The sequence below is a fragment of the Candidatus Hydrogenedentota bacterium genome, assembly GCA_013359265.1.
GTDB lineage: Bacteria > Hydrogenedentota > Hydrogenedentia > Hydrogenedentales > SLHB01 > JABWCD01.
The window spans coordinates 115343-167219 of record JABWCD010000030.1; the positions used below are offsets into that span (position 1 = coordinate 115343).

At 60.8% G+C, this 51877-nt stretch carries 45 protein-coding genes and 1 pseudogene (1 of these 46 only partly in view); 27 read left to right on the top strand and 19 right to left on the bottom strand.

Features of this window, described 5'->3' with window-relative positions; all coding sequences use genetic code 11:
* The 5 genes in view from HUU46_21855 to HUU46_21875 are tightly spaced (at most 4 nt apart) and all read left to right on the top strand, a layout consistent with a single transcriptional unit that may run on beyond the window.
* A protein-coding gene (locus HUU46_21855) for a type II/IV secretion system protein (protein ID NUM56292.1) crosses the window boundary here: on the top strand, positions 1 to 1264 show its 3' portion. 2 nt of this gene lie to the left of the window's left edge; the window shows 1264 of its 1266 coding nt (coding positions 3-1266); its start codon straddles the left edge of the window (only 1 of its three bases is visible, at position 1); its stop codon occupies positions 1262 to 1264.
* Positions 1265 to 1268: 4 nt separating this feature from the next.
* Positions 1269 to 1694, top strand: a complete 426-nt coding sequence (locus HUU46_21860; protein NUM56293.1) for a prepilin-type N-terminal cleavage/methylation domain-containing protein — start codon at positions 1269 to 1271, stop codon at positions 1692 to 1694.
* A complete protein-coding gene (locus HUU46_21865; GenBank protein ID NUM56294.1) occupies positions 1691 to 2224 on the top strand; it encodes a hypothetical protein in 534 nt (177 codons plus the stop codon). Before HUU46_21860 ends, HUU46_21865 begins: the two co-directional genes overlap by 4 nt.
* Positions 2221 to 2634 (top strand): type II secretion system protein, encoded by a 414-nt coding sequence (locus HUU46_21870; GenBank protein NUM56295.1) that lies wholly within the window; start codon positions 2221 to 2223, stop codon positions 2632 to 2634. The genes HUU46_21865 and HUU46_21870 overlap by 4 nt, the downstream gene beginning before the upstream one ends.
* Positions 2631 to 3476: a DUF1559 domain-containing protein gene (locus tag HUU46_21875; GenBank protein ID NUM56296.1), complete on the top strand. Its 846-nt coding sequence runs from the start codon at positions 2631 to 2633 to the stop codon at positions 3474 to 3476. The genes HUU46_21870 and HUU46_21875 overlap by 4 nt, the downstream gene beginning before the upstream one ends.
* 11 nt (positions 3477 to 3487) lie before the next feature.
* Here the strand turns inward: HUU46_21875 and HUU46_21880 are convergent, their stop codons facing one another.
* The 3 genes from HUU46_21880 to HUU46_21890 all read right to left on the bottom strand — a co-directional run bounded on the left by HUU46_21880 (position 3488) and on the right by HUU46_21890 (position 7685).
* Entirely contained in the window at positions 3488 to 4726 is a 1239-nt protein-coding gene (locus HUU46_21880; protein ID NUM56297.1) for an acetylxylan esterase, read from the bottom strand.
* A gap of 166 nt (positions 4727 to 4892) precedes the next feature.
* On the bottom strand, positions 4893 to 6425 hold the full coding sequence (locus tag HUU46_21885; GenBank protein ID NUM56298.1) for a glycosyltransferase family 39 protein: 1533 nt from the start codon (positions 6423 to 6425) through the stop codon (positions 4893 to 4895).
* 54 nt (positions 6426 to 6479) lie between these two features.
* Entirely contained in the window at positions 6480 to 7685 is a 1206-nt protein-coding gene (locus tag HUU46_21890) for a DEAD/DEAH box helicase (protein ID NUM56299.1), read from the bottom strand.
* On the opposite strand from HUU46_21890, the gene HUU46_21895 reads away from it, so the two are divergent.
* Positions 7629 to 9515 carry a right-handed parallel beta-helix repeat-containing protein gene (locus HUU46_21895; protein ID NUM56300.1) on the top strand — a complete coding sequence of 629 codons (1887 nt, stop codon included), beginning with the start codon at positions 7629 to 7631 and terminating at the stop codon, positions 9513 to 9515. The two genes, HUU46_21890 and HUU46_21895, sit on opposite strands and share 57 nt — an antisense overlap.
* On the opposite strand, the gene HUU46_21900 is transcribed toward HUU46_21895, so the two are convergent.
* Positions 9493 to 10392 (bottom strand): R2-like ligand-binding oxidase, encoded by a 900-nt coding sequence (locus tag HUU46_21900; protein ID NUM56301.1) that lies wholly within the window; start codon positions 10390 to 10392, stop codon positions 9493 to 9495. The genes HUU46_21895 and HUU46_21900 overlap by 23 nt on opposite strands.
* A gap of 798 nt (positions 10393 to 11190) precedes the next feature.
* Between HUU46_21900 and HUU46_21905 the strand changes: the two genes are divergently transcribed.
* A complete protein-coding gene (locus tag HUU46_21905; protein NUM56302.1) occupies positions 11191 to 12825 on the top strand; it encodes a hypothetical protein in 1635 nt (544 codons plus the stop codon).
* A gap of 10 nt (positions 12826 to 12835) precedes the next feature.
* Here HUU46_21905 and HUU46_21910 read toward each other — a convergent pair whose 3' ends face one another.
* From HUU46_21910 to HUU46_21930, 5 genes and pseudogenes are all read right to left on the bottom strand, one after another.
* A complete protein-coding gene (locus HUU46_21910) occupies positions 12836 to 14206 on the bottom strand; it encodes a hypothetical protein (GenBank protein ID NUM56303.1) in 1371 nt (456 codons plus the stop codon).
* Positions 14207 to 14252: 46 nt separating this feature from the next.
* Entirely contained in the window at positions 14253 to 16448 is a 2196-nt protein-coding gene (locus HUU46_21915) for a glycoside hydrolase family 99-like domain-containing protein (protein ID NUM56304.1), read from the bottom strand.
* Positions 16449 to 16653: 205 nt separating this feature from the next.
* Positions 16654 to 17787: pseudogene (locus HUU46_21920) on the bottom strand (Fic family protein).
* 27 nt (positions 17788 to 17814) lie between these two features.
* Positions 17815 to 19011 (bottom strand): aspartate/tyrosine/aromatic aminotransferase, encoded by a 1197-nt coding sequence (locus HUU46_21925; GenBank protein NUM56305.1) that lies wholly within the window; start codon positions 19009 to 19011, stop codon positions 17815 to 17817.
* Positions 19012 to 19133: 122 nt separating this feature from the next.
* Positions 19134 to 20036 (bottom strand): glycosyltransferase family 2 protein, encoded by a 903-nt coding sequence (locus HUU46_21930; protein NUM56306.1) that lies wholly within the window; start codon positions 20034 to 20036, stop codon positions 19134 to 19136.
* Between the two features lie 254 nt (positions 20037 to 20290).
* Here HUU46_21930 and HUU46_21935 point away from each other — a divergent pair, with 254 nt between their 5' ends.
* Together HUU46_21935 and HUU46_21940 are read left to right on the top strand one after the other, a co-directional pair.
* Positions 20291 to 22003 carry a hypothetical protein gene (locus tag HUU46_21935; GenBank protein ID NUM56307.1) on the top strand — a complete coding sequence of 571 codons (1713 nt, stop codon included), beginning with the start codon at positions 20291 to 20293 and terminating at the stop codon, positions 22001 to 22003.
* A gap of 31 nt (positions 22004 to 22034) precedes the next feature.
* Positions 22035 to 23192, top strand: a complete 1158-nt coding sequence (locus tag HUU46_21940; protein ID NUM56308.1) for a glycosyltransferase family 4 protein — start codon at positions 22035 to 22037, stop codon at positions 23190 to 23192.
* A 166-nt stretch (positions 23193 to 23358) separates the two neighbouring features.
* Here HUU46_21940 and HUU46_21945 read toward each other — a convergent pair whose 3' ends face one another.
* The gene (locus HUU46_21945; protein NUM56309.1) at positions 23359 to 24810 is read right to left on the bottom strand and encodes an oligosaccharide flippase family protein; all 1452 of its coding nucleotides are present in this window, start codon (positions 24808 to 24810) and stop codon (positions 23359 to 23361) included.
* Between the two features lie 164 nt (positions 24811 to 24974).
* Here HUU46_21945 and HUU46_21950 point away from each other — a divergent pair, with 164 nt between their 5' ends.
* Both HUU46_21950 and HUU46_21955 read left to right on the top strand, forming a co-directional pair.
* Positions 24975 to 26015, top strand: a complete 1041-nt coding sequence (locus HUU46_21950) for a hypothetical protein (GenBank protein ID NUM56310.1) — start codon at positions 24975 to 24977, stop codon at positions 26013 to 26015.
* Positions 26012 to 28162: an O-antigen ligase family protein gene (locus HUU46_21955; protein NUM56311.1), complete on the top strand. Its 2151-nt coding sequence runs from the start codon at positions 26012 to 26014 to the stop codon at positions 28160 to 28162. The genes HUU46_21950 and HUU46_21955 overlap by 4 nt, the downstream gene beginning before the upstream one ends.
* Positions 28163 to 28171: 9 nt before the next feature.
* Here the strand turns inward: HUU46_21955 and HUU46_21960 are convergent, their stop codons facing one another.
* Positions 28172 to 29617, bottom strand: a complete 1446-nt coding sequence (locus tag HUU46_21960; GenBank protein ID NUM56312.1) for an O-antigen ligase family protein — start codon at positions 29615 to 29617, stop codon at positions 28172 to 28174.
* A complete protein-coding gene (locus HUU46_21965) occupies positions 29614 to 30678 on the bottom strand; it encodes a hypothetical protein (protein ID NUM56313.1) in 1065 nt (354 codons plus the stop codon). The genes HUU46_21960 and HUU46_21965 overlap by 4 nt, the downstream gene beginning before the upstream one ends.
* A gap of 339 nt (positions 30679 to 31017) precedes the next feature.
* Between HUU46_21965 and HUU46_21970 the strand changes: the two genes are divergently transcribed.
* The 7 genes from HUU46_21970 (at position 31018) to HUU46_22000 (ending at position 36648) form a co-directional block, all read left to right on the top strand.
* Positions 31018 to 31770: a tetratricopeptide repeat protein gene (locus HUU46_21970; GenBank protein ID NUM56314.1), complete on the top strand. Its 753-nt coding sequence runs from the start codon at positions 31018 to 31020 to the stop codon at positions 31768 to 31770.
* A 90-nt stretch (positions 31771 to 31860) separates the two neighbouring features.
* Positions 31861 to 32871 carry a Gfo/Idh/MocA family oxidoreductase gene (locus HUU46_21975; protein ID NUM56315.1) on the top strand — a complete coding sequence of 337 codons (1011 nt, stop codon included), beginning with the start codon at positions 31861 to 31863 and terminating at the stop codon, positions 32869 to 32871.
* A 9-nt stretch (positions 32872 to 32880) separates the two neighbouring features.
* On the top strand, positions 32881 to 33363 hold the full coding sequence (locus tag HUU46_21980; protein ID NUM56316.1) for an N-acetyltransferase: 483 nt from the start codon (positions 32881 to 32883) through the stop codon (positions 33361 to 33363).
* A 10-nt stretch (positions 33364 to 33373) separates the two neighbouring features.
* The gene (locus HUU46_21985; GenBank protein ID NUM56317.1) at positions 33374 to 34684 is read left to right on the top strand and encodes a nucleotide sugar dehydrogenase; all 1311 of its coding nucleotides are present in this window, start codon (positions 33374 to 33376) and stop codon (positions 34682 to 34684) included.
* An 11-nt stretch (positions 34685 to 34695) separates the two neighbouring features.
* Positions 34696 to 35904 (top strand): glycosyltransferase family 4 protein, encoded by a 1209-nt coding sequence (locus HUU46_21990; protein NUM56318.1) that lies wholly within the window; start codon positions 34696 to 34698, stop codon positions 35902 to 35904.
* A gap of 61 nt (positions 35905 to 35965) precedes the next feature.
* Positions 35966 to 36217 (top strand): DUF2191 domain-containing protein, encoded by a 252-nt coding sequence (locus HUU46_21995; protein NUM56319.1) that lies wholly within the window; start codon positions 35966 to 35968, stop codon positions 36215 to 36217.
* Positions 36214 to 36648, top strand: coding sequence for a VapC toxin family PIN domain ribonuclease (locus HUU46_22000; GenBank protein ID NUM56320.1), 435 nt, complete (start codon positions 36214 to 36216; stop codon positions 36646 to 36648). Before HUU46_21995 ends, HUU46_22000 begins: the two co-directional genes overlap by 4 nt.
* An 8-nt stretch (positions 36649 to 36656) precedes the next feature.
* Here the strand turns inward: HUU46_22000 and HUU46_22005 are convergent, their stop codons facing one another.
* Positions 36657 to 37760: a DegT/DnrJ/EryC1/StrS family aminotransferase gene (locus tag HUU46_22005; protein NUM56321.1), complete on the bottom strand. Its 1104-nt coding sequence runs from the start codon at positions 37758 to 37760 to the stop codon at positions 36657 to 36659.
* Positions 37761 to 37932: 172 nt separating this feature from the next.
* Here HUU46_22005 and HUU46_22010 point away from each other — a divergent pair, with 172 nt between their 5' ends.
* From HUU46_22010 to thiH, 3 genes are all read left to right on the top strand, one after another.
* A complete protein-coding gene (locus tag HUU46_22010; GenBank protein NUM56322.1) occupies positions 37933 to 39300 on the top strand; it encodes a sigma-54-dependent Fis family transcriptional regulator in 1368 nt (455 codons plus the stop codon).
* A 43-nt stretch (positions 39301 to 39343) separates the two neighbouring features.
* Positions 39344 to 40327 (top strand): COX15/CtaA family protein, encoded by a 984-nt coding sequence (locus HUU46_22015; GenBank protein ID NUM56323.1) that lies wholly within the window; start codon positions 39344 to 39346, stop codon positions 40325 to 40327.
* A gap of 77 nt (positions 40328 to 40404) precedes the next feature.
* Complete coding sequence (thiH, locus tag HUU46_22020; protein ID NUM56324.1) at positions 40405 to 41532, top strand: 2-iminoacetate synthase ThiH; 1128 nt, start codon at positions 40405 to 40407, stop codon at positions 41530 to 41532.
* A gap of 35 nt (positions 41533 to 41567) precedes the next feature.
* On the opposite strand, the gene HUU46_22025 is transcribed toward thiH, so the two are convergent.
* From HUU46_22025 to HUU46_22040, 4 genes are all read right to left on the bottom strand, one after another.
* Positions 41568 to 41837, bottom strand: a complete 270-nt coding sequence (locus tag HUU46_22025; protein ID NUM56325.1) for a DUF2283 domain-containing protein — start codon at positions 41835 to 41837, stop codon at positions 41568 to 41570.
* 9 nt (positions 41838 to 41846) lie between these two features.
* Positions 41847 to 42101 (bottom strand): DUF4258 domain-containing protein, encoded by a 255-nt coding sequence (locus HUU46_22030; GenBank protein NUM56326.1) that lies wholly within the window; start codon positions 42099 to 42101, stop codon positions 41847 to 41849.
* A gap of 50 nt (positions 42102 to 42151) precedes the next feature.
* Complete coding sequence (locus tag HUU46_22035) at positions 42152 to 43345, bottom strand: MFS transporter (GenBank protein NUM56327.1); 1194 nt, start codon at positions 43343 to 43345, stop codon at positions 42152 to 42154.
* Positions 43346 to 43571: 226 nt separating this feature from the next.
* On the bottom strand, positions 43572 to 45233 hold the full coding sequence (locus HUU46_22040) for a hypothetical protein (GenBank protein ID NUM56328.1): 1662 nt from the start codon (positions 45231 to 45233) through the stop codon (positions 43572 to 43574).
* Positions 45234 to 45427: 194 nt separating this feature from the next.
* Between HUU46_22040 and HUU46_22045 the strand changes: the two genes are divergently transcribed.
* The 4 genes from HUU46_22045 to HUU46_22060 all read left to right on the top strand — a co-directional run bounded on the left by HUU46_22045 (position 45428) and on the right by HUU46_22060 (position 48692).
* A complete protein-coding gene (locus tag HUU46_22045; GenBank protein NUM56329.1) occupies positions 45428 to 46312 on the top strand; it encodes a 4-hydroxy-tetrahydrodipicolinate synthase in 885 nt (294 codons plus the stop codon).
* 8 nt (positions 46313 to 46320) lie between these two features.
* Complete coding sequence (locus tag HUU46_22050) at positions 46321 to 47103, top strand: 4-hydroxy-tetrahydrodipicolinate reductase (GenBank protein ID NUM56330.1); 783 nt, start codon at positions 46321 to 46323, stop codon at positions 47101 to 47103.
* A gap of 256 nt (positions 47104 to 47359) precedes the next feature.
* Positions 47360 to 48358: an SGNH/GDSL hydrolase family protein gene (locus tag HUU46_22055; protein NUM56331.1), complete on the top strand. Its 999-nt coding sequence runs from the start codon at positions 47360 to 47362 to the stop codon at positions 48356 to 48358.
* Entirely contained in the window at positions 48306 to 48692 is a 387-nt protein-coding gene (locus HUU46_22060) for a translation initiation factor (protein NUM56332.1), read from the top strand. The genes HUU46_22055 and HUU46_22060 overlap by 53 nt, the downstream gene beginning before the upstream one ends.
* A 144-nt stretch (positions 48693 to 48836) precedes the next feature.
* Here the strand turns inward: HUU46_22060 and HUU46_22065 are convergent, their stop codons facing one another.
* A complete protein-coding gene (locus tag HUU46_22065) occupies positions 48837 to 49259 on the bottom strand; it encodes a hypothetical protein (protein ID NUM56333.1) in 423 nt (140 codons plus the stop codon).
* Between the two features lie 259 nt (positions 49260 to 49518).
* Positions 49519 to 50193, bottom strand: a complete 675-nt coding sequence (locus HUU46_22070; GenBank protein NUM56334.1) for a hypothetical protein — start codon at positions 50191 to 50193, stop codon at positions 49519 to 49521.
* A gap of 205 nt (positions 50194 to 50398) precedes the next feature.
* On the opposite strand from HUU46_22070, the gene HUU46_22075 reads away from it, so the two are divergent.
* Positions 50399 to 51067, top strand: a complete 669-nt coding sequence (locus tag HUU46_22075; protein ID NUM56335.1) for a response regulator transcription factor — start codon at positions 50399 to 50401, stop codon at positions 51065 to 51067.
* Between the two features lie 142 nt (positions 51068 to 51209).
* The coding region (locus HUU46_22080) for a hypothetical protein (GenBank protein ID NUM56336.1) at positions 51210 to 51877 on the top strand (668 nt) is incomplete at its 3' end.

Sequence of the window (51877 nt, forward strand, 5' to 3'; positions counted from 1 at the left end):
GCCGCACCTACGCGTGATAGAGAAAAACGGGGCTGGCGGTCCCGGCTTCGCCGAGATCGAGCGCGCCCTCGCTGCCATGCTCGATTCGTCCGAGGAAACGGGCGCCGTGGACGCGGTCGATGCCGCATTGGCCAGCGCCGTCGAACTTCGCGCTACGGACGTCTACTTCGAGCCGTGGGACGATTGCACCGCGATGCGCTTCCGCATCGACGGCATCCTGCACGACGTGGCGCGCGTGCCAAAAGTCCACCACGCCCGCATCGTCGCGCGCATCAAAATCGTCGCGCGCATGGTCACGTACCATAAAGATACGCCGCAGGACGGGCGCATCGACGCGGATGCGACGCGGTGCGGACGCGTAATTCGCGTGTCGGCGTTTCCTACCGTGAACGGCGAACGCATCGTGTTGCGCATCATGGATGGCGGGGGCGCGCTCCTCGACCTTGATGCCTTAGGGTTTGACACGGCGCTTGTACGCGAACTGCGCGCGTTGATCGAACGGCCACACGGCGCAATCTTTCTGACAGGCCCCAGTTCGAGCGGCAAAACCACGACGATTTACGCGCTGCTCCACGAAATCCTCGCACGACGATCGCCCGCACCGCACGTCGTCACCATCGAAGACCCGGTCGAACGCCGCATTCCGCGTGTGTCACAAACGGAAATCGCGCCGCACCACGGCCTGACGTTTGCGGCAGCCCTGCGATCCTTGCTGCGCCAGGACCCCGAAGTGATCATGGTCGGCGAAGTGCGCGACGCGGAAACCGCCCAAACCGCGATCCAGGCCGGCCTCACCGGCCATCTTGTCGTCAGCACGATACACAGCGGCACGTCGGCGGGCGTCTTCGCGCGTCTGCTCGATATGGGCGTCGAACCGTATTTGGCTGCGTCGTCCGTTTCCGGCGTGCTTGCGCAACGGCTCGTGCGCATGGTTTGTCCAAATTGCGCCGAACCGTACGAGCCCGAACCGGGTCTCGTTGCCGCATACGGCCTGGCCGATTTCGCCGGCCCCTTCCGCCGCGGCCGCGGTTGTGACGCGTGTCAGGGCATCGGCTACAAAGGGCGCACCGCCGTCGGCGAATTGTTGCGCGTGGATGAACCGTTTGCGGAGCGGGTGCTCGCGCGCGTGCGCACGAGCGAACTGCACGACGCCGCGCTTGCGTCGGGCATGCGCCCCCTCGCGCATGCCGCCGCGCAGTGCGTGCGGGACGGCGTCACGACGCTCGAAGAACTCAAGCGTGTGCTGCCCCAGGCTGGAGGGTAACGCCATGCGGGCGATACAAGTCCAACGACGTACACGGTCGCAGCAGGGCTTCACGCTTCTGGAATTGACGACCGCCATGTTTGTGCTCGTCGTCGGCATTTTCGGAATCGTCAGACTTTTCCAGTTCGGCCTGGACCGCATGCGCACGATCGACGAATCGGCGATCGCATCGCAGGCGGTGCTGAACGAATTGGAACTGGTGCGCTCCACGCCGTACGCGATACTCGCGGACGGCACGCGCGCCTTCGTGACAGTTGACCCGGCCCTCGAACAAATGCTCCACCTCGCCGATACGAAGGTCGTCATTGCCGCTGCGCCGGACGGAACTCCGGGGTTGAAACAGGTTGAAGTCTCTATCCGTTGGATTACGGAGTATGGCCGGCGCGCGGAACGCTCGGTAACGACGCTGGTCGCGGAGGCGTTGCCATGATTTCGCCTCGCACGAACGGCAGCGATGGATTCACGCTATGGGAGATGCTGGTGTTCGCCACCATCTCCGTGATCATGCTCAATCTGTGCGTGGTTACGTTTATTCAAACGACGCGTGTCGCGTCGCTCGCAACGGACCGCGCCATGCGCCAACAGGCGTTCGCGCAGTTCTCGCGCGATTTCTCGCGAACAGTCCGACACGCGTCACGGGTGCTTCCAGCCGCGGGCGAGACCAGTACCGGCGGCGCGCAGGTCGTGCTCGATACGCCCGACGGGCCGGTCGTCGTTGGCATGGCCGGAGGCAAACCGGCGATATGGGAATTGGTGCTGGATAACGGCGTGTGGCGTGTCGGACGCGCAACAGCGTATCCGATCGATGCAACGGTCCGGTTCAAGTTTGATTCAATGCCAGTGGAATCCGCGCGTCGCGTGACGATGCACGTCACCGGCGCACCGCGAAAAGCCCCCGAAGACAAAACCAATCTTCGCGTGTTGGTCGCTGCCTTCCGCGTCGATGGAGGCGCACCATGAGACCTCGCAATAGCAGATATCGCGAAGGCTCCGCGCTGCTCGCGGTCATCGTTGTCATGATCATCCTCACGATTCTGGCCTCGGCGTTCGTCACGCTGCTCAACCGCAACGTTACGGAGTCGAACCGCGCCGTGAATCGGATGGAGAACCTGGCGCTGGCAGAGGCCGGCATCCACAAGGCCGCCGCCATGCTGCGGGCCGACCCGAATTTCCGCGGCGAATCTGCATTTGCGCTTGGCAAGGGCCAGGTTTCGGTCGAGGTGAGGCAAGGCGCGACGGCGGACCGATACGACGTGAGGTCTTCGGCGCGGCAATCGGCCGAAGACCCGGCGCCCGTTACCGTCGCCGCTGAGTTCGCCCTCACGCCCGCGGGAGTCCGCGTCGTGCGCTGGGAGGAACCGCGAAGATGAATGCGACACCGGCAAAACCGCGCGGGTTCACCCTCATCGAGTTGCTCGCCGTCATCGCGATTATCGCGATACTCGCGGCAATCCTGCTACCCGCGCTCGCGCGCGCGAGAGAGGCCGCGCGCCGCGCAAGCTGCGCAAACAACCTCATGCAACTCGGCATCGCGCTGCACATGTATGCCCAGGAAAACGAGGGCATCCTGCCGTGGAGCGGCGGCGCGGGCAACGCAGATTGCCTGGTCGGTTTCTCCAGGGATTGCCTGACCGATCGCGACGTCTTTGCGTGCCCGTCGGACCCAAACACGGGAAATCGCCGAAACAGGAAGGACGAGGACCCAGAACCGCCTATGACGGCACTACCTGACATCGAAGGTAGCTTGCGCCAGAGCTACGACTATTTCGGCGCGTACACAACAGCACCTATCGTCCTGCCGCCGCCCCCGAGGGGCCTGCCGAAATGGCCCGTGATGTGGGACTTGATGATGCCCGCGGACGCTGACTTACAGCGAGGTCTGGCGGAATTGGCGATGTCGGGTTACGGCAAGTATCGCGATTCGGGCCCCTCGTTCAATCACGTCCCCGGCGGCGGAAACGTATTGTGGCTCGATGGTAGCGTGAGCTTTGTAAAGCTTGCGCTGTGGGCCGATGCGGACCTGCCGGCTCGGCCTGAAGGAATCGAATTCGTGGAACCGCTAAAGACATTCCAATCACTCAAGGTCGAAGAAAAGCGAAGGGAGGAGACCACGCGAGCGGCCGAACAGGAACTGCTGCGGCTACGGCGGAATAGGGTGCAAAATGCGCAACCCTCCCAAGTGCCTCAGCAGCGGCATTGGTTCCAAGACTAATAGTCCACTCATCACCGCACCGCGCTTACACGGCCGAACTGAATATCGGCAAAGTCCAGGATTGCCTTCCAGTAGCCCTGATCCATAGTGTGTTTGGTATCGCGCCGGTACTGCAACAACGATCCCGCATTTTCCTTGGCGACTTCCTGCGGGTCCGTCAATACGCCATCGCCCACCATGCCCTTCCCGCCAAGCAAAGCCCATACGGGCGCAGCAGCGTGAATCGCGCGCAGCGAACTATCGTAGTTGGCCCACTTGTCCTGCAGGCCCATCGTGTCGAGCAATGGCCGCGGCGCGACGAGCGCCATCAACAAATGTTGGTCCATCGGCAGCTTCGCCTCGTTTCCGCTGCCGAATTTCGGGTACACATCATTGAACCAATGCGGAAACACGCGATTGATGCGCTCAACCGTTTCCTGATCGTTGTCGCGGCTCAGCGCGGCGCCGCCCGTGCCCGACTGGTGCGGTACGACCAACGCGATGCGCTCGTCGAACGCCCCCGCCAGCAGCGCCGTCTTCCCGCGCCTCGAGTGGCCCGTCACGCAAATTTTGCCTTTGTCGATCCCCGGCGCGCTCGCAAGATAATCGACACACCGCTGAATCCCCCACGCCCATGCCGCGATCGTGCCCCACCGGCTTTCGTCCGGGCACTTCAAATCGGGGAAGAACGGGTGAATGCCGTCGGTGAAATCGTCCTTGTCGGGATCGATGTTGCTCTCGTGATAGGTCGCGAAGGCGTACCCGCGTTCGACGAGATACGGAACGCACCAGAAATCCTTGTCCTTGCCGCGCGCGGTCTCGGGCGGGCCGGGGCATTGATCATGGACGTACGCCGTCGGATCGATCAGAATCGCTTCGTCATCGAGCACGGTGTAGTTGCCGCATTTGTTCATCGCAATGAACACCGGCACGGGACCATTCGCGGCTTTCGGCAGGAACAGCGCAAGGTGAATTCTCGGTGCGTGCTCGGGCAGGGTGGGAAACGATATCACGACCTGCCGCAACACGCCGTTGCCCCCCAGAATCTCCGTCTCCGGCGTTTCAAGTTCCGAATGTATCGGGACAGGCTCGGGCGCGTAGCCATACATGTAATGCTGGAAAAGTTGCTTCAATTCGGGCCGCCGCTTTTCGTTCCACTCCTGCGCCGTAATCACACGCGCACCGTCCATCATCACGAACGGATCGGGAAGTTCTTTGTGCTCCGGCAATGCGTTGAAGGCGGGCAGATTCTCGGCACCGTGTGCCAGCATCGATAGAAACATCGCGATAGCGGTAATACGGGTGCGTGGTGTAGACGAACGTATCCAGCGTCTCATGGGTTCATTCTCCGTCAGCCTTGCGTGGTTGCATCGTGATTCGCTCCAATAGAACACGCCGCCAGATTGGATCGATGCCCAAATTCAGTCGAAGGTATTGTTATTCAACGCCGCTTCGCGGACCCGCCGGTTCGATCCGGTAAAGATACATAGACTTTCTCCCGCCAAAATGCCATTTCGATGCCCTTACGTCCCCGTGTTGGGCGACTAATTCGTCTACTACGGAATGCTCGAAGCTGCCTGGTACGTGCTCAAAGTAAACCCACGATCTCTTGCCCAATGCCGATTCCGAAATGACTTTGCCAACGATAAGCTTCCATCGTTCCGGGTCGGACTCGATTTCCGGAAACTCGTTGGCGCCCACAATCATGTCTTCCGGCACGCCGCCGTAGAATTGCATCGGCAGTCCAATATTGTAATTGTGCGAATACACATATTCTCCCGGCCCGTACTCGTCTCGCAGAATAACACCCGCCGATGCCGTGTCGTAGCGAAACGGACGTTCCATGTCCACGGCGTTGCCCGCAAAAACGAGCGCCAGCGCCCCTAGCGCGGCGTATCGCATTGTCCGCTTCGGCAGCGCCGCGACCGCGCCCCCTATGCAAAGGTACAGTGCGAGCGACGAGTAAGAAACATACCGTTCGAGAAAGCAGTGCATGAACTTTCCGATGATGTACAACGTCGCAGGCGGAACAAACAGCCAGCACAACACAAACAACGCGCTTGCCGGTGCAAAGCTGGGAAACGGGGCGCACTTGCGCCACCAACTCCGCACGCAATACGCAACGAACGCCGCGCCCCCGATTAACATGATCGAACCAAGTATCTCGGGCACGGGTACCATCTCAAACGGTAGATGGTGCACCAAGTCGGCTGTGTCCATCTTGCTTCCAGCGAAGTAGTAGAAGTAGGCGTGGACTGCTTTTTGCCTGTATGAAAACGGAATCCAACTCGTCTCAAACGATAAATCCGCCGTTGTGATCAGCCGAATCCATAACGGTATAAGGGCGAGAAACGGCGCATGGGCTGCGGTCCACAGGGCGATGTGGTGCGCCTTCCGGGGCCGTGTCGACAGCAGGTAAACTCCTTGCGCGAACAGCAGGATTGTGCCGAGCAGGTGCGTGTAGGAAAGCAAGACGTTTGCTGCGACGTTGACCGGCCACCACCGATCCTTGCCCTCCACCGCCGCTTTGTAGAGCGCGAACATCGCGAAAAGCGCGAGTATCATCGTAAAGGCGTAATTGCGAATCTCTTGGGATTGGTACACGTGCAGCTTCGCGCACGCAACGCACAACGCGGCAGTCAGCCCGCCTACGTGTCCAAATAGCTTGCGACCGAAGAAGTAGATTCCCGCCACCAGCGCCATGCCCGCTGCCACGGATAGCATGCGTATCGACAGGATTGAGGTGAACCCGAGGTGGTACCAGACGAACGCCGATCCGTAGTAAAGCGGAACGCTCGATGGATCGTGCGTGGCTTCGTTGCGAAAGAAGTCCATGGGATTGGCGAAATGCAGCCCCATGTACGTAATGCACTCGTCGTACCAAATCGATTCGGTGCCGATGCGGTACAAACGCAATCCAAGAGCAAGCGCCAGCACGGCGGCCAACGCGGCCCATTCGCCCGGGCGCATGACGTTGCGGCTAGTTTGCTCCAGGAAACTGCTCCCCGCGAACGGGCGCCCGTCCTAACGCCGTCGCAACAAACGGCGTACCGGCCGCCGGGGCCCGGGCTTCGCCTTGGCCGATTCCTTCGGGACAAACAACGATAGCACGGGCGGCGCGTCTTCCCACTCCGCGCGCGGAAGGTTGCGCCCCAGTGCGCGCTCAATCGTCTCCAATGCCGTATGGTCCGCCGGGCACACGAACGTAATTGCATCGCCTTCGGCCTGCGCGCGCGCCGTGCGCCCGATCCGATGGATGTAGTCCTCTGCGGTCGGCGGAATATCGTAGTTGATCACGTGCGTGATGCCTTCGATATCGAGACCGCGCGCGGCAACGTCCGTCGCCACCAATATCGAATACTTCCCTTTGCGGAACCCGTCCAGCGCCTGCTCGCGCTGGCGCTGGGAACGGTCGCCGTGAATCGCGGCCGCGTTAAACCCGCGCTTGTGCAGCATATGGCCCACGCGCTCCGTGCGGTCCTTCGTGCGCAGAAAGATCACCGCCGACGTAATCTGCTGCTCTTCGAGAATCTTCAGGAGCAGCCGCGTCTTGTCCTCCGGCCGCACGGGATACACCAGTTGCCGCACGCTGTCCACCGGCCGCGCTATTGGCCCGACGCTGATCCGCTCGGGGCTGTTCATCATCTCGGACGTCAGCCGCGCGATTTCGTCGGGGAACGTCGCGCTGAACATCATCGTCTGCCGTTCGCGCGGCAGTTGGCGCAGGATGCGCCGAATGTCCGGCAGGAAACCCATATCGAGCATGCGGTCTGCTTCGTCGAGAATGAGGATGTGGAGTTGCTGGAAAGAGACATTCCCGCGCCCGAGGTGATCGAGCAGGCGGCCGGGCGTCGCGACGATTATCTGACGCCCCTTGCGCAGGTCCTGCGTCTGCTTGTCCATGCCCATGCCGCCGTAAATCGCGACGCTGTGCATGTGCATCGCTTTCGCCAACTGCTCCACGACGCGCTGCACCTGCACCGCCAGCTCCCGCGTCGGGGTGAGAACGAGCACGTTGTTCTTCGTAACATGAAGCGACGCGAGGCGGGTCAGCGCGGGCAACGAGAACGCAAGCGTCTTGCCCGTGCCCGTCTGCGCGACGCCAATCAGGTCGCGTCCGGAAAGCGCAATCGGAATCGCCTGCGCCTGCACGGGTGTGGGAGTGACTATCTCTTGCTGATGCAGGACCCGCAGGCAGCGCGGGTCAAGGCCGAATTCGTCGAATGTCATTTAGTCCGCGTGTGCCTTCGTGCGGGAATGCGGCATGCTTGCTGTCCTTTTCATCGACCGGATTATACACGTTTGCCCCCGTGCATAAAACCGCGTCGTGCGCCGCGGTACTTGTGTGCTATTGTATCGGCTATTAGCCACCCGGCCAGAAGGAGTCACGCGATGCGGATTCGGCACGTTTTCGCGCTCGCCGTTGCCGCCTTGGCCGCCTTCTCCCTCCCATGTGCGGCCGATATCTGGTACGTCAACGTCGCGAATCAGGCGGGACCACAAGACGGAAAGTCCTGGTCCACCGCTTTCGCAACGATCCAGCCTGCCATCGACGCCGCGCACGCAACGGGCGGCGGCGAAGTCTGGATTGCGAAGGGGGAATATGGCGAGCCCCGTAAACACGTCGACACGGATATCAACACGGGCGCTCTGGTACTAAAGCCCGGCATTGCTTTGTATGGCGGATTTGTTGGAAGCGAATCGGTTCGTGATGCTCGCGATCCCGCAAAATACACTACGACGATTACCGGCAAAGCGTCCCGCGATGGCCAGGCAGCCTATCACGTCGTATTCGGCGCAAACGGTGCGAGCTTGGACGGATTCACGATTCGAGACGGGCTTGCCAACGCGGAACATCCGTACCACAAATACGGCGCGGGGATAGTCTGCACTTCTCTGGACATGTCAATCACGAATTGCGTAATCGAGAATTGTGGCGCGGATAACGGGGGCGGCGGCATCTACGCCAGATTGAGCAGCCTTACTCTGACCGGATGTGTCGTCCGCAACAATCGAAGTGACTTTGGCGGCAACGACCCGGAAGAAATTGGGTGCGGCGCAGGCATCTGGTTTGGCAATTCCGAAAGAGGATTGCGCATCGAATCCTGTATGATCGAGAACAACCGGGCAAGCGGCCGGGGCGGTGGACTGTACGTACGCAGGGCTCGGGTCACGGTTGTTAACAGCAAATTCGACTCTAATTCCGCGCTGTGGGGGGGCGGGTTTGCTGCTTACAGCGACTGCAATGCATCGGTTGCAGGTACCACATTTACGGACAACAGAGGGCGGTTCGGTGGTGCGGTCCGGATTGCTCATCGCTCGCCTTCAGATTTCTCGCGCTGTAGTTTTCGTTCCAATACGTCTACCGGTGGCGCAGGCGGAGCCCTCAATTTCTACTACTCGGGCAGCGCAAACCTTTCAGACTGTTCGCTCGTCGACAACAAAGCCGAAGGTTTCGTCGGTGGCGGGGTTCGACTACAGTCCGCTGCAATGCACGCAGTTCGCAGCGAATTCCGCAATAATTCCGGTACGGCAGGTGGAATGGCATGCCTTACGGACAGTTCCTTGATTTTGGAGGCCTGTACCGTGACAGGCAATTCGCCATATGCATTGATGGCGACAACAACAAAAGAAGTCGTCACCGCGATTAACAGCAAGTTCGGCACGAACGGGAACGCCTTGTATCACGTGGAACCGACGCGGCAGAACTTCGCAAGTGTCGAGCAAATGGCCGCGGCGTTTCCCACTTGGAGGGGAAATCGGTCGATAGCACCCGGAGCAAGTCCTCCGCCGAATAGGGTCGCTGCAGTCACACCGGCACCGATACCACCACCCGCGCCCACACCAATGCCAATTTCGCAGGACACACTTGCTATCAAGACGGAAGGCACAAGCTTTACGATTAGCGGTGTCTTTGCGTTTTGCTCTGTTATCGCGATCGTTTTCCTTGTCGGCGTGTTCGCCGTAGTTCTGGGCGGCAGGGGCAATACTTCGCGGCAGACGTCTGCCTCTATTGTCCTGCCGGACGAACCAGAGACTACGCGTCCCCGCTTTCGATGATCGCGTGCGTTTCCCGGTCGATTTCGTCGAGGGACATGCCGCGCGCGCGTTGAATGCGATCGAAGCGCTTCTGGAATTGGCCGAGGGCAAAGTCGGTGAAGTCGGATACCTTCAGGCCGAACGGAATGGGATCGTAGCTCCCAAGCGTCTCGTCGATGATACCGAGCGCGGGCGCGAGCAATTCGTTCATGGTGCTTTCAACGACCTCGAACAGGCTGGGGTCTTCCGCCATGAGCCGCGAAAGCAGGTACACGCCGTACGCTATGTGGCGCGCTTCATCCTGCTTGGTGTGAGTGATGCCCATGCGCTGCGTCGGAAGTATGTTGAACCGGTCGCACACGGTGAAGTACGCATGGTAGCCGGTTTCGGCGAGCATGCCTTCGATAACCATGTTGTACGTCGCGGAGGCCTTCGCCAGCGCCGCGGGTGAAACATCGGTCGTCAGCGCGTTCATGGTCTGCGGTAGCGTTTCATAGAAAAGAAATCGGTAGTTCGGCCCGTGCAGATGACTCTGATCGCCGGTCACGCCCGCAACTTCGGTGAGGAACCGCTGAAAGAAATCCACATGCTTCGCTTCTTCCCAGAGGAATGACGTCAGATAGATTTCCTCCTCGATGCGCCCTTCGCGCGCGATTGCCGCGATCAGCGGCAGCAAATCGAGCGTCACCGCCTCCTCACCCGCCTGAAACACCGACGACAAATGCACCAACACCGCGCGCTCATCGTCCTGCAAGCGAGCCCAATCTTCCTTGTCCTTCGAGAAGTCGAACTCGCTCGGGTTCCAGATTCCGATGCGCTTGGCTTTCTCGAACAGTTTCATCGGCGCAAGGTCGCGCCGCAGTCCTGACGTGGTTGTCGCAAATCCCGCATGCACCATTGATTTTCTCCCTCTCCGTTGATGGCTCCACCGCCACGATGATACCCGAATTAATGGGCCACTGCACTGAGTTTGTAGGCCTTTTTCGCTGGCGACCGGCGAGTGCCGATGTGTTATAACCTATTTTGCATGAATATCTTATGATCTGGCAATCGTTTCCGTACAATTTTGAACACACTTGTCAAGCTGCTGACCTCGCGCGGCGAAAAAGGGAAAGACTTCACCCCCCATTTATGCTATGCTGATTGGTGCCTCTCACGAGGCAAGAACCAGTTTAAGCCGTCGGGGCAGGCGGGCCTGCCGCATCTTGTCCCCGCGACGCGCAGTTGGAAAGGCGTTCATCCGGCGGTGCTTTTGCCATTCCACCGTTTTGGATGTGGTGCAGCGCTTTTCATCCCGGCTCAGGGCTGCTGCGTAGCGCGGTCGATCGGATACTCAGTGCGGGTGACCGTGACTGCCGTCTTTAGCGCCTCCTACGCGTTTCCTCCTTTTGGAGACGGTACTGGCAGGTCCGCCCCCCGGCGCTTATGACTGGTGAGCCGCGCGCCCTTCCCACATTCGTCCGATTGTCCTTTTTTCGTGCTCGTGTCTCGTGCTCGTGTCTCGTGCTCGTGTCTCGTGCTCGTGCTCGTGCTCGTGCTCCTAATCGTGCTCGTAATCGTAATTTCTCGTTGCGACGTTTCCACTTCGTAACGTGCTCTTGAAAAGCTCCGCTTTGGCGTTGTTCCAAGAAAACACCCCATTCCGTCCATCTCGTCCATTTCGTCCATGCGCCCTCCCCATGCGATACTTCCCCCCATGAAACCGCTAACCCAATTCCTCTTTACATTCATTCTGGCATTCTCCGCTGCCGCGGAAACCCTCTACAACGGCATCGAAGTTCCCACGCCCTGGCCGCCCGCCGACCGCGCACCAACGCGCGAACCGATGGAGCTCCCATACCTCAAGAACCCGCCTGCGATCATTCCAATCGACGTCGGCCGCCAACTCTTCGTTGACGACTTCCTGATAGAGAAAACCGATCTCAAACGCACGTTCCACAACGCCGAGTACTATCCCGACAACCCTGTCCTTTCACCCGACAAAGAATGGGAATCCGGCGAATCGCAAAACCATCCGGCGCCCACCGCCATGCCGTTCAGCGACGGCGTATGGTTCGATCCGCAGACCCAACTATTCAAGATGTGGTACATGGGCGGCTACGTGAAATCGACGTGCTACGCCGAATCGAAGGACGGCATTACCTGGACGAAGCCCGAATTGGATGTCGTCCCGGGAACGAACATCGTCCAGACTCATGGCCGCGATTCCGCTACTGTCTGGCTCGATTTGCTCGATCCCGATCCGCAACGCCGTTACAAACTGTTCTCGTACCTCCGCCCCGACGACAACGGCCGCTACACGATCTATTTTTCGTCCGACGGCAAGCATTGGGGCGACCCCGTCGCAACCAGCGGTCCCACCGGCGACCGCTGCACCGTCTTCTACAACCCGTTCCGAAAGGTTTGGGTCTATAACATCCGCGCATACGAACCCGGTGGCGTCGGCAGGTACCGGCGTTACCACGAAAACGCGGACGTCCTCGAAGCGGCGAAATGGAAGGAAGGCGAACCCGTGTTCTGGGTCGGCGCCGACACCGGCGACTACATGCGCGACGACCTCAAAACACCCTGCGAACTCTACAACCTCGACTGCGCTGCCTATGAAAGCCTGCTAATCGGCCTCTTCTCGATTTGGCGCGGGCAACCGCAGGACCGCGCGAAGCCCAACGAAATCTGCATCGGGTTCAGCCGCGACGGCTTCCACTGGGACCGCCCGAGCCACACACCCTTCATCCCCGTATCCGAACAGTACGGCGACTGGAACTGGGGCAACGTGCAATCCGCCGGCGGCTGTTGCCTCGTCGTCGGCGACAAACTCTACTTCTACGTCAGCGGACGCAAAGGCGTCCAAGGCTCCCCGTCCTCCGGCGTATGCAGCACCGGCCTCGCGACCCTCCGCCGTGACGGCTTCGCGTCCATGGACGCCATCGACGGCGAGGGCACACTGACGACGCGCCCAGTGAAATTCTCCGGTAAACATCTCTTCATCAACGCCGACGCATCGCAAGGAGAGATTCGGGTTGATATCTTGCCTACGATTTTCGTCGGAGGGCGCCTTAGAACGGATAACCCCATGGATCCGATAGAAGGATTTGACGCCACGTCGTGTACGCCGATCAACACGAATCTAACTCGCGCATCGGTCACTTGGAAGTCCGGTCAGGATTTGTCGTCGCTCGCCAATACTCCCGTCCAATTTCGCTTTCACCTCAAGAACGCCCGCCTCTACTCCTTCTGTGTCACCGACGATCCCAACGGCGCCAGCAACGGCTACGTCGCTGCGGGTGGACCCGGCCTAACCGGATCGCAGGACGTCGCCGCGCCCCGCTGATCGTTCCTCGTTATTTCCCGGGAAGATACTTCGCGACACCCGTCTTGCCCGTCGCGGCGGGCAGTTCCAGATCGGGCAGCGGGTTTGCCTCGAGCACATACTGATTGAACATCCCATCCACCGCGCCGCCATATACTTCCCGGAACTGTCCGCGAAGATCGTCGTTACTCAAATTGCCGCGTCCCAACGCCAGGATAGACGCCATCGCTTCGTTCAACGTCTTGCCCTGCACCTTCAACTCTCGCTCCATTAGTAGCGCAAGCAACGCGCCTTTCGCGTATACGATCCGCCTCATTTTGAAATCGCGTTGCGACAATGCGGACGCATCCAGAAGGCTCACGGGCTTGTCGCCTTCCAGATAACGCATTTCCGCGTTCAAATCGGCGAAGCACGCCGTCGCAAATTCCGCGTCAATAAGCCCCGCATCCCGTGCCGCGCAGATTCCGTAGTACTCCGTAAACCCTTCGTGAAACCAGTTTGCATCCGGCTTGATAAGCCGGGAAGTGTTCCACCAATGAAACATCTCGTGCGCCAGCGTCACGGCTTCAGGTGGCTGTACCGCGCTGAACTGTCCTGACGAACCTCCTCGAATGAACCCGCGCGGCACAACAATCACGCAAAAAATGTCGCCCGGTGCGCCGGGTGCACACGCCGCTATGTCGCGTTCGATCTTTAGAACGCGAAGCAGCGACGTGTTCTCCATCCCTTCTACTCCTACGCATACTCCCACCCGAAAGAGAATCTCGTCCGCGCTGAATTCGGTCACCGAGATCGGACCAATCCCAATGTACTCCGGGATCATGCCGCCAGCCCCCTCGCCGAGTACAAATGCGCCGTCGTGTTCGACCCACGGTGTCACAGCGGTCCATCCACCGGGCAGGTCAAAGCGAATCCGCTCCGCGCCCGCGACAATACGCTGTGGCAGGATCGTCGTCGTACGGAGTACGCCAAGGTCCCCCGTCACGCGGGCGCGCGCGTCCGCTGCGGTCGCCCGATCCGACGCTGGCGGATAGAACGTTGGGTCCACGTCGTACGCGATGCGCACGGTTCCCGCCGTGTCGGTCGGCAGAAAGCATCCGGTACCTTCTCTACTGTCACGCTTCGAGAACGGCCGAGTCTCCACTCGAATCTCGTGATCACCCTGAAACGCAACAATGCGCTGGATGGCGTCCGGTTTAAGTTCCGTGAAGTCGAATGACGGACCGGACGACCGGCCCGCCGGAAGCGTTATCGATCCGGAAATATGTATCGACGGCAAATCCTCGCGTTTGACCGTGACCCGGATTTCGTTGTCATCCGCGGCGTTCGCGCAGACGGATCCGATGCAACACGCGATGCCGGCAATTACGCAAAGCGTCCGTACGCGCCGATTGCATCTCATGGCGCCTCCGATCTGTCTTCAGTCGCATCCTCTTTGCGTGCAAGAGCTAGTTCCGAAAATCATACGGCCCTCTGTTCACATCGGCCGGGCCAATATTCTCCGGCCACCCCGTCTCGGGCTTCACGCCGAAAACCTCGCGCACGCATTCAGTCATCTCGAATCCAAACTCCGTGCACGGCTCGATATAGCTCCCTTCACCCCACTCATTCACAGGGCCAAGAATAACGAGCGGCTTGTTCGTCTCCCCGCAAAATGCCTTGGCTTGTTCAAGCAAACTTCGAAAGTGCGCGGGAGTCCTGCCGTCGATGACAAACGCCTTGTCGCCGTGCCATGGACGCGAATCCCATCCCGTATCGACAACCGGATAATACATGAGCGCGCCCGCGTCCGTGTTCTTCTGGCGCCACGACGTCGTGACGGTCCGCACTACATCGTCGAAAAGCGCGTGCTTCGAAACATTCGTGTCCGGGGCGATGGCGCCCCACTCATGATACGTCGTGATCCCGCTGAATCCCTCCACCACAAGGTTCTCAATGTGCGACTTCGCAAAGCTGTAGCCCATCGCAACGAACGTGATACCCTCGTACCCCGCATCCTTCGCCATCTGCTGCGATTCGGCGATCGCTTCCTTCACCGCATCCACGCCGCCGAGGTCGTTGCGCAAGTTGTCGGGCGACCACAAAAACACCGCGGGCTTTTCGTCGATGCGGTAGTACGCGGGCAGATTGAAATAATGATCGATCCAATGCTGCGTGACTGCGCGCCAGTCCTCGCGGCTGTGCGTCTTCGGCGGATTGTGGTTCGCCCACATAATCGCTACCTTGAGCTGGTCGCGGTATCGCGCCTTTCGGTATGCCTCGAACCAATGTTCGAGCGACCGCTTGCCCGCCACCCAGTACCAGTCGACAAGAAACACGCCAATACCATTCTCCACCGCCCACTTGACCTGCCAGTCCACACATTCCGGATTGCCTTCGTCGTAGTATCCAAGCAGCGGTTTCCGGTTCGGCGCCGTGTTTCGAACCGGCTCCCATTTTTTCGGCGCCTCCCACCCGGGAAAGTAATACGCCGCAACATCGATGGACGTCGTTATCGGTCTTGGTTCCGGAACGTAATCAGCGGATTGAATCGCTCGCGCCGGCTCGAACTTAAGTTCCGTGCGCTCGCCGTTCACCGATATCGCGCGAGTGACGGCCTCGGCAGTGACCACGGTCCAGACAACGTCCGCCGTTTCGTTGTACGGCAGATCTCCGACGGCTTGTGTCGTCTCCCCTGTGCTTAATGTCAAACCTTCCGGAAGCGACAGTTCCGCTGTGAATCCGCGCGCAGCAGCGCCCCCGAAATTCTTGAACCGCGCCAACACCCGGCACGGCCGTTCCGCCCGGTTCACGCCGTTCTCGAAGCCAAGATAGGTAATCGCCACGTCGGCTTCACCGCCCGGTTCGTTTCCGAGCGCCACGTTCAACACGCGAGCACCCGCGGGCAATTCGAGACCCAACGCAGCGATCGTGCCGCACCACCCGTCGTTCTCACTTATCGGAATATTGTAGATGTGCTCGCCCTGCCGTAGCGGGACCGCCGCGCGCTGCATCCCCACACGTTCGCTCGTACCCCAGCAGACGTTTGCCGCATCGCCGCTGCGTTCGGTGTTCACCACGAGCGTCGCAAATTTCGCCGAACTCGCCGGCAAATCGAGACGATTCGTCCATAAGACAGGTGATCGCTCAATACGGTTCTGCAAAAGTTCCCCGGACTCGAAGGTGGTTTGCTGCAGATTCGCCGCATTGCCCCATTCGAGGATGCGAACAAAATCGATTTCAAAGTGCGCGTTCGCGAACACATCCAGGCGGAACTGCCGAATCGTCCCTTCCCGCTGCCAGAACGGGAACAGAACAACGTCCTCCCAATCCCCCGTACCTGCAACGGCAAACCGCAACTTCTTCTGCTCGGTCAATCCGCCGTACTGGCCCTCCAACGTCCCCGACCAGAACAGATCGCAGACGCCCGCCCGGCTCGCCTTCATTCGAATGTGAACGTACTCCCAAGGCGTCGCCGCGAACTCCACCGAGCGGCATGTGAAGAAGGGGTCCCAGTCGGTTGTATCCGCGCAGACGACGCCGTCGCGCACGGCTACGTTTGCGAGGTGCGCATTGGGTACCCAAGTTTGCAGGGCGCCGGGTGAGTCGAACTCCCACTGCGGGAACGCGGCGACGGGAAGTAATAATAGTGCTAGATTGACCATTTGAAATACGCCCCATCAAGAATCGCATTGCTTTTATTGATTTTTTGTCAAACATTTCCATCGAAAACAGCATAACGCATTATTTTATAGTAAGTTATGATAAGAACATTCATGTCGGCATCTTTATCTTATTTCTGAGCTAAGATAAGGGAAAGGCGTTTTCCTTATCTTATCCTTGAGCTAAGATAAGGGAAAGGCGTTTTCTTTACCTTAAGAACAACTTAAAATAACGATCAAACACATAGGCCCGAAACCTCTCCTTTGTTGTTGCCTGCGCGATGATCCCAATCCTTTCGAGGTCGCGCAGGAGCGCATTGGCGGTCGGTTGTGATATTCCCACGAACTCTTCCAAGTTCGCAGCCGTAATGACGGGCGTTTTGTAGAGGACGTTGAGCGCCTGCCTGGCATTTGCAGCTCGCTTACCTAGAGACAATATTTTCGACTCAACCTCAGTCCGCAGTAAGAGAATCTCTCGAAAGGTGTCCCGGCCTTTGGCGGCGGTTTCCGCCACGCCGCTAAGGAAAAACCGCAGCCAATGAATGAGATCGTTCGAAGTACGGGCACGCATTAATGCGTCGTAGTAGCTTGCACGATTGCGCTCGAAGAAATCGGACAGATACAGAGATGGTTTGGCAAGCATTCCGTTGCTCACCAGGTATAGCGTTATGAGCAAACGCCCGATGCGGCCGTTGCCGTCGAGGAATGGGTGAATCGTCTCGAATTGATAATGACTGATGGCCGCGCGCACGAGGTGGGGCACCTCGATTTCTTCGTTGTGCCAAAACTTTTCGAGATCGCTCATCAATTCAGGGACCTCTTCGTGGTACGGCGGAATAAAGGCTGCGTCGGAGAGATTCGAACCGCCGATCCAATTCTGGCTTTTACGATATTCACCAGGTAATTTGTGGTCACCCCTCACACCACGCATGAGAATCTGGTGGGTCTGGCGTAGCAGCCGGTTCGAGAGCGGCAACGACTCTAGTTCCTAAACCGCTGTGCTCATCGCCTCTACATAATTCTGGACTTCCCGCCAGTCGTCGCGTTTCTCCGGCTTGATTTGATCTTCGGGCAACAGCGCTTCGTCAAGCCCCGTCTCGGTGCCTTCAATCTTGCTGGAACTCTGCGCCTCCTTCAGCACGTGCATTTGGATGAACAGGTCGATGTCGGGGACGATCAGCGAAAATGCGTTTAACTCGCCCAGCGATTGCGTTGCTTTCTCAAGCAACAAATTGATTGTTGGGTCTTCCCACGTCCATGGCTGATTTACATGCTTCGGCAGAAAACTTTTATACCGGTACTGTGTCCGCCAGACACCGGCTTTGAAGTTCTCGAGCTTCATACCTTAACTATGCGTCATCGCGCGGCGCTATTTCAGCACTTCCGCAAGTGCGGTGCAGAGCGCGTCCATGTTGGACGACGTCATCCCCGCGACATTGATGCGCCCGGAACCGACGATGTAAATGCCGTACTTTTCCTTCAACGCATCCACGTGCGCCTTCGTCAGTCCCGAAAACGAGAACATCCCCTTCTGCTTCGTAAGAAACGAAAAATCCTGCGCAACGCCCTTGGCCTTGAGCGTATCCACAAACAGCGTGCGCATTCCCGCGATGCGATCGCGCATGCCCTTGACTTCGCCTTCCCACTCCCGGCGAAGCGCTCCGTCGTTCAGGATCGTCGTGACGATATTCGATCCGTGCGCCGGCGGGTTCGAGTAATTCGTACGGATGATGCGCTTCAGATGGCTGAGCGCCTTTTGCGCGTTCGATTCCGAATCGGCCACAAGCGTGAGCGCCCCCACGCGCTCGTTGTACAGCCCGAAATTCTTCGAAAAGGACGAACAGATATACATCTCCCTACCTGACGCAACGAACGGCGCGAGCCCCCGCGCGTCTTCCGCGAGACCGTCCGCAAGACCCTGATACGCGAAATCGAACAACGGCACCCAGCCCTGCGCTTTGGCGACCTCGGCAATTGCGTTCCACTCCTCGACCGTCGGGTCCATACCTGTCGGGTTGTGACAACACGCGTGCAACAACACGAAATCGCCGGAGGGAATCTTTTTCAGCGCATCCATCATTGGACCGAAATCGAGCTTCTTGCCCGACGCGTCGTAATACGGGTACGTCGCCGTCGCAAGACTCGACGCCGCGAATATGCTCGGATGGTTCGGCCACGTCGGTTCGCTCAACCACACCTTCGCGTCAGGCTTATGAAATCGGATGAAATCCGCCGCTACGCGCAGCGCCCCGGTGCCGCCCGGCGTGTGCGCCGTTACGCAACGCTTGCTCGAAACCGCCTCGTGCCCGGCCCCGAACAACAACGCCTGTACTGCCCCGCAATACTCCGCCGTCCCGCTGTTCGGGTTTACATAGTTCTTCGTCTTCTCCTCGGCAAGAATTCGTTCCTCTGCCTTCTTCACCGAATGAAACACCGGCGTTTTCCCGTTCTCGTCGCAATAGACGCCGATGCTCAGGTTGATCTTGTTCGGGTTTGGGTCCTTCTTGAACGCTTCGGTGATCCCCAGGATAGGGTCCGGCGGCGCCATCTCCAGCTTTTCAAACATGTGCTCCCCTCTCTGGGCCGCGCGGTAGGTCAAGTCATCGCGGCTAACGGGATAGTCTAACGCGTTGGACCAGGGGTGTGCGAGTCGGCCGAGCGGTCGCGTCGGCGCCGGCAACACAGCCGTTACCGAGATTCGCGCGGATGAGTTTCGACGATCGAGGGTTTGGGCGCAAGGCCAAGCCGGTGCAGTTGCGTTTGCCGCATGTACGCGACCACGTCCGCGGGAACGTGCCGCGGCTCGGCGTGAATGGCCGCGCGCACGTAACCGACCATGCGCATAACTGCGCCGATAGCGATGGGCCGCACGCCAATCCGCGCAGCGCATTTCACGATCTCGAACAGCGGATGGTTCCCAAATGCGTAGTCCTGCATGCCGTCGCGATAGCGCGCGCTGATTAGTCCGCCGAGTGCGGTGCCCATGGGACGGTAGTGGTTCACTTTGAGATCGGCGAAGGTCTCGCATTCCCATCCGTACATCTGCACCATGATTTCGGCGATGGCGTCGATGCCGCCGCGCGGCAGCGGAATGTAGCCGCCGATGCGTTCGTAGGCGTCGCGCCGGAAAAGCTGCACGGCGCCCGCAACACTGTTCTTCACGATTTGCTGCGGGATGAACTGTCCATCGAGGTAGTCGTAGATATGCCCGCCCGCCAAACCGAGACGCGGGCATTCGATCATGCGCGCGACAACGGTTTCAAAGTATGCGGGATCGAACTCGACATCCGCGTCCAGGTTGCCAATGAATCGATACGAAACGTCCGTAAGTTTCCGTTCTCCCGCGCGGATTGCGAACACCTTCGACGCGAAGGACCGGTTGGGGTCTTTTTCGACGCGGACGAATTCGATGAAGGAGTGGCGCGCCGCGTAGTCCATCACGATTTCGTCGGTGCGGTCCGTCGAGGCGTCGCTGACCACGACCCACCGCCGGGGCAGGAGGGTCTGGTTCACAACAGACTTCAGCGTCTTTTCGATATATGCCGCTTCGTTCCGAGCGGGCGTAATGAGTACGTAGTGTGTGTCGGACATTGGACGATACTGGCCCCACGTGCCGCAGAGTATGGAATTGCGCGCGCGGACCAATCAAGGGATCGGACCGCACGGTGTTCCCGCGTGTCCAACCATGCGAACACGGCGTTCGTCAGATTGCGCGCGGGTTTGACCGAAACATATACTAGGCATGACTGCGGGCTTTTGGCGTCATCCCGAGGAGCGGGAAGCACGTTGAAGCCATGTTCGAGTGGGTACCCGGTGCGACATATCAACGCGATAGGGAAGTAGCCATGTCTTTTTTCGGAAAACGGTTGAGCGTCATTAGCGCAACGCTTTTAATTTCAATAGTTTATGGATGCAGCGGCGGCGATACGACGGGGCCGTCTCCGGTGGATTCCGGTACGCCCGTCCCACCGCCCTTGTCGCCAGTGGCCGCGCCAAAACCGGTCGAGCCCGGTGCCGCAGCGCCAGCCCCCGCCGAACCGGTCGCGACCCCAGCACCCGCACCAACCGCTACTACAGCGCCCGCCGCTCTGTTCCCGTTGCTCGCGCCCGAGGAATTCGGCAAAGAGAAAAACGGCGCTCCGCAGGACTGGTGGGTGTCAGCGCCGGCGCGCGTTTCCGTTGCGGACGAAAAGGCGGCCGGCGATGCGCCCGCATGGGTAATCGCGCCGGATGCCAAGGAGGATACACGGCTTGTCCGCACGATATATGCGAACGTCGGGGGAGAACGGCTCGAAGTGAAGGGCCTGGTGAAGTCGGCGGAAGCCGGTGTCGTGACGGTCGCGATCGCGGGCAAGTCCGAGGGTAGAGAGATTTTCGCTTCCACAACGAACAAGGGCGGAGACGCGTGGGAAGAATTCCGCGTGACGACCGATCTGCCCAAGGTCATCGACAAAGATTCGCTCGCCGTGCGCGTGGGCCTTAAACCGGGCGCGAAATCTCCCGCGCTGCTCTCCGCGATTGCCATCAACCATGGCGCCGTGCCGGCCGCTGTGGCACCGCCCGCGGCCAGCACTCCGGTAGCCAAACCCGCCGCCGCGGCGTCGAGTCAACGGTTTGAGGAAGTGCCTTCGGTGTTGCTGGCCAAAGCCGAGTTCGATTCCGAAAAGGACGGCGCGCCGCAGGACTGGTGGGTGTCGGACAAGAAACTCGTCAAAAAGAGCAAATCAAAAGGTCCGGGCGATTCCGTTGCGTGGACGATCAGTTCGGGCAAGAGCGACGACACGCGAATGGTCCGTACGATTTTTACCGACTTGAGCGGACAGAAGATTGAGGCGAAAGCAAATGTAAAAGCGAGCGAGGCGGAAGCCGTAACGCTTGCGATCCTGTGCAAGGCCGACGGCAAAGAATTCTATCAGGCGGCGATGAACAGCGGTGGCGATGACTGGGCCGAACTGAGCGTATCGGCACGACTTCCCGAAAATATCGAGAAGGAATCGCTCAGTATCCGTATAGTCGTGAAGCCGGGGCTGAAGAAGCCGGTCGAGGTTGCCGGGGCCGAAGTCCATCGCATTGAGAAAGTACCCGCAGCGTCGTTGTCTCCCATATTCAAGCGCGAAGAATTTGCGAACGAGAAAGATGGTCTTCCGCAGGATTGGTGGGCGTCGGATAAGGGCAAGGTGAAGGCGGGTGGCGCCAACGGACCGTGCGGCGGAAAGGCATGGCAGTTGTCGCCGGACGGCGATGCGACCACGCAGATTGCGCGCACAATTTACACGGACCTGAGCGGCAAACGCGTCGAATTCGTCGCGCACGTCAAATCGTCCGAGGCGGGCGCGGTAGTCATCTCAGTCAACGGCAAGTCAAAAAGCGGGGATATTTACGCGGCGGCGCGCAACAAAGGCACCGGCACGTGGGAACGCTTGCGCGTTGTGCAGGACTTGCCCGAAGGCATCGAAGAAAACTCTTTGAGCGGGCGCATCACCGTGCAGTCGGGCGTGAAAACGGCGGCGCTGGTGTCCTGCGTCGAGTTCAATACCGGGCCGGCCGGCGGCCAGTAGCCTGCGGGCCACTGCCGGCGCCGCGCACGCGATGGCCGCACCGACCGACCTCAGGCATGTCGTCCTCGTCACGGACGATTTCCCGCCGGTGCGCGGCGGAATCGCGCGGCTGCTGCGTCTCACCGCGTCGTGTCTGCCTGCCGACAGGATTCGCGTTTTCGCGGCGGACTGCGCGGGCGCGGCGGAATTCGACAGTACGTCAGCCATTGCAGTCTCGCGGTTTCGCTTTCGCGCGGGCACAAGCGTCTTAACACTCGTCGACACGCTGTTACTCGCCCCGAAGATAATCGCCGCGTTGCGAAGTAACCAAGACTCCATCCTCTATCTCGGCAACGTGTGGCCCTTCGGTTTGGTGGGACTTATCGCACGCGCACTGGGGTTTCGCTATGTCGTTCACATTTACGGGCTTGAAGTCCTTCCCTCGCGCGGCCGGATCATCGAATCCCTGCGCGAGCGCATTTTACGTAATGCGTCCCATGTAATCGCGATTAGCCGGTTCACTCGCGATTTGGCGCTGTCTCGCGGAGTTGTTTCCGGCAATCTTTCCGTCGTATGCCCATGCATCGATCCGAAACCATTTCAAATAGACGACCCAGCGGTGGTGCGCCGAAGATTTGGCATGGACGAGAAGCGCGTCCTGCTTACCGTATGCCGTTTGTATGCGCGCAAGGGTGTCGATCGCGTGATCGAGGCGCTGCCGAACGTGTTGGCGGAGTTTCCCGATGCCTTGTACGTGGTTGTGGGGAACGGGCCGGATTTGCCGAGACTCGAAGCGCTTGCCGCGCGCAAGGGCGTGGCGCATGCCGTGCGGTTCGTGACCGACTGCGGCGACGACGACCTCGTGCGGTATTACCATGCGTGCGACGTGTTCTTGATGATTAGCCGGTACATCAAGGAAGAGGCGGACGTGGAGGGCTTCGGAATCGTGTATCTCGAGGCGAACGCGTGCAGAAAGCCGGTCATCGCGGGGAACAGCGGCGGCGTGCCCGACGCCGTTGAAGACAACGTGTCCGGCTTGCTGGTCGATCCCGAGAGCGCGGACGAAGTTGCCGGCGCGATTCTGCGACTATTCCGCGATCCGGCGATGGCGGCGCGGCTCGGCCAACAAGGGTACGAGCGGCTGCACAATGAACTGGGACTCGAAGTCTACGCGGCGCAAATCCAGTCCGTTATCCGGTCTGTCCGTTAACCCTAAAAACGGCAGTTGAACGGGACTGACACCGTCTTTCGCGTAGGCCTTGCGAAGCGAAACACGGTGTCTGTCCCTCACCGAGACGGCGACGGTCGCGTTTCTCGCATCACCTTGTAACCCGTAACGTTATCCACAGGTTGGTGGTTCAACTGCCGTTTTCAGGTTAACCGCCGACCAGTCGCCGTCGAATCCTGCGCAGCGCCTCTGAACGTTCGGACGGTCGAAACACGGTGACCGCGCACACCGCGGCAAAAGCTACGACAAGAGCGACTCGCGCGATGAGGCTCGGCGCGATGCTCCACGTGAGCGCCACGGACGCCGCGTACAAGGCGGCGATGGTGATTCCGAGAAGACACGCCAACTTGCCCCACGCGTGCGGAACCGGGTAGCACCGTTGCGTGAACCAAAATGTGAGCGCGAGCTCGACCGCGTAGGCGAGTACGGTTGCTTCCGCGGCGCCTATTCCGCCGCGTGTACGAATCAGAAGGACGCTCAGCACGATTTTGGCAATGCCCGCGGCGCCGACGATGACGGATGCGAGCACAGTGCGGTGCACAATCGACAGGCTGGTCATGACCATGAGCGCGGCGCCGTCGCACGCGAACGACAGCGCGAGCCAGTGCACGTAAGCCGTCGCGCCACCGTAGTTCTCTTGCGGCGCGAGCACCCAGAGGATCTCGTTTGACGCGGCGGTAATGACGACGGTGATCGCGGCCATACCCGCGAGCAGCATCCGGAGAATGTCCGCGAAGCGTTCGGGAGCTTCGGGTTCGTTGGCGAGTCGGTATGCGTAGGGCGGGTACGCGGTTTGGATCGCCTGGCTGACGATGACGACCATCAATCCAATTTTTGCGGCGACGCCGTATACCGCGAGTTCTTCTTTCGTCACCCATGCGTTTAGAAAATAGCGATCGGAAACCGTCAGCAGCGCGCCCCCGATGCCCATGGGGATCAACGGCAGGCCGAAGCGCAGCATGGGACGCAGCATGGCCCATCGCACGACGGGCCGGTACCAACGGGCGTTTGCGAACACGCCAACCAGTGTCAGCGAGGCAAGCCCGCAGATGTCGCCGAGGATCACGCCGGTCAGGCCCCACTTCATCCAGAAGAGGAATATGGCAATCGCACAGGGACCGACAACGGCGCGAACGAGGTTGATTGCCATGAATTGCAGGCTGCGTTCGCGCGCGCGAAGCCATGCGAGCGGAAGATTGCTCAACACCGTAAATGCGGCGTCCACCGCGACCAGCGCAAACAGCATGGCCTTATCGCCCGCGCCAAACACGAGCATCGACATTTGTTCTTGGAACGCGAAGGCCAGCCCGCACAAGACGGCGCACCACGCGGTAAGAAACGTTACAGTCGTGCCAAAGAGGTCCTTCAGGTCCATGTCTTCGTGCATGTGGCAGAACCGGACCAGGGCGGGGTTGAGTCCGAGATCGAGGAGCACCGTCATGAAGATGATCGTGGTCGTGGCCAACTCGAAGTCGGCGTATTCCCCCATCGTGAGCGTGCGTGTGTACAGCGCGATCAGCGCGAGCGTGACGCCGCGGTTGATGACGATGCCGATGCCGTAAATAGCGGCGTTCGAGAGGGTGCGGGCCGCGCCGGTCATGCGGCGTTTTCGCGCGAAGCGCCGTGGAGTGCGGTGCGGCAGGACCGCCCTTCCGTTGTTGCCGTTGCCGTCGCCGCAAGTTCGCTCGAGCGTGCGCCCGCGTTGACCCCCCGCAAATGCGGGCCATATACTCTGCGCGAACACAATCCATCAGGACGCTTCACGTGCACCGTGGCCACATTCCGTCGATTTTCGCGAGTCTCCTGCGCGTGACACTTGCCGCGGGCGCTGCAATTGCCGTTCACGCGCAGCCCCCCACTCTCCCACTCCCGCGCGTATTCATTCCGGCGCCGCCGTCGCTGGCTCTACAGCCGGACGCACCGCTATCGCCGTTGCGTTTGCTTGGGTTCGGCGTGAATACGCAGGACGGCGACGCGCCGATAGACCCAATTACGTTCGCGGAAGATGTGAAACTCGAGATCACGTTGCATTGGGTCCCGCTTGGTAAGGTGCCCGCCGGTACGAACGTGTTGTTGCGCTTCTCGGGGGGCGGTCCGGACTTGGAGCGCGAGTATAGCGTCGAACTGACGGAGCGGCAAGTTGGCGTTGTGTCGCGGCAACGCGTGACGTTTCCGTACGAGGGCCTGCGATACAGCGGCAATGCGACGCTGACCATCGCGACCCGCGATGCGGGTTCGAGGGACTACGTACAGTTCGTCGGCCCGGTCCGCGTGCTGCCGCGCGGGTTCCCCTCGCGCATTCAGGAACAAGCGCTAAGGAAGACGTTCGGGGAGCATGTCCGCCCGCTGATTATGTCCCTGTGCCGCCTGGGGCCTGGCGCGACGCTGCGAATTCCGTTTACGGGGCCCGTCGGCGCAATCGATCGCGTTGCTATTGTGTCGGCCACGGGCTACGAAGGCGAGCCAATACAGGGTGCTCGCGTGTGCGCCGTGCGCGCGCTGAATGAAAAGGGCGAAGCGATCGCGACCGGGTACGTCGAGCAGGGCGTCACGACCGCGAAATCGGACTACGATTACTATCCAACCGGCGCATTGAAGGCGACGCGCATCGCGCCATTCGAGTCGACGCCCGCACCCGAGCCGAACCTTTCGGGAGAGCCGTATGAACTCCATACCTACGCCGCAACGATTCCGATGAAGACCGATGTGCCGCCCGCGGCAATCGAGATCGAGTACCTGCTCGATGACTTCGTTATCGACATTAAGGCATTGGCATTGGTCCCCGCGCAGGCGCCGCGCAAATGAGGGACGAGAATCTACGCGTCACGCAGGCAGGGTTCCGCATACAGGAATGCTTGTTGCACGTAATCGTGCTTTCGCTGCCGTGGGAACTGTTCCAACGGATTCCGTACACGAACGTCACGTTGACGAAGGCCGCATCGGTGTTGTTCATCCTTTGCTCCTTCGTGCGATGTAGACCTCTCGAAGGCAAGTGGGCCTTTAGAAAACTGGGCGTGGAACTCCCTGTGCTTGCTTTCGCGGCGGCGTGCGGGCTGTCGATAATTGGCTCCCTCGATCGCGAGGCGACCACGCGCCTGTTAATCATGTATCTGAGTTATCTTGTACTTTTTTACGCAGTCGCAGCGCATGTGAGGACTGCCGCGCACGCGCGACGTTTGATGATGGTGTTCGCGGTTTCGTGCGGTGCTGTGGGCCTGCTCGCGGTTGCGTGTCGCGTCGGCCTGCTCTATCCGACGTTGGTGGCGACCTCGGTGCCGCTTGGCGTGCGCGCGACGCCGGATATGTGGGACGCGGTCGCGACGCGCATGGCGCCCGCGGGGGAAGATTTCAATCAAAGCGTGCTCTCGCCGTTGCTCGCATTTGTCGCGTGCGCGTTTGTGCTGTTCGACCAATCGTCGTCGAAACGTGTTGCGCGAATCATGGCGCTTGCGCTATTCGGCTCGTTCGCCGCGATAGTTGTCGCGATCTCGCGGACGTCTATTGCGATTTGCGTAGCGGCCGTCGTGCTGCTTGTTGGGGCGTCGCTCCTGCGGCGCGAATCGCGAAAGAAGACGTTATGGTTTGCCGTGCCGTTTGTGGCCGTGTTGCTCGCCGGGGCGATCGTCGCCACGCCACGATTGTCCGAGCGGTTCAGCCTGCTGACGGGCGAACGCGATCCTTCGCTCGAGGGTCGCATCGTCGCGTACCGCGCCGCGCTCTCGCTGGCGCCCAATCATCTCATTCTCGGCGCCGGGCTCGGCGCCGAGAATGAGGCGATTGCCGCATCACCCTATGCGGCGCAGACGAAAGGCATGGGCATTCACAATCTTCCGCTCAAGTTTCTGCTCGAACTCGGAATCGCGGGCCTGATCGCGTATTTGTGGCTTTGGTACGCGATCGCGCGGCGGTTGCTTCTGCGAACTACGGACGAGTTACAGGAACTGTGGCTGCACCGGCGCCAGTTTCTCGGTATCGCCACGACGGTCTTTCTTATAACCATGCTCATGCCGTTCGCTGCGTTATCGCTGTACCCGGTGATGTTGGCGCTGGCGCTCGGCCCACTGGCGATGCGAGGCGGACCGGAGGAGTTGCCCGCGAAACCGGTTTGGTTGGCGGCTGGAGTGTTGATAATGGCCAGCGTGGTCACGGCAAACCTGGTCAATTACCAACAACTCACTGGGGATGCGGAGCAGTGGTGTGACGGTCTGCACCGCGGCGCGCAAGCTGAACGAGAGGGACGTTATGTGGACGCCGCGGCGCACTATGCCTCCGCGAAAAAATACGATGGGAGCGCGCAGCGCGAATCGCTTTGGAGACGGGCTGCCGCCGTTTTTGATTACCCGTTTATCCGCGATGAAATGGGACTGCTCCGCGATCCGAACAGGTTGTCGCTGGTGTGCTCGTTTGGCCTGGGTCGCGCGAAGCTCCTGGCGAACGATTCGCGCGCGGCGGCCGTGGAACTACAGTACGTGTATATGGCCGATCCGAACTTTACCGAATCGTGCAACGTTCTCGCGGACGCGCTGTGGAGTTTGGGCAGTTTTGCCGATTCTGTTCGGACCTATGCGTGGGCGAGGACAATCGCCGAGCGCACGGAACCGATGCGGCCCATAGTGGACGCGGAGAACGCGCGAATCGAGACCTTGATGTCCAGCAGCGCCACAGACGATCGATTGTTCGCGGCGCGGCTGTTGCGCCGAATCGGCCGGTGGGACGAGGCGAGGGCGATCTATTCCGAAGTGATCGTTTGGGAGCCGGCAAATGCGGAAGCGCTATATCACTTGGGGATCGCCGCCGAAATCGATGGTAACACACTGGCTGCGACGGAGTTCTACGACAAGGCAGTGCAGTCCGCTCCAGACCAGGTTGGCGCGGCGATGCGGCTTGAATTGCTTGCGAAATCTCCGGACATCGCGGCAACACATCCGCCTACTGGCGGATTTCTTCCGTGATTAACCGCGTCATTCGGCGGCGGACTTTGCGTCACTGTCACGGAGATATCGAATAATAAGGCCCATGCTCAGATAGAGCGTGGCGATACCCGCGGGTGTGTTGGGTTCGAGAAGGTGCATGACGAAACAGCTTGCGTAACCGACGTACAACCCGATGACGATTGACTGGTGACGCGCGAGTACAGATTGCAGCCGCCGGAACACATACAGGTTGAACGCGATGTGAATTCCGAGTACGAGGAGGATGGCGGCCAGCCCGCCGCGATAGAGCACTTCGAGCAGGAAATTGTGTGTCGTGCCGGTTGCGCCGAGCAGGTACCCGGCGCTGCTCCGCATGTAGAACCAGAGCTGATGGCCAAGGCCCGCGCCGAGTATGGGATGATCGCGGTAGGTCTCGAGCGCCGCGATCCACGTGTAGTAGCGCTGGTCGTCGGCGGGGTTGAACTCCTGGAAGCGCTCGTAGGTGCGCTGCAGTTGGGCCTGAACTTCCTCGGGAAACAACACGCTGAGCAGCGCCGCGCCGGCGACGGCGAGACACGCGAGAACGAACGCCGCCTTGAACGGCCCGGCGAACGGTTCGCGGCGCACCCAGGTCAGCAGCAACATGGCCGCGACCGGCGCAGCAGCCGCCATGAGAATGCCGAGCCGCCAGCCGCTGATGACAAGCATAACAAACGCAACCCCCGCGCAGCCGACCGCGAACGCCTTGAATGCGAGACTCGCGCGCGAGCGCAGCACGACCGCGAAATAGGCGAGGCCCGCCGCGAACGGCACAAGTTCCGTCGACGACAGATAACGCGGATCGAACTCGAGCAGGGTGTACGACTCGGGCATCCACGATTCGCCGAGCGCAAAGCGGCGCAAACCGACAAGGGCCGTCGCGCCGATTGCGAATATAAGCGCGTACTGCACGGCGTTGAGGTGCGGCGCGCGGAGCGGAAGCAGCAGCGGAAGGAGCAGCGCGAGCGGATAGTAGAACTGCTGACGGTAATCGCCCAAAACGTCGCGCATGAAATGACCGTTCGACAGGCCGATCAACGCGGCGACGAGCCCGTAGGCAGCGAGCGTCACGGTGGCCGCCATGATCCGCCGCTCCGTTTGGGGCCGATGGACCAGGTATGGCTTCTTCAGTACGGAGGCCATGCATTCGTTGCATATCCACGCCGCGAAGAACGCGGCGAGCACGTCCGCGCCATACACACGAATTCCGCCGACGGAGATCGGGTTTTCGGAGGCGACCGCCGCGAGTCCAAATACCAGGACGAAGTAGGCGATCACGCCCCACGACGAGAGCGGCACAAACGCGGCGAAGGCCGCCAGTCCGAGCACGACCCAGAAAATGGCCGTACTCGTGAGCGCGCCAACGACGGCGAGAATCAGCAGCGCTGGGATAATTCGGTCCAGTGACCGGAAGAACTTCTCCGTTTCGGGGGATTCGGTGGCGGAAGTGCTCATGGCGCGGCGCGTGGCACGAGGACGATGTCAAAAACATCGAAGAAATAGTCGCTTGAGGACGCAAACGTAACCGCGTCGATCGGCAACGATTCGGGCGTTACGTCCAGCCACCCGATATACATGTGCCGTTTGAACGGACTGCCGTTCTTGTCGGGGTAGTCCGCATCGATCGACTCGACGATTGCGACCTTCTTGTGTTCCTGCTGATCGGGAGGATAGTAGTCGATGTCGGTGCGCGCGGTGTCGACGCCGCTCCGCATCGTCCATCGTTGAATCTCGGTTTCGCCGCGACGCGCGGTGACGTTACACACGGGCTTTTCCTGCGCGATGGGCCCAAAAGAGAACGCCGAGATGACGGCGATACGCCCGACGCGATCGCGCCACGCTTCGGGAATCGCCACCGGATGCGTGGCGCCCGCGCCCAGACGAAACGATACGTCGAGCGCGGCGTATCCCGCGCTGAACAGCGCGTCGAAGCGCGAGCGCGACGCGCGCCCCGGTTGCACGCGCGGTTGCAGCAGGATCGGCACGGACTGTAACGGCGCATATGCGAACCCGCCGGCTGCCAGCGATGTGCTGTTTATCACGAGGTCCAGCCGCCCACTGATGTCCTGCGAGAGGTCCGGCAAATCGAGTGTGTGCTCGACACGGTGCACGGTACCGCGTTCCCACGCTGCCTGGCCCGGCTCGGGCCCTGCGGTTAGTTCCAGCGTGCGCGTCAGGCGCCCGCGAATGGCGAGGAACTGGAGCGCCAACGCGAGCCGCGAGTCAACCTTGGCATTTGCGCACCAATACGTCACAAGCTTCGCCGGCTTCTCGCCATCCAATTCGGGCGTTTGGATCAGGACCTTGCCGTCTTGGACGACATCCACACCCAGCAGCCGGATGGATTGGGCGGACTCGGTCGAATTCGGTGGCGGTGGCAGAAACGGCGCGCGGAACGACGGCGTCGCGTCCGCCAACGTTACAGCGTCCGGCGCAGCCACGGCGCCCTGCGGCTGGGCCGCGGCGCGCAAGGCCGCGAACGCAATGGCAATCAGGGTTAGGTATGGTTTTGACATGGTGTTTGGTTTGGATCACCGCGGTTTGCCCGCAGTTTCCGAAAGTCTACCGCAGCGCCTGCGAACGCTCAACTGGTTGAGCGCCCCTTCACGCCGGCCTATACTCGCCTGCGCCAGGTGTACCCCATGACCGATGACGTTCACGATAGCTTGGGTTTTTCACGCGAACAGCAACGACGTGTACTATCCGTTGGGTCACATGAAGCTCCATCGTTTCCCTTCTACACAGGCTGTTCGCGTGAAAAATCCTCTTGCCATGCGCTCAAGAGCTTACTCGTGAGCATTTCTCACCGCACGGAAGGATATTGCATCCGCTGCGGCGTCGTAGGGCGGTGAGAAATGCGGGATAGCACGACCTTCCAATCGCCGGATCGCACGATTCGCCGCTGGACGTGGGTGCTGACCGTTCCCGCGGCGCTCGCTGTTCTCGTTGCGGCTTGGGGTTACGGGCGATTCGGCGGGACGTTCGTGGAAGGCCTCAGCGGCGCGCAGGGCGAGGTATTGGCGAAGCGCGCCAAAGCGCTCGCGGTGTCGAACGACACTATGATCGCACTTGCAACCTACAAGGTGGCGCTCGAGAAGCCATTTGACAACACGCAGCAGCGGCAGTGGGCGCGTCAGGAGTACGCAGCGCTGCTGCACGCATCCGGCCAATACGACGATGCGGCGTCGGTGCTGCAGGCGTGTCTCGTTGACTTTCCGGACGATTTGCAGACGTGGTCGTCCTTGAGCGGGGCGCTGGCGGCCGGGACACGATACGGGGAATTGGCTGCGACGGCGGAGCGTTGGTTCGCGACGGCGGATCGCCTGGGCGATTCGTCGCACCGCGCGCTCGCAAAGTACTACCTCGGGCTCGCCGCGGAGAAGCAAGGCGACGTGGACGCGGCGCTCGAGAGTTACCTCGCCGGCGTCGCTATCGAGCCGGAGAGTTTGAACGCCTTTCATGCAGCAGTCCTCCTTCACACCAAGGGAGACAACGCGAAGGCGGTGGAACTTTTGGACGTCTACATTCCGCACGCGACGGATTGGCGGCTGGATGCCGCAAAAAAATTGCGCACGGAAGCCAGAACTCCCCTGCCTTCCGCGCCGTAACCCATTCGGCAGCTTGATCGCATTGTTTACGGCAGGTATTCTACGCCCTTTCCGTCTGGGCAACGGATGCATCTTGGGAAGGGGCTTTGCATGCTTCGGGTTGGTTTGATCGGGTATGGGTACTGGGGCCCGAATCTGGCGCGCAACTTTAACTCCAACCGCGACTGCCAGTTAGTTCGCATCGCGGACATGACGGAGAAGCGGAGGGACCTCGCGCGGCGCACCTTCCCCAACGTTGACGTTGTCGACGACGCCGCCCGGGTGACGACTGCAGACGACATCGATGTGGTTGTCGTCGCAACCCCGGTTTTCACCCACTTTGACCTGGCAAAGACTGCGCTCGGTTGTGGCAAGCACGTCTGGGTCGAAAAACCCATGACATCGACCCACGCGCAGGCCAAGGAACTCATCGCGCTCGCGGAGTCCAAGGGCCTCACCCTGATGGTGGACCACACATTCTTGTTCACCGGCGCGGTCATGAAGATGAAAGAATTGGTGGACGCCGGGGAACTTGGAGACCTCTATTATTTCGATTCGGTGCGCATTAACCTCGGCCTGTTCCAGCACGACATCAATGTAATTTGGGACCTCGCGCCGCACGATTTTTCGATTATGGACTATTTGCTCGGGCCGTCCGCGCGGGCAGTGACGGCCAATGGCAGCGGGCATTTCTCGACCGGGCTGGAAGATGTAGCGTACGTGACGGTGTTTTACGACAACAACCTCATCGCGCACTTTCACCTGAACTGGCTGTCGCCGGTAAAATTGCGCAGAACGGTCATCGGCGGATCGCGGCGCATGTTGGTATGGGACGATCTGAATCCCGAGGAGCGCATCAAGATTTACGACAAGGGCATGGAAGTCGAGACGAAGGAAGGCCTGTACCGCATCCTCGCGACGCCGCGAATCGGCGCCATGCATTCGCCCGTCGTGCCGAACACGGAGGCGCTTTCGCTCGAGGTCGAGTACATGGTCAAAAGCATTGCGAACAAGGAAAAGCCGTTCAACGACGGTGCGGCGGGCGCGCGCATCATCGCGATGCTCGAAGCCACGGACGAGTCGCTTCGCAATCAGGGCAAACTGGTCGAACTGAAGAGCTGACGAATCACCATGGAAAACTATCTTCGCATCGCGCCGGACGTCGCGCTCGGCAAGGAAGTGAAACTGGCGTGCTTTATCAATGCGTACGGGTGCTCGATCGGCGATCGCACGAAGGTGGGCGCATTTGTCGAGATTCAGAAAGGCGCGAGCATTGGCGCGGACTGCAAGATTTCGAGCCACACCTTCATCTGCGAAGGCGTTACGATCGAAGACGGTGTATTTATCGGGCACAGCGTTACGTTCATCAACGACGCGTTTCCGCGCGCGGTGAATTCGGACGGAACGCTGCAGACCGAGAAAGACTGGAACGTCATTCCGACGCGTATCGGCAGGGGCGCGTCCATCGGTTCGGGCACGACGATCCTCTGCGGCGTGACCATCGGCGAAGGGGCGCTGATCGGCGCCGGCAGCGTGGTGACGAAGTCCGTGCCGCCCAAGCAGCTTTGGGCGGGCAATCCCGCGCGGTATTTCCGCACGCTGGGCAGCGAGTAGCGTCGAGGTCATGCGTATCGCAGTCGTTGGCGGAGGGCGCATGGGGCTACCCCTTGCGTCGCTTTTCGCGGACAGGGGCGCGAGCGTAGTCGTCTGCGATATCAGCGCCCGGGTCGTCGATGCCGTCAACCGCGGCGAATCTCCATACGAGGAGCCCGAACTGGATGCGTATATTGCGCGCAACGTAGCCGCGAAACGCCTTGCGGCGAGCACGAACACGACCGGGGCCGTGCGCGATGCGAACGCCGTGGTCGTGATCGTTCCCGCGTGGTTGAACGACGAAAAGGACATCGACTATAGCGTGCTACAATCCGCGTCGCGCGATATCGGGCGCGGGCTAAAGCCGGGAACACTCGTCTCGTTCGAGACGACCGTCGCCGTGGGCGGTACGCGGTCGCAGCTTGTGCCGGTACTCGAGCAGGAAAGCGGTCTCAAGGCGGGAGCGGATTTCTTCGTGAGCTTCAGCCCGGAGCGCGTCAAAGCGAACCTGGTGCTCGCGCGCCTGCAGGAAACGCCGAAGATTGTGGGCGGATTTAACGAGGCGTCGACGCGCAAAGCGGCCGAGTTGTACGGCACGTATCTCGGTGCTCCGGTGATCGACGTGGTTTCGCTCGAAGCGGCAGAACTCGCCAAACTCGCTGGCATGCTGTACCGCGACGTGAACATTGCGTTGGCGAACGAACTGGCCGCGTTGAGTGAAATCGCGGGCGTCGATTTCAGCCTTGTGCGCGAGGCCGCCAATACCGACGGCGAATCGAAGTTGCTGTTGCCGGGGATCGGAGTAGGCGGCCACTGCACGCCGGTGTATCCGTACTTCATGATCAACGACGCCATGCGGCGCGGTGTGCCGCAACGCCTCTCGACCGCCGCGCGCGCGATTAACGACGAACAGCCCGCGCGCAGCGTCGCACGGCTCGAACGGCAGTGGAAACCGGTGAAGGGCCGCGCAGTGCATATCCTCGGCCTCGGCTTTCGCCCGGACGTGAAGGTGGACACGTACAGCACGGCGTATCCGCTGCGCGACGCCCTTGCGGCGAAGGGCGCGGTGGTCACGATCGAAGACCCGTACTATACGGACGACGAACTGCGCGCGGCCGGTTTCGTGCCCGCGCGAATCGGGCGTGACCGCATCGAGGCGATTGTGCTCAACACGGCGCATTCTGCGTTCAAAAGTCCCGACTTCGCGCAGTGGCGCGCGCAAGGAATCGAGGCGGCGATCGACGGCCGCAACTTTTGGAGCGCGGACGCGGCGTCCCGCGCAGGCATTCTTTATCTCGGCATTGGCCGCGACGCGGTATTGTCGCCGCCCAACGCGACCTAACGCGGATTCCGATGAACGGACCCGCGGCAAAACGGCCCCGCGCGGGAATGGTCGCGTACACGTTTTACGGCACGGACGAGCGGGTGAAGCGGCATGTCGCGCATCTCGTCGACGCGGGCTACGACGTCGACGTAATCAGCCTCGTCGATCCGACGAAATCTTCGCAGCCAAATGACCAGGATCACGTCCGGTTCTTCCATCCGAGTGCGCGACAGTACGACCGCCAGGGCAAGCTCCAGATACTTCTTTCGTACGCGGCATTCATGTTCGCGAGCGGCTGGATTCTCTTGCGCAACCATTTCTCATCTGGCCGGTACGCGTTCGTGCACGTCAACAACATGCCGAACTTCCTCGTTTTCGGCGCATTGCCACTGCGCGTAATCGGTGTGCCCGTTGTGCTCGATTTGCACGACAACATGCCGGAGATATACCAGCACAAGTTCGGCGTCGACCCGGCGCATTGGGCCATCCGCTCGCTGTACTTCGAAGAGTGGATCAGTATGAAGTTCGCGAGCTTCTGCTTCGCGGCGACGCACACGCAGTGCGAGCGGCTTCGCGAAAACGGACTGAGCGACTCGAAATCCGCGGTGCTGCTGAACCTGCCGTCGCTCGAGCGATTTCCCAAATGGCCGCTGCCGGATTCGCCTGCTCCGATCGACGGGCCGTTCCGAATCGTGTATCACGGCACGCTGACCTCGCGGCTCGGCGTTGATCTCGCCATACGCGCGATGCCGCTGTTGCGCGAGCGTATACCCGGCGTGCGCTTCGAGATCACAGGCAATGGCGAGCAGCGCGCCGAGTTGGTGCGGCTCGCGGACGAACTGGGTGTGGGAGACATAGTCGCGTTCAGCGAAGGGTTCGTGCCGACCGAAAGGCTCGCCGGGCTGTTGAGGGGTGCGCACGTCGGCGTAATTCCCTCGCGCGACACAATCGCCACGAAGGTAATGCTGCCCGTGAAGCTGCTCGAATACGTGCGAATGGGCATCCCGTGCGTCACCGTCGCGACGCCCACCATTCGCCACTATTTCGAGGAGGGGATGGTCCGCTTTGTGCCGCCGGAATCGCCGGAAGCGATCGCGGACGCGATCGAGTACTTCTACCGTAACCCCGAACAACGCCTGGAAACCGCGCGCGCGGCACGGCAATTCTTCGAAACCCACAACCTCGCGACGGAACGGGAGCGTTATGTTGATCGGGTGCGCCGGCTCACAATCAAGTAGTAGCCGGTCCGGGGCGGAGGCCGCCTTGACATCAAGGCATCAATCGCATACGCTTTGATGCATGAGAACAACGCTCACCCTGGATGACGACGTGGCCATCGAGCTGGAGCGCCTGCGCCGGTCTCGCGACGCAAGTCTTAAGGAAGTGGTCAATGAGGCGTTGCGGATGGGACTAAGGCAGTTGTCCAGTCCACCCCCAAAAAATCCAAAAGGTCCACCAACGAAGTCGGTCGACCTCGGCCGTTGCCGATTCGCCAGCCTGGACAATATTGGTGAAGTGCTCGCTATCGCCGAAGGAGAGTGGCACCGGTGATATTGGTGGACGTAAACCTTTTGGTCTACGCCCATGCGAATACTTTTTCCGAGCATGAGCGTGCGCGCGTTTGGCTGGACAACCAGTTAATGGGCTCGACCAAGGTCGCACTTCCCTGGCAGTCCCTCGTGGGTTTCGTACGAATCGTCACGAACCCGCGGATATTCGATCGTCCAAGTACTGTGGCCGAGGCTTGGGACCAGGTGAGAGCATGGCTCGATTGCGATGTTGCCTGGATACCGCAGGCAACGGAGCGGCACTCGCAATTCCTCGAACGGCTCTTGTTTGCCTCCGGGGTACGCGGCGACGTCGTTGCGGATGCTCACCTCGCCGCGCTCGCGGTCGAACACGGTCTTATGCTGTGTTCAACCGACGGCGACTTCGCGCGCTTTCCGGGCCTGCGTTGGTCGAACCCAATCGCCCCGCAATAAGCGTTTGACTACGCCGCGTCGAACGCGAAAACGGCTTTGACCACTTTTTCTATTTGTTCTTCGGTGAGGTCGGGGTGCATGGGCAGAGACAAGATGCGTTTCGCGACGCGCGCGGTGACCGGTGCGCCCTCGGTGACCGTGTGTATTCCCTTGTAGGCCGCCTGGTCCGCGATGGGCACGGGATAGTGAATGCCGCAGTAGATTTGCTGCTCCTGCAGGGCCTTCATGAGTTGGTCGCGGCGGTCGTGTTGCACGACGTAGAGGTGCCACACATGCTCGACGTCCCCGTTGGTTTTTGGCAACACCAGGGTCGTTTCGGCGAGATGCTCGGTGTACATGGCGGCCCATTGGCGGCGCTTCGCGTTCCAATCGGGCAGGTACTTTAGCTTCACGTTCAACACCGCGGCCTGGATGCTGTGCAGCCGCGTGTTGAACCCGACGACGGGGTGCACGTACTTCGCGGACTGGCCGACGTTGCGGTACACGCGCAACTGCTCGGCGAGCGCCGCATCGTTCGTGACAATCGCGCCGCCCTCACCGTACGAGCCGAGGTTTTTACCGGGATAGAAACTAAAACAGCCCATCACGCCAAAGGTGCCGACAGGCTTGCCGTTATACAACGCGCCGTGCGCCTGACAGGCGTCCTCGATCACGTGCAGGTTGTGCTTTCGCGCGATCGCCATGATCGCGCCCATGTTCGCCGGCTGACCGTATAGATGTACGGGCATGATCGCCTTTGTGCGCGGTGTGATCGCTTCCTCGATGAGCGACGTATCGATGAGGTAATCGCTCGTATCGATATCGACCAACACCGGCGTGGCGCCGGCAAGCGCGATGGCGTTGACCGTGGCGATGAACGTGTTCGCGACGGTAATCACCTCGTCTCCGGGCCCGATGCCGAGTACGCGAACCGCGAGATTCAGCGCGTCGGTGCCCGAGTTCACCCCGACGCAATGGTCCGCGCCGCAGAACTTTGCAAACGCCTGCTCGAACTCCTGCACGGCGGGGCCCAACACGAACGCGCCGGTGCTGAGTACCTTTTCCAACTCGGCGTGAATCTCGTCACGGATGGACTGATATTGGGCAACGAGATCGACGAAATTGACTTTCACGCACCACCCCTCTACTTCCCGGTACTAACCCGATTCGCGCAGCCCTGCGCACGCAAAAAACAGGTAAGGCTAGCATACGTTCGCGATGGCCCGCAAAGTTGCGGCGGTTCACGCATTCATTTCCACGGTCTGCGTTTGTTAAACTGATCGGTCGGGTCAGGAGCGTGTACGTATGGCAAGTGAAGGCGCGGCGGCGGTATTGCTGGTGGACCAGGACGTGTCCATCGTGCGCGAAGTCGTGCCGTTTCTCGCCGAGAAGGGCTATGCGGTCGAGCAGGTGGACGACGGCGAAAAGGCGTACAACCTGCTCGATGATCGGCCATTCGACGTCTTGATTACCGAACTTAACGCGCACCGCATCAACGGCATGCGCCTGATGGCCGTGGCCAAGGACCGTAACCCGGAGGTGTGCGTCATCCTGATCACGCGGGAACCGGACATCGAGCACGCGACCGAGGCGATGCGGCAGGGGGCGCTGGATTTTCAGACAAAACCGCTGAACCTCGGCAAGCTCGAAGCGGTGATCCAGTTGGGCCTCGGTCGGCAGCGGCTTGTGCTCGAACAGCACGAGCTTCGGCGGCGGTTGGACGAGAAGTACGGGCTGGGCAGCCTCGTCGGCAAGTCGCGCGGCATGATCAAGGTGTACGAGGCGGTGCGCCAGATTGCGCCGACGCGCGCGACGGTCTTGATTCAGGGCGAAACGGGCACGGGCAAGGACCTTGTCGCGCAGGCAATTCACACGAACAGTCCGCGTCGCGACGCGCCGTTCGTAAAGCTGAATTGCGCGAGCATCCCGGAGGCGCTGGTCGAAAGCGAGTTGTTCGGCCATGTCGCGGGGGCGTTCACGGGCGCCGTGCAGACGCGCAAGGGTCGGTTCGAATTGGCGGATAAGGGCACGCTGTTCCTGGACGAGGTCGGCGAGCTGTCGCCGGCGTTGCAGGCGAAGCTGTTACGCGTGCTCGAAAGCCAACAGTTCGAGCGGCTGGGCGATTCACGCACCATTAACGTCGATGTGCGTCTCATCGCGGCGACGAACCGTCCGCTGGAGAAAATGGTCGCGGAAGGCAATTTCCGCGACGACTTGTATTACCGGCTTCACGTTGTGACGATCGACGTGCCGTCGCTGCGGCAAAGACGCGAAGACATTCCGCCGCTCGTGGACTTCTTCTTCCGCGAGGCGTGCCGCGCCAACGGCAAGGAACTCGAGGGCATCACGCGCAACGCAACGGATGTCCTGATGCGCTACGACTGGCCCGGCAACGTGCGCGAGTTAAAAAATATCATCGAGGGTATCGTCATCATGTCGCGGCCGGGACGCCTCCTCGATGTGCAGGACATTCCCGAGCACATCCGCCGCACGACCGCTCCGGAGGTCCGCGAGATGCGCATCCCCACCGGCGCGACGATGGCGGACGTGGAACGCATTGTGATAGAGGAGACAATGAAGGTGTGCGGATTTAACAAGGAACGGTGTGCGACCACGTTGGGAATCGGCCTGCGCACCTTGTATCGGAAATTGAAGGAGTACGACATTCGCTAAGAGCTTCTAATGTAGATTGGAAAGCGAATTCTGCGACGGACGTATGGCAACAACTTTCTCGCAACGATCCTTCCGCGTGATGGGTATCATCACCATCGCCGCCGTGTACTTTTTGATCTTTGTGGGCGGCGTGGTCCGCGCATCGGGCGCGGGGATGGGATGTCCGGACTGGCCGAAATGTTTTGGGCGCTGGATACCGCCGACGGACGTGTCGCAGTTGCCGGCGAACTACCAGGAGATTTACGCCGAGCGCGGCTACGCCGACACGGAATTCAACGCGTTCAAGACGTGGACGGAGTACGTGAACCGGCTGATCGGCGCGAGTATTGGACTGCTCATTTTTGCGACGTTGATTGTGTCGTTCTCGTATTGGGCCGTGGATCGTGGCGTGGTTGCGGCGAGTTTCGCTGCGTTCGTTCTCGTTGGGTTCAACGGCTGGCTCGGTTCGGTGGTCGTTGCGAGCAACCTGGTGCCGTTCATTATCACACTGCACATGCTTGCGGCGTTGCTCACGGTGGGCGCGCTGATCTACGCCGTTGCGCGATCGAACCGGCACACCGGAAATGTCGAAACCCTGCGAACCACGCGCGGCATTCCGTGGCTGATCGCGCTGGTGTTGCTGCTCTCGCTCGTGCAACTGGTTCTAGGAACGCAGGTGCGCGAACAAGTCGATGAAATCGGCAGCGCGATGGGCGACACAAACCGCGCGCAGTGGGCGAGCCAATTCGGCAAGGCGTTTTTGGTGCACCGGTCGTTTTCGATTGTGGTCTTACTGGCAAACGTGGCGTTGGTGGCGGCAATACGGCGCGCGACAGCGCCGCGCAGCCCGCTGCGGAAAAGTGCCTATGCGCTGCTCGGCCTGATTCTCGCCGAAATCGTGGTTGGCGCGACGCTCTACTATGCGGGAATGCCCGCCGCGATGCAGCCGTTACATCTGGTGCTCAGCGCGTTGCTGTTTGGCGCGCAATTTTACATTCTAATTGGATACCGCATGGCGCGGCGCGAACGTATGGCCGTGCCAGCGTAGTAGCGCGTGGTCACGAAGGGACGCGCCCGACATGGAAGCCGGGCGCTACAACGTGGCGATAGATTTGAGGTGAGTGCGTGAGTTTTCGAGGCGAGTTGGAAATGTGGCCGGCGGAACGCGTGAAGGCCTGCATCGACGTCATGACGCCGGAAGACGTCGAGCGCGCGATTGTGCGCGACGAACGGACGCCGGAAGACCTGTGCGCGTTATTGTCGCCGCACGCGACGGCACGACTCGAGCGGATCGCGCGCGAGGCGCAGCGGCTGACGCGCTGGCACTTCGGACGCACGATCGGCATGTATGTGCCTCTGTACATTTCCAATGTGTGCGGCGCGGACTGCACCTACTGCGGGTACGCCGTGCGCTCCGGCAACAAGGAAAAACGGCGCACCCTGACGCACGAGGAAATCCACCTCGAATGCGAGGCACTCGCCGCCCAGGGCTTTCAGAGCGTGCTGTTGCTTACCGGCGAGGCGCGGCGCGCAGCGCCGCCGTCGTACATCGGCGAGGCGGTGAGCATCGCGCACGAGCACTTTGCGTCGGTCGCCGTCGAGGTATACACGCTCGATCAATCGGATTATGAAGACTACGTCCGGCGCGGGTTGGATGGTGTGACGATCTACATGGAAACGTATGATCGATCGACGTACGCGGACGTGCATCTGATCGGCGAGAAAGTCGATTACGATTACCGGCTCGACGCAATCGAGCGCGCGGGCGGCGCCGGCGTACGGCGGTTGAGCATAGGCGCGTTGCTCGGCCTGACGGACTGGCGCGTGGACGGGTTCTGGACCGCGCTGCACGCTCGCCACGTGCAGAAAACGTGCTGGCAAAGCGCGGTGTCGGTCTCGTTCCCGCGGTTGCTGCACGTGCCCGACCGGTTCCACATCCCTGAACTTGTGACCGACAGGCAACTCGTGCAATTGATGCTCGCGCTGCGGCTGTTCCTTCCCGAGGCGGGATTCAATCTATCGACGCGCGAGACCGCGGCGTTCCGCGACAGACTCATTCCGCTCGGCGTCACGATGATGAGCGCGGGATCCTCTACTCGTCCCGGCGGATACAGCCTTTACGGCGAGGAAACGCTCGAACAATTCGAGATCGAAGACCACCGTTCCGTGCGGGAGGTGGCCGCGGCAATCAGGCGCGCGGGATATGAGCCGGTATGGAAGGATTACGATCACGCGTTCGATTCTGGCTCGTGAGTCTTGGACCGATAATCGATGCGGTGGCAACAGCGTTAGGCGGCGCTAAGGGGTGAAAGGTCGGACCGTTTTACGGGAGGCATACCGAGACCGCGCAGGACTTTGTTTAGCGCAATTACGCTGGTAGTCGTTGGAGAGGTGATCTCGATACCTATCGGCTTGCCGCTTCGGTTGTAATCGATGACAAGTCCGTGTCCCGCCTTTTCCGTGCGGAAACTTCGATCATTCGCCCGGCGGGGTAGGTACAGGTATGCGGCTATCGCACGCCCGCGTCGAAACGTCACTTCAAGATACGAATTGCTCATGCTCTAATTCTACCAAACTGGATAAGCCGTCACGACTACAAGCAATCGAGCGTCCATGTCGGGCTCAACGACTACTTCCCATAAGTGCCTGCGGTGCCTGGTTTCAATTATCCATCGACCTTCCGTTTCGCCCCGTCGTAATCGCAGCGCGTGTTCGAGCATCGCGCGCAATTCCAGCTCAGTAAACTCTCGGTCGTCCATTCGCTTAAGCGCATGCGGGGTGATTTCGAGTTCCCACTCCCACCACTCCGGCAAGTGTTTCATACGTAGACTCTTCCCCGCGGCGTCAAGAGAAATAGTCTAACACTGAAGCGTTATCTACGAATAACGTCTCTCCCCCGTAGGGTAAACCAAATTGTCCCCGCCAACCCGAATGCGAACGCCGTCCACAAGTTCAGCACCGGCGAGTAGTTCCAGAGGATCGCGCCGGCACCGGCGGCGAAAGCAACGATCACATCGCGCAACAGGTAGTAGAGGCCGAAGACGGCGGCCTTTCGGTCTTCGGGAGCGTGGTCCATGATGAGGGCCTTGCGGGTCGGCTCGCCGAACTCCTTGAGTCCGCGGATGATGAACGCGCCGACGAGCGGCCAGAAGGACTGGCTGTAAAGCAGCGTTACGGGGAACAGCGTGAAGAAGACAAACGTCATCACCACGAAGGGTTTCTTGCCGAGCCGGTCCGCCCAGTACGCAACGGGGATGTAACAGAGCACGGCGGTGGTCATTTCGATGGTCGTCAACCAGCCGAACTCCGCCGCGCTGACCTTGTCTGCGATGAGATCGCAGCACCACACGACGACAAACACCGACGGTATCTGTTCGCAGAACCGAACGAGAATGTCCGACACGAGCAGGTTGCGCAGGTCGCTGCTCATCAGCGGCAAGAGTCTGAACGGGTTCAGTTCCGCGTGATTGCGCTTCGCCACTGGCGGCTCTTGAACAAGGCGCTCCTGCAACACCAACGCCACAATGGTCATGACCAGCGCGACGGCGAAGGCAATGCGCATGCCCGTGTCGCGGCCCCACGCGTCGATACAGTAGCCGCCGAGCAGCGGGCCGAGCGCCATGGGAACGCGCTTGATGAGCGAGTGCATCGAGACGCCCATGGCCCGTTTGTTCTTCGGCGCGATCCCCGAAACAAGGTCCATCGTGGCGGGCAGCGAGATAGCGGTCCAGGAGATGAAGAGCATCGCGCCGATTATCGCCGTGGGCCATGACGGCACCGCGATGATCAGCGCGTACCCGGCCATCGCCATAATGTTGAAGAGGCGCAGGGCGCGCTTCATGCCGAGGCGTTCGCCGATGTAGCCGCCGAAAAACGAGTAGATCGCGCTGAGTTGGTTGTCGAGGTAATTGAGCAGGCCGAGCGCGAGGTTGCCGCCTCCGAGCGCCATGAGATAAAGCGGCAGGAACCGCTCCCCCATCTTCTCGCCCATCGCCACGAGAATGACCATGGCAAGGAGGCCGATCATGCTCGGCTTGAGAACAAAGAATTCGAGGACTCGGTTCATGGTTTCGCGGATTTCGTCGTGCTTGCGCATAGCGCATCAATACGGAACAGAACTATATGGAGTGCTGCGGCGGGTAGACGCCGCTTTGTCTGTGCACGGCTTTCTCGTGCTCGTGCTCGTAATCGTGCTCGTAATCGTAATCGATCTTCTCGACGTCCACGGCATTCGAGCAGGATACTCGCCACATTACGTGACCCCTCCCGCCGCCGCACAAAAGGCGCACTTCTTATTTGCCATAGGGAGGTCCAGGCAATGCCGCGATGTGAATTTCAGCGGGCTGCCCGGCGGAAACGCTGACGGGCAGGCCTTGCGCGAGTTCCGCGCCACTGCGTATAAACGTTTCCGCGCCGCGTTGCACGGTATACAGACGGTCCAGCTCGACCGTGAACCACTCGGGCCATTCGTTGAGACGCGTATAGTTCACGGGAAGATTGAAATAGGCCTTGTGGCGCCGGATGTCGAAGCGAAGTTTTCCTTCCCATGGGCTGTCCGAATCGATCGCCACAAACATGGCGTCGCCGGTGCGGACTGCGCCCAACCTCACATCCGCGCGCCACGGCTCGATCCATGTCCCCTGCGACTTCATCAGCGCGTACATGAGCGCCGTGCGCACGTAGTTCCCGTCGCCGTACCAGTCCTCGATGATGCCGTCCTCGCGCTGGCGCGCGAGAAACCGCGCCACGCAGGTATCGAGCACGGCGAACTGCGCGTCGTCCGGCATGCGATTCAAAAACACAATCGCGCTTTCAATCGCATCGGAATAGGCGTTCGAACCGTACTTGCGCCCGCTGCCGTCGGGATCGTCGAGATACGTCGGCTTATCGGCGACGGCTTTCATGGTACGTTTCGTCGCGTCGAGGAAGCGTTGCTCGCCGGTGATGAGATACGCCGTGTAGACGCCGTTGAAGAGGTAGCCCCAGCAGTGGGCGTGCCGCGCATCGAGCACCGACCGATCCCGCACGGACAGCGCCGACACCCACACGCCGTCGTCGTTCAGTCCCACGTCAAGCAGGACATTTACCAACGCAGCGAGCGCAGCCGAGTATTTCTCGTAGTCCGTGTGTTTGGTCTCTTTCAAATACGTCACGAACTCCGACAGTCCCGCGACTATCTCGTTGCCATGGTCGCTGAGCACAAACCGGTCCGACGCGGGCTGACCGGTCTGGAGGTCCCACAAGTGCGCGGGAAGCCCGTTCGATTTGGGGATTACTTCCTCGAAATAGAAGCGCGTGATCGCGAGCCCTTGGCCGACGTAACGCGGGTCGTGCGTTTCAAACGCCAGCCGCGAGAGTGCCTGCAGGAATTCGCCGTTGATCTCGGCGCTCAGCGACGGCACACGGCCGTGCGGCGTTTCGTACGGCGCGTTCGCGATGACATCATCCGCCATTCCGATCATTCGCGCGTACCAGCCGTGATGGCCCAGGAGTTCGGTCAGGGGCAGGAGCCCATCCTTAATGTACTCGCAGGACCCGAACATGATGTTGTCGAGGTTCACGCCCTTCGCCTCGAACCCCTGCCCGCCCGGCAGGACGTTGTCCGACAGGCGGCCGACGCGTGTCGAATGGAGCAGCTCGTTGCGCAGGATGGCCTGCATTTCGTTCTCGTACGCCGCGCGATCGGTGTAGTACGCGGCCATGATTAGGAACGGGTACAGGTCCGCCGCCGAATCGCGGACATACCACGTGTTGTCCCCGCCGCGCCGTGGGAGCAGTCCGGTGACGGGGTCGATTCGCTTCAGGTACGCGTGCAGCACGCGGTTCGAACGCTGAAGCGCCCCCTGTGCTTGCGCGGCATTGCGCCGGCAGACGGCGAAGTCCTGCGCGCATAGCACGCAGGGAAAAGTCAATAGTAGGCATATTGCGGGCGGAATAAAGCGATGGCGGCGCATACCGCTTCCTCCTCTCCGGGAGTGGACGTGTTGGCCGAGCATAACATCTCGGCGACGACAAGAGTGAATGTCCGCAACTGTGCGTTGGCAATGGATACAAGAATGCACTACACTAAGCAAACCCCGGTAGTTGGCGGACCTGCATGTGCTGTTTCAATTGTCCGGGGACACCCAAGTTTCGTGGAGAATTCACCATGTTTCGCGGCTCCATTGTCGCGCTTGCGACACCGTTCAAGCCGAATTACGACATCGATTTCGACGCCTACGCGCGGCTGATCGAATTTCAGCTCGATCAGGGCACCGACGGCATTGTGCCGTGCGGGTGCACGGGCGAGGCGGCGACGCTCGCGCACGCCGAGCAGGAGCAGATCATCAAGTTCTGCATCGAGAAGGTGGCAGGCCGGGTGCCGGTCATCGCGGGCACGGGCTCGAACAACACGAAGGAGGCGCTGTCGCTGACACGCTACGCGAAGGAAGTGGGCGCGGACGGCGCGCTGCTCATCACGCCGTATTACAACAAGCCGACGCCCGCGGGCCAGATCGCTCACTACAAACTCATTGCGGAAGAAACCGGCATCCCGATCATGCTCTACAACGTGCCGAGCCGCACGGGCACGAACATCCTGCCGGAAACTGTTGCGGAAATGGCGAAGGTTTCGAACATCGTCGCGATCAAGGAAGCGGCGGGCAGCGTGGACCAAGTGTCCGCGATCAAGAGCCTGTGCGACATCACCGTGTTGTCCGGCGATGACTCGCTCACGCTGCCGATGATGGCCGTGGGCGCGACGGGCGTCGTGTCCGTGGCGGCAAACGTCGCACCCGGGCCGATTGCGCAGATGTGCGCGGAGTTCGACAAGGGCAACTTGGCCGAGGCGCAGCGGCTGCACTTCGAATTGCTGCCGCTGTTCAAGGCCCTCTTCCTCGAGACCAACCCGATTCCCGTGAAGGCGGCCCTCGCGCGTATGGGACTCATCGAGAATGTGCTGCGCCTGCCGCTCACGCCGATGCGCGAAGAGCCGTTCGCGAAACTCGACCGGGTGCTCGCACAGTTGCCTTCGTTACAGGTCGCCGCGCAGTGAAAATCTGCATGGCGGGCGCCTGCGGGCGCATGGGACGGCGCATCCTCGATATTGCGCTGGCCGAGGGCATCGAGGTTGGCGGCGCGTTCGACACGCCGGCGATGGCCGGCATGGAGTTGGTCGTCGGTGCGGACATGCACAAGCCGCGTATCATCACCGTCGGCGGCGATGCGGGTACCGAGATTGCCAAGTCCGACGTGCTCATAGATTTCACGTTGGCGGAGGCATGCGTGGGCAATGTGCGCGCCGCGGCGAACCATCTGCGCCCGGCCGTCGTTGGAACGACGGGCCTGAACGACGCGCAAAAAGCGGAACTGAAGTCATACGCGAATAAGATCGCAATCGTTTACGCGCCGAATATGAGTGTCGGCGTGAATCTGCTGTTCAAACTCACCAGTGAAGTCGCATCAATCCTCGGCCTCGACTACAACATCGAGATTACGGAAATCCATCACAACCAAAAGAAGGACAGCCCCAGCGGCACCGCCGTCCACCTTGCGGAACGCGCCGCCGAAGCGCTCGGCCTCAACTACGCGGAAGACACCGCACACGGCCGCACCGGCATGGTCGGCGCGCGCCCGACGCGGGAAATCGGCGTGCACTCCCTGCGCGGCGGCGACGTCGTCGGCGAACACACCGTCAGCTTCGTGGGGCAGGGCGAACGGATCGAACTCACGCACAAGGCGCACAATCGCGACAATTTCGCGCGCGGCGCCCTGCGCGCCGCAAAATTCGCGCTGCACGCCAAACCCGGAATTTACGACATGCAGGACGTCCTCGGCCTGCGCTAGAGCGTTTCAAGGTCGGCTGCACCGCGTGCTCGTGCTCGTGAGTCGCCATCGTACTCGATCTTATCGAGGATCGAGTGTGAGTACGATGACGACTCACGAGCACGAGCACGAAACAGACGGTGTGCTCAAACTTGAATTGCTCTAGTCGCGCTGGGACCGCTCGTGTGGCCGCGGCTCTCGCTACGAGTGGTCGCCCGTTTATTGTTGCGCCATTCTTCTGTCGAAACTATCTTCGATGGAATTTGAAATGACGATTATCCGATCCGGCAAACAGCGTCTTTACATCCTTGTTTTGGCGGGTATTCTGCTCATCGCTGGCACATTGGCGTACATCCGCTACTTCGCGACTTTTCGCTTTTGGCTGCCGCCCCCGGTTGGCGATGGCGCCGCCGGCCCAAGCGTGGCGCGGGAGCCGTTCGAACATCCATGGACAACCGGGAACGTTGTGCTTTTGGGCATTGGCGACAGTGTGACGGCGGGCTTTGGCGCGTCCCCCGGTCACTCGTATTTTGAAATGCTCTTCGCCAACCCCGAGGACGAATACCCGGAAATGCGCGGTGTCTGTCTTCGCAGCGTCCTCCCGAATCTCAAGCCGATGAATATCTCCGTTTCCGGGTCGGATTCGATTCAACATCGGAACGAACAGGTTGGCGAACTGAAACCCTTTCCGGAAGCTGAACTCGGAATCGTCGTCATGACGAGTGGCGGCAACGATCTCATTCATTGGTACGGACGCGGCTCGCCGAAAGAAGGTGCGATGTATGGTGCGGATTTCGCGCAGGCGCAGCCGTGGATCGAAAACTACCGCACCCGCCTGAATGAAATGTTGGACCGAATCACGTCCGCGTTCCCGGGCGGTTGTCACATCTTTCTCGCGAACATTTACGATCCCTCCGATGGCGTCGGTAACCCCGCCGCGGCGGGATTGCCGCCGTGGCCCGACATGCTCCGCATACACGATGCATACAACGGCGTCATTGCAGACGCCGCAGAAGCGCGAGACAATGTTCACCTTGTAGATATTCGCGCGGCATTTCTGGGGCACGGCGTACATTGTGTGCAATGGTGGCGCCCGCATTATCGGAAGGACGACCCTCACTACTGGTATTTCACCAATCTTGAGGATCCGAACGATCGCGGGTACGATGCGTTGCGAAGATTATTCTTGAACGAAATCGAGAAGGTAGTGCGAAAGCAGTTCGATGAACAACTCTCGAGTGGACAAATCCGGCGATGGCGAGTCGCTCGCAAATAATCCGTTTGCCGCGCTGGCGGGATTGAAGGGCGCGTTGCCGGATGCGCCGGCGCCGCGCCCCGATAAGCAGGTTGCGGAAATTGTGCGCCCGAAAGCAAACGTGCCGTTTCACATTCAGCGCACACGAAAGGGCGGGATGCCGCTGTCACTCGAGAAGCGCCCAGGCGGAAAAGTGGCAACCTTGATTGGTAACGTGCAGGGGGACGCGGACGCGCTATTGACGCTGTTGAAGAAGAAGTGCGGCGCGGGCGGCGTCGTACGCGATGGCGCGGTCGAGATTCAGGGTGATCACCGCAGCCGGATCGAGGTAATCCTGCGCGAGTACCTCGTCTAGTCCGATCGTGCTCGTGCTCCCGCTCGTCATCGTACTCGATCGTATCGAGAATCGAGCGCGAGTACGATGACGACTCGCGACAGGAGCACGAGCACAAAGACAGAAGCGGTGCACGCGCACCAGCAATTGCAGCGCAGCCGGTCCTTACGGCGCGCTGGTCAACAACTTCGTATCCGTATCCGCGTCGAAAACCTCGATCAGCGACGCTTGCGTCATCGTGGGTACCGTGTCGCCGTCCTCGGTGTCGAGTTCGATTTCGGTCTGGCACGCGGAGAGCGGCGCCGTGCCGACGCTCTGGTTGTCGACGAATACTTCAATCGTGGTCGTCGCGTCGTCGATGTGTTCGACTTCGACATTCAGCTTCTTGCGTCCGCTCGTGCGCTCTTCGTACTTGGCTTTGCCCTTCGGCGCGTCGATTTTCGCGGGCGGGTGCAACGTAAACCGGTAGCGAATGCGATCGCCGCCGCTTCCGGCGTTTGCCGCCGAATGCGTCAGCATAATCACGAACATCCCGGCGACTATCGCCGCCAACCCGCGCGCCATCCACCGTGCGACACTCTTACCCATCGTACCTACCTCCCAAGTTTCCCACTGGTTGTTACATGACACTACGGACACTGCGAACGCAACGGATATCGCCGTGGGAACCCGCTGAGATCCGCTGCACCTTGCGACGGAATTACCGCGGCGAGCGCGGTTCGTTACGCAGCGCGAAACAAGACATACGTACAGCGCCATATATAGGAAACTAGAAAAACCGCGCGCCGCGCCAGGACGCGATGGGAGTCCTGGGCGCGGCGCGCGGGCTTTCGTGCCCTGTTAGCGGCTACTCGACAGCTTGGGGAGGGGGCGGCACGTCATGACGCGGGCCGGTGCCATCTCGGCGCGGACCATGGCCGTCACCCTTGCCCGGACCGAAGTCTGGACCGCGATCACCCCTCGGGCCGAAGCCCGGGCCACCTTGCGGACCGCCGGGGCCAAAACCTGGCCCACCTTGGGGTCCACCGGGACCAAAGCCGGGGCCACCTTGCGGACCGCCAGGGCCAAAACCGTGATCCGGACCGTCCTGTGGACCTCGACCCATGTGGGGCGGCTTCATTTTTGCGTCCCACTCTTCACGAGTAATTTTGCCGTCGCCGTCGGTGTCTACGTCCTCAAACCGTGGCGGCGGGGGCGGGAACCCTGGGCCACCCATACCGGGCCCGCCGTGAGGGCCACGATGGAACCCGCCTTGTCCACCCGGACCTCCCAGGGGCGGCATAAATTCACCATCCTGGCCACCGGGCCCGCGCATGCCACGTCCGCGTCCCGGTCCTTGACCGGGGCCACCCGGAGGTGGCGGGAAGTTTCCCTGACCGCCGTCAAAGCGCGGCGGAAGTTGCCCACCCTGGGGCGGTGGCGGCAGTTCGCCGCCGGCTGGCGGCGGGGGTGGCGCCACGTTCGTGTCCGCCGGCGGGGGTGGCGGATTGTCCTGCGCGGACGCCGTCCCGGCGAACGTCATCACGCTGGCCGCGATGACGGCCGCGAACACCGCGATCCGCTTCGTCGTTTCTATCGCTCGTTTCATGGCTTATGCCCTCCTTCATCGGTTGTGCCTGTTGGCTGACACGGGAACTGTGCCACGCGAACATGAACACACAAGGCAGATTTTCATGAACAAACTGTAATCTTTGGCCGCCGGGCGCCGGTGCTATACTCGGATTTGTATGAGAGTGTTGGTTGTAGAAGACGAAAAACGCATACTCCAGTTCGTGACAAAGGGATTGGAGGAGGCGGGTTTTTCGGTCGATTCGTGTGAGACGGGCGACGACGGACTTTTTCGCGCGACCTCGCAGTCCTACGACGCGATTGTGCTCGATATTATGCTGCCGGGACGCGACGGATTGAGCGTGCTGCGCCAGCTTCGCGAGAAAAAGAACTCCGTGCCGGTCATCCTGTTGACCGCGCGCACGGCGCTGGACGAACGCGTCGAGGGCCTCAACCTTGGTGCGGACGACTATCTCACCAAACCGTTCTACGTGGAAGAACTGATCGCGCGGTTGCACGCGCTGGGCCGACGCTCGACGGGCCAATCGCTGACTGTACTGCAAGCCGGTAGCTTCGTCGTCAACCTGGTCACGCGCGAGGTGAAGAACAACGGAGCGGACGTACGGCTGACGGCGCGCGAGTTCGCATTGCTCGAATACCTGATGCGGTCGCCGGGCCGCGTGTTTTCGCGCACGCAAATCCTCGAACACGTCTGGGGCTACGACTTCGATCCGAACACCAACCTCGTTGATGTTCACATTCAGCGCCTTCGCAAGAAACTCGGCGCGGCGGCCGATTCGCTGATCGAGACGATACGCGGCGTCGGGTACCGGTTTAAGAAAATATAGGCGAACCAGCCGTGAAGCGTTTTGGATTTCGGATATCGGGTCTTGGAATGGAAGCGGAGAACGGTCGGCATCAAGTATGGGCTGGACCGGCAGGCGTACCGTGTTTGCGTCCCGGCACGGTCCGTCGTGGCGGGCGCGAGATATGATTGCGCTAAAATCGTTTCGCGTACGCATTGCGCTGTTGTCTGTCTGCATGTCGGGGCTAGTCTTGGCGGCGTTTTCGGCGTGGGCGTGGTTCATGGTGCAGCGGTCCAATCTTGGACGGCTGGATGACACGTTATTCGACATCGCGCAACGGCATCTCATGTATCCGCACGACGCGGCGCATTGGGTGCAGGTGGATCGATCGCTTCAAAGCGTGTTCGGCGCGGAAGCGGGACGCGCCGTACTGCTTGTCGTGGACTCAGACGGCAAACTGCTTCATCGTTCGTCGGACTGGCCGGTGAATCTGCGTCCACTCAGGTCCATTCCGGATTCCGCGTTCACCGACGCGGTCCCGGAGTACCCCTTGCCGCCGCAGAACGACTTCATGTTGCCGCCGCGGCCACGCGGACTGCAGCGGGGCTTCGACGGTCCGGGCGACGAGTTTCGTCCGCCTCTCGATCCGCCCGGCATACCGCGCGACCGTCGCGCCCAAGGTCCGCCCGGACCGAGTCCTCCGCCGGGTCAGCCCGCCCCACTGGGGCAAGGCCTGCCGCCCGGTCCGGGCCCGCACACGGGTCAAGGTTTCCCGCCAGGTCAGGGCTCCCAGTTTGGGCAAGGCCCCCCGACGGGTCCAGGCCCCCACTTGGGGCAAGGCCCGCCGCCGGG

Excerpts from the sequence above, each read along its gene's own strand:
- HUU46_21860 (NUM56293.1), top strand. The coding sequence starts at position 1,269 with ATGCGGGCGATACAAGTCCAACGACGTACACGGTCGCAGCAGGGCTTC.
- HUU46_21865 (NUM56294.1), top strand. The coding sequence starts at position 1,691 with ATGATTTCGCCTCGCACGAACGGCAGCGATGGATTCACGCTATGGGAG.
- HUU46_21870 (NUM56295.1), top strand. The coding sequence starts at position 2,221 with ATGAGACCTCGCAATAGCAGATATCGCGAAGGCTCCGCGCTGCTCGCG.
- HUU46_21875 (NUM56296.1), top strand. The coding sequence starts at position 2,631 with ATGAATGCGACACCGGCAAAACCGCGCGGGTTCACCCTCATCGAGTTG.
- HUU46_21880 (NUM56297.1), bottom strand. The coding sequence starts at position 4,726 with ATGCTGGCACACGGTGCCGAGAATCTGCCCGCCTTCAACGCATTGCCG.
- HUU46_21885 (NUM56298.1), bottom strand. The coding sequence starts at position 6,425 with ATGCGCCCGGGCGAATGGGCCGCGTTGGCCGCCGTGCTGGCGCTTGCT.
- HUU46_21890 (NUM56299.1), bottom strand. The coding sequence starts at position 7,685 with ATGACATTCGACGAATTCGGCCTTGACCCGCGCTGCCTGCGGGTCCTG.
- HUU46_21900 (NUM56301.1), bottom strand. The coding sequence starts at position 10,392 with ATGGTGCATGCGGGATTTGCGACAACCACGTCAGGACTGCGGCGCGAC.
- HUU46_21905 (NUM56302.1), top strand. The coding sequence starts at position 11,191 with ATGAAACCGCTAACCCAATTCCTCTTTACATTCATTCTGGCATTCTCC.
- HUU46_21910 (NUM56303.1), bottom strand. The coding sequence starts at position 14,206 with ATGAGATGCAATCGGCGCGTACGGACGCTTTGCGTAATTGCCGGCATC.
- HUU46_21915 (NUM56304.1), bottom strand. The coding sequence starts at position 16,448 with ATGGTCAATCTAGCACTATTATTACTTCCCGTCGCCGCGTTCCCGCAG.
- HUU46_21925 (NUM56305.1), bottom strand. The coding sequence starts at position 19,011 with ATGTTTGAAAAGCTGGAGATGGCGCCGCCGGACCCTATCCTGGGGATC.
- HUU46_21930 (NUM56306.1), bottom strand. The coding sequence starts at position 20,036 with ATGTCCGACACACACTACGTACTCATTACGCCCGCTCGGAACGAAGCG.
- HUU46_21935 (NUM56307.1), top strand. The coding sequence starts at position 20,291 with ATGTCTTTTTTCGGAAAACGGTTGAGCGTCATTAGCGCAACGCTTTTA.
- HUU46_21940 (NUM56308.1), top strand. The coding sequence starts at position 22,035 with ATGGCCGCACCGACCGACCTCAGGCATGTCGTCCTCGTCACGGACGAT.
- HUU46_21945 (NUM56309.1), bottom strand. The coding sequence starts at position 24,810 with ATGACCGGCGCGGCCCGCACCCTCTCGAACGCCGCTATTTACGGCATC.
- HUU46_21955 (NUM56311.1), top strand. The coding sequence starts at position 26,012 with ATGAGGGACGAGAATCTACGCGTCACGCAGGCAGGGTTCCGCATACAG.
- HUU46_21960 (NUM56312.1), bottom strand. The coding sequence starts at position 29,617 with ATGAGCACTTCCGCCACCGAATCCCCCGAAACGGAGAAGTTCTTCCGG.
- HUU46_21965 (NUM56313.1), bottom strand. The coding sequence starts at position 30,678 with ATGTCAAAACCATACCTAACCCTGATTGCCATTGCGTTCGCGGCCTTG.
- HUU46_21970 (NUM56314.1), top strand. The coding sequence starts at position 31,018 with ATGCGGGATAGCACGACCTTCCAATCGCCGGATCGCACGATTCGCCGC.
- HUU46_21975 (NUM56315.1), top strand. The coding sequence starts at position 31,861 with ATGCTTCGGGTTGGTTTGATCGGGTATGGGTACTGGGGCCCGAATCTG.
- HUU46_21980 (NUM56316.1), top strand. The coding sequence starts at position 32,881 with ATGGAAAACTATCTTCGCATCGCGCCGGACGTCGCGCTCGGCAAGGAA.
- HUU46_21985 (NUM56317.1), top strand. The coding sequence starts at position 33,374 with ATGCGTATCGCAGTCGTTGGCGGAGGGCGCATGGGGCTACCCCTTGCG.
- HUU46_21990 (NUM56318.1), top strand. The coding sequence starts at position 34,696 with ATGAACGGACCCGCGGCAAAACGGCCCCGCGCGGGAATGGTCGCGTAC.
- HUU46_21995 (NUM56319.1), top strand. The coding sequence starts at position 35,966 with ATGAGAACAACGCTCACCCTGGATGACGACGTGGCCATCGAGCTGGAG.
- HUU46_22010 (NUM56322.1), top strand. The coding sequence starts at position 37,933 with ATGGCAAGTGAAGGCGCGGCGGCGGTATTGCTGGTGGACCAGGACGTG.
- HUU46_22015 (NUM56323.1), top strand. The coding sequence starts at position 39,344 with ATGGCAACAACTTTCTCGCAACGATCCTTCCGCGTGATGGGTATCATC.
- HUU46_22025 (NUM56325.1), bottom strand. The coding sequence starts at position 41,837 with ATGAGCAATTCGTATCTTGAAGTGACGTTTCGACGCGGGCGTGCGATA.
- HUU46_22030 (NUM56326.1), bottom strand. The coding sequence starts at position 42,101 with ATGAAACACTTGCCGGAGTGGTGGGAGTGGGAACTCGAAATCACCCCG.
- HUU46_22035 (NUM56327.1), bottom strand. The coding sequence starts at position 43,345 with ATGAACCGAGTCCTCGAATTCTTTGTTCTCAAGCCGAGCATGATCGGC.
- HUU46_22040 (NUM56328.1), bottom strand. The coding sequence starts at position 45,233 with ATGCGCCGCCATCGCTTTATTCCGCCCGCAATATGCCTACTATTGACT.
- HUU46_22045 (NUM56329.1), top strand. The coding sequence starts at position 45,428 with ATGTTTCGCGGCTCCATTGTCGCGCTTGCGACACCGTTCAAGCCGAAT.
- HUU46_22050 (NUM56330.1), top strand. The coding sequence starts at position 46,321 with ATGGCGGGCGCCTGCGGGCGCATGGGACGGCGCATCCTCGATATTGCG.
- HUU46_22060 (NUM56332.1), top strand. The coding sequence starts at position 48,306 with ATGAACAACTCTCGAGTGGACAAATCCGGCGATGGCGAGTCGCTCGCA.
- HUU46_22065 (NUM56333.1), bottom strand. The coding sequence starts at position 49,259 with ATGGGTAAGAGTGTCGCACGGTGGATGGCGCGCGGGTTGGCGGCGATA.
- HUU46_22070 (NUM56334.1), bottom strand. The coding sequence starts at position 50,193 with ATGACGTTCGCCGGGACGGCGTCCGCGCAGGACAATCCGCCACCCCCG.
- HUU46_22075 (NUM56335.1), top strand. The coding sequence starts at position 50,399 with ATGAGAGTGTTGGTTGTAGAAGACGAAAAACGCATACTCCAGTTCGTG.